This window comes from Novosphingobium lentum NBRC 107847 (assembly GCF_001590965.1).
In the GTDB taxonomy this organism is placed as follows: domain Bacteria; phylum Pseudomonadota; class Alphaproteobacteria; order Sphingomonadales; family Sphingomonadaceae; genus Novosphingobium; species Novosphingobium lentum.
Genome location: NZ_BCTW01000008.1, coordinates 55,711 through 102,500, shown reverse-complemented (window position 1 = coordinate 102,500; position 46,790 = coordinate 55,711). Strand labels below are relative to the sequence as shown.

Sequence of the window (46,790 nt, the reverse complement as noted above, 5' to 3'; positions counted from 1 at the left end):
CCGCGATTACTAGCGATTCCGCCTTCATGCTCTCGAGTTGCAGAGAACAATCCGAACTGAGACGGCTTTTGGAGATTAGCTCACCCTTGCGAGTTTGCTGCCCACTGTCACCGCCATTGTAGCACGTGTGTAGCCCAGCGTGTAAGGGCCATGAGGACTTGACGTCATCCCCACCTTCCTCCGGCTTATCACCGGCGGTTTCCTTAGAGTGCCCAACTAAATGATGGCAACTAAGGACGAGGGTTGCGCTCGTTGCGGGACTTAACCCAACATCTCACGACACGAGCTGACGACAGCCATGCAGCACCTGTCACCGCGTCCCCGAAGGGAACCCCAGATCTCTCTGGATAGCGCGGGATGTCAAACGCTGGTAAGGTTCTGCGCGTTGCTTCGAATTAAACCACATGCTCCACCGCTTGTGCAGGCCCCCGTCAATTCCTTTGAGTTTTAATCTTGCGACCGTACTCCCCAGGCGGATAACTTAATGCGTTAGCTGCGCCACCCAGGCACCAAGTGCCCGGACAGCTAGTTATCATCGTTTACGGCGTGGACTACCAGGGTATCTAATCCTGTTTGCTCCCCACGCTTTCGTACCTCAGCGTCAATACTTGTCCAGTCAGTCGCCTTCGCCACTGGTGTTCTTCCGAATATCTACGAATTTCACCTCTACACTCGGAATTCCACTGACCTCTCCAAGATTCTAGTTACCTAGTTTCAAAGGCAGTTCCGGGGTTGAGCCCCGGGCTTTCACCTCTGACTTGAATAACCGCCTACGTACGCTTTACGCCCAGTAATTCCGAACAACGCTAGCTCCCTCCGTATTACCGCGGCTGCTGGCACGGAGTTAGCCGGAGCTTATTCTCCAGGTACTGTCATTATCATCCCTGGTAAAAGAGCTTTACGACCCTAAGGCCTTCATCACTCACGCGGCATTGCTGGATCAGGCTTTCGCCCATTGTCCAATATTCCCCACTGCTGCCTCCCGTAGGAGTCTGGGCCGTGTCTCAGTCCCAGTGTGGCTGATCATCCTCTCAGACCAGCTAAGGATCGTCGCCTTGGTGAGCCTTTACCTCACCAACTAGCTAATCCTACGCGGGCTCATCCCTCGGCGATAAATCTTTGGACTTTCGTCATCATCCGGTATTAGCAGTCATTTCTAACTGTTATTCCGAACCGAGGGGCAGATTCCCACGCGTTACGCACCCGTGCGCCACTAAGCCCGAAGGCTTCGTTCGACTTGCATGTGTTAGGCATGCCGCCAGCGTTCGTTCTGAGCCAGGATCAAACTCTCAAGTTTGTGTCCCATTCAGACCAGCACGGACCGAAGTCCGCTAACTGACTTAAATGAATTCAGGGGTCAATTACCCTGCACTTGTCAAAACGTATGGTTACGTTAGGACATGTAAAGCCATTATCCGAATGAGCTAAGCCTTTTGGGCAAAACTCCGCCGGTGACTATCGGGTAACGACTATTTTAAACTACCACCCCGAGCCCTGAAGCCCCGGGAGCAGACGCCGTCGCCCACATGTCCCTTCATCTAAACCAACAATGTCAAAGAGCCGACCAACAGAAGAGGCGGACAACCGATGCTCCCGTATTTTCATACCGGGGACATGGTGTCCGTCTATGTTGGCGACCGTAGCGGTTGGAGCCGGTTGAGCCGGCCGCTCCGCTGCGGTGGACTGGCCTATATGGGCGACTTTTGAGTCGGTCAACGGCAATCTGAATTTTAAATGTCATGTTGTCATAACATGTTGATTATACGGTTTAATTTTTGACCTTCCGAAACCCCGCTCTGGTTTGAGTATCGAACGACGCCCCGAATCATGGGCCTTGATCGCCGAACAAGGTCCGAAATGACCCTGTAAGCCTATGTTTACGGCCTCATCGTATGCCGCACACATGATCGACACGACGATCCCCCACGGGAATCATGCCCCAGGCGTCCCACGCGTTGCCGTGATCGTCCCTGCCTATGGCGTGGCACACCTGCTGGGCGAGGCATTGCACTCTCTCCAGCGCCAGACTTTTGCCGACTGGGAATGCCTGGTGATCGACGACGGTGCGCCCGATGACGTGGCAGGCGCCGTGGCGCCCTTTCTCGAGGATGCGCGCATCCGGTTCCTGTCCACGGCCAACAACGGCGTGTCGGGGGCCCGCAACATCGCAATCCGGGCAGCGCGCGCGCCGTTGATTGCGCTGCTCGACGGCGACGACCTGTTCCGTCCCGAATACCTCGCGACAATGGTCGGCCTGCTGGAACAGGACGCCGACATCCGGCTGGCCACGTGCAACGCGCGTATCTTCGGCGCGGTGGCCAAGGAGCGGAACTGCTTCGACGGCAAGCAGGGCACCGGCGATGGCGCGCACGGTTCGCTGGCTGATGTGCTCGATCGCAGTTTCGGCGTCTATATAGGGACCACGTTCCGCCGCGCCGATTTCGAGGCGATCGGCGGGTTCGACGAAACGATGGCGCAGTCGGAAGATTTCGACTTGTGGGTGCGCCTGCTGCTGCGCGGCGGGTATGCGTATTATGTCGACGCGGTGATGGGCGAATATCGCGTGCGCCCCGGCTCTGCCTCTTCCAACGCCGAACGCATGCTGATGGGCAACATCCGCGTCTATGAAAAGGCGCGCGCGGCGCTCGACCCCACACGGCCCGAAACCGATCTGCTCGACCGCCTGCTGCACGAGAGCCGCGAGGCGCTGGCGTTCGAGCATGCCATCGACCGCGTGATCGACGGCGACACCGTACGCGGGATCGCCGATCTGCGCGCGGTCAGCGGCCAAGTGACCGGACCGGTGTGGACGTTCGCATTCGCGACCTGGCAGGTGTTCCCCGCGTTGGCCCGCCCGATGCTGCGCTGGCGGCGGCGCGCGCACAGCCGCGGCGCCCGCCAGGTGGTGATGTTCGCCGCATCGGCCGAGGCGCAGCTATGACCACGATGTCGGTGCGCACCGCCGCCGCCTGGGCGCTGGTTTCGCAATACACCTCGTTCACCATCCAGTTCGCGACCAGCGTGGTGCTGGCGCGGTGGTTCATCAACCCGTCCGAGCTGGGACTGTTCTCGATCTCGTTCGCGGCGGTGTCGCTGGTCGCGTTCCTGCAGGACTTCGGCGTCACCCGCTATATCAACGGCGAGCGTGAGCTGACGCCCGACAAGCTGCACACCGCTTTCACCGTCTCTGTGGCGTTCGCGTGGGGCATCGCCGTGCTGGCGCTGCTGGCGGCGGGCCCGATCGCAGCGTTCTATGGCGATCCGCAACTGCTGCCGATCACCCGCGTGATCGCCGCGTCCTATCTGCTGGTGCCGTTGGCGATCGTGCCGCAGGCGACCTGCCAGCGCCGGATGGACTACAAGTCCAACACCATGATCGAGGTCGGCGCCTCGATCGCGAATGCCTCCACCGCCGTGACGCTGGCGGTGATGGGGCACGGCGCGCTGGCCCTGGCGTGGGGCGCGTTCGCGCAGCAGGCAGCGCGGCTGGCGGTAAGCCAGTGGCGCGCGGGTGGAATGCTGCCGTGGCCGCTGCGTATCCACGGCGCGCGGCCCGTGCTGCGGCTGGGCGGCACCAATTCGGTGCTGTCGACCTGTTATTCGATTACCGCCCGCGCGCCGGAACTGGTGATCGGCCGTCTGATCGACAAGGCGGCGGTCGGCCTGTTCGCGCGCGCATCCGGCCTCGCGCTGCAATTGCGGCTGCTGCTGGCGGGCGCGGTGACCGGCGTGTTCTATCCGGCGTTCCGCCAAGTGCGCGACAGCGGCGCCCCGCTAGGCCCACCCTATATCCGCGTGGTCGCCGCCTATACCGGCGTGGTCTGGCCGGCGATGGCGGGGATCGCGGTGCTGTCGCAGCCGCTGGTGCAACTGCTGTATGGCGACAAGTGGGTCGCCGCCGCGCCGCTGCTGGGCTGGATCGCGCTGTCACAGCTTTGCTATGTGTCGCTGCCGCTCAACGCCGACCTGCCGCTGCTGCTCGACCGGATGACCGGGCTGATCCGGCGCAATGTGATCGAGACGATCGCTTCGGTCCTGCTCATCGCAATCGCCGCGCCGTTCGGACTGCTGTGGGTGGCGGTCTCGCGGTTCGTCCATGGCCTGATCTGGATCGCGATCTACGCGCCGTTCATGCGCGAGATGCTGGGCTTCAGCTGGTCCGACCTGCTGCGCGTGCAGGCCAAGAGCCTGGCCGCGACCGCCGCCGCCGTCGCGCCGCTGCTGGCGAGCTATGTGTTGTGGCACGGCCCGGCGCAGGCAGGGCTGGCGCAAGTGGCGGGCGGGACGCTGGCGGGCATGGTGCTGTGGCTCGTCGCGATCTGGTCGCTGCGCCATCCGCTGTTTGCCGAACTGCTGGGCATGCTGGGCGAACTGCGCGAAACGCTGGCGCGTCCCAAGGTGCGCGCGCTTCCCAGATAGGCGACGTTTCCGCACGACAGACGACATGGCGCTGCCCCCAAAACAGGCGTAGTATCGGCATCGGGAGATGTCGCCATGCCGATACCGCTGTTGCCGCTGGCCTTGCTGTCGGGTGGCTTGCTGCCCCTGATCGGCGCGTATCCGATCGCTGCGTGGCAGGGCGCGAGCCAGCCGGCCGCCGATATCGAGGTGGTCAACGGCACGCACGATCGCAACCAACGGCTGACGGTGCCGGTGAGCATCGGCCAGAAAGGCCCTTACGACTTCATCATCGATACCGGCGCGGAGCGGACCGTGCTGTCGCGCACGCTGGCCACCAACCTGGGTCTTGCCGCGACGAGCCGGGGCGTGTTGATGGGTGTGGCCGGTTCGCTGCCGGTGGACCTGGTCGATGTCGAGGAGATCAACCTGGGGCGCCGCAGCTATTACGGGCTGATCGCGCCGCTGCTCGATGCGCAGTTCATCGGCGCAGACGGGATCATCGGGCTGGACAGCCTGCAGGACCAGCGCGTGCTGATCGATTTCGACCACAACCGCATGGCAATCGGCGATGCCAAGTCGCTGGGCGGCAACGGCGGCTTCGAAATCGTGGTGCGTGCCCGGCGCAAATCGGGCCAGCTTATCATGACCGATGCGCTGGTCGATGGCATCCGCACCGACATCGTGATCGATACCGGCGCCGAAACGACCATCGCCAACCGTGCGCTGCAGGTCGCGCTGTCGAAACGGCGCAAGACCGAACAGACCCAGCTGATGTCGGTCACCGGCCAGTCGATCACCGCCGACATCGGCTATGCCCGGCGGATCGATTTCGGCGGCATCACGCTGGCCAACACCGAACTGGCGTTTGCCGATGCGCCGCCGTTCGAAAGCCTGCAGCTGAGCGCGCGCCCCGCCATCCTGCTTGGCATGACCCAGCTGCGCCTGTTCCACCGCGTGGCGATCGACTTTGCCACGCGCAAGGTGCTGTTCGACCTGCCCGACGGGATCATGCCGATGCCGGGCGCAATCAGCGTCAGCCCGGGGCGCTGATCCCCCGCGCAGGCGAGGGCCTCGGGAGAATTTCGGATCGAGCTTCGACGCCTGAGATCCCCGCCTTCGCGGGGACGCCGGATTGCCCGCCTTTTTAATTGGCGGGGAGCGGGCGCAGTCCCTATCTCCGGCTGCGATGCCACCCGATACAGCCACCGATCCCAACGCGCGCCACGACGGCTGGCGCACGCTCCGCCGCTTCCTGCCCTATCTGTGGCCGCGCGATAATCCGGCACTTCGCTGGCGGATCGTCGTCGCCTTGATGCTGGTGCTGGCAGGCAAGGCGGTCACGCTGGCCCTGCCTTATGCCTACAAGCGCGCGATCGACGCGATGACGATCCCGGCGACGGGGTCGGCCGCGCAGACGACGATCGGCCCCATTGCCGCCAGCCCCGCTGCCAACAACGCGGCGCTGGGCGTCGCGCTGATGTTCGTGCTGGCCTATGCGCTGGGCCGCTTCACCGGCGTGGCGTTCGACAACTTCCGCAACATCGTGTTCGAACGCGTCGGCCAAGACGCCACCCGCGCGCTGGCCGAAGGCGTGTTCGCGCGGCTGCACCGCCTCAGCTTGCGCTTCCACCTCGCCCGCCGCACCGGCGAGGTGACCAAGGTTATCGAGCGCGGAACCAAGAGCATCGACACGATGCTCTATTTCCTGCTGTTCAATATAGCGCCCACGGTGATCGAGCTGACCGCGGTGACGATCATCTTCTACACCCATTTCGGGTGGGGGCTGGTCGGCGCGACGATGGCGGCGGTGATCGCCTATGTCGTGGCCACGCGCATCATCACCGAATGGCGCTCGCACTTGCGTGAGAAGATGAACCGGCTGGATGGGCAGGCGCTGTCGCGCGCGGTCGACTCGCTGCTCAATTACGAGACGGTGAAGTACTTCGGCGCCGAGGAACGCGAGCAGAAACGCTATGCCATGGCCACCGGCGCTTATGCCGAAGCCGCGGTCAAAAGCGAGAACAGCCTCGGCCTGCTCAACATCGTGCAGGCGCTGATCGTCAACCTGCTGATGGGCGGGGCGATGGCCTATACGGTGTGGGGCTGGTCGCAGGGCAAGCTGACCGTGGGCGATCTGGTGTTCGTGAACACCTACCTCACCCAGCTGTTCCGCCCGCTCGACATGCTGGGCATGGTCTATCGCACGATCCGCCAGGGGCTGATCGACATGGCGGCGATGTTCGCGCTGATGGACCAGTCGGTCGAAGTATCGGACAAGCCGGGCGCCCCGGCGCTGATTATCGGCCGCCCGGGCATCGTGTTCGAGGACGTGTGGTTCGGCTATGACGAGGACCGCACCATCCTGCACGGCCTGTCGTTCGAAGTGGCCGCCGGCACCCGCGTGGCGCTGGTCGGGCCGTCGGGCGCAGGCAAATCGACCATCGCGCGGCTGCTGTTCCGGTTCTACGATCCGTGGCGCGGGCGCATCCTGATCGACGGGCAGGACATTGCCGGGGTGACGCAGGCTTCCTTGCGCGCCGCGATCGGCATCGTCCCGCAGGACAGCGTGCTGTTCAACGACACCATCGGCTACAACATCGCCTACGGCCGCAACGGCGCGACGATGCTCGACGTGGAGGCCGCATCGCGCGGTGCCGCGATCAGCGAATTCATCAACCGCCTGCCGCATGGCTTCGATACCGAAGTGGGCGAGCGCGGGTTGAAGCTTTCGGGCGGCGAGAAGCAGCGCGTCGCGATTGCCCGCACGCTGGTGAAGAACCCGCCGATCCTGCTGTTCGACGAAGCGACGAGCGCGCTCGACAGCCGCACCGAACAGGAGATCCTGGGCACGATGCGCAACGTGGCGCAGGACCGCACCACGCTGTCGATCGCGCACCGGTTGTCGACCATCGTCGATTCGGATCGCATCCTCGTGCTCGATCAGGGCGTGCTGGCCGAGGCCGGATCGCATCTCGAACTGCTCAAGCGCGACGGGCTCTATGCCGAGATGTGGGCGCGCCAGGCCGCCGAGAGCAACGAGCCAGAGGAAGTGGCGGAGTAACGTCGTCCCGGACGTGATCGGGGACCGCTGGCGATCCCACGCAAGAAATTCAACGTCGTCCCGGGCTCGACCCGGGACCGGTGGCCCACCGACGAACCGCCGCTTCTCATCCCCAGCGGTCCCGGATCAAGTCCGGGACGACGCGGATTTCAAGACATCCATTCCCCCCAACAAAAAAAGGGCGGCCCCGAAGGACCGCCCCAAATCTTTGCCTCAAAAGGCGCCGTCGCGCTCGCGCAGCGCGACGATCGTCTTAGAAGCTGGCCGTGACCGAACCGACACCGACCGTCTTTGACATGCGGTGGAAGGAATCGATGCACACGGCGCTGCCGCCGCAGCCGAAGCCGTTGTTGATGTCGGTCTTGGAGACGTTGGTTCCGACGATCGACATGTCGAAGGTCAGCGCCTTGTACTTGTAGCTGACGCCGGCCGAGTAATCGAGATAGGGCTTACCCCAGTCGAACCCGCCGCCGGTGTGGCCGAGGTGGGTGTGGATCGAGATCGGCGTGTTGGGGATGCTGCCGCCCAGTTCGCCGTAGACATAGGCGTTGTGGTGCGTCGGCGAGGTGAAGTTGAAATTGAACACGCGCTGGCTGGGGGCATAGTACACGCCGACCTTGGCCGTGGCCGGACCGAACGCCTTGGCGAGCGAGCCGTAGAGTTCGTAGTAGTTGCCGTTCGGCGCGCCGGGATAGATGTAGCCGTAACCGCCGCCGTCGATGGTCACGCCGCTACCCGAAAAGGTGTGGGTGTAGCCGCCGTAGACATCGATTTCGGTGCCACCGATGTTGATCGGGCTGGCGCCGGCCGAGGCGCTGGAACCCCAGGTGGAAATGTAGAAGCCCGACTTGTGCGCGACGGTGATGGCACCCTGCACGACAGGCTTGTTGTCCGACTGGGCGAGACCACGGAAACGATACTGAGAAACGATCGCGGCCGAACCGGTGATCGTGATATCGGATGCCGGGGCATCATCGGCCAGAGCGGCTTCGCTGGCAAAGCTCAAAGCAACAGCAGCGGCTGCGCAAACGATCCTGAAATTCATAAGGGGTACCCTTTACCTTGTTAAGATGGGGTCCCTTCCTGCACCCTCCGCGTCCTGCCTCATGCCGGGCCGGATCGCTTCGAGTGATTTCGCCTACCAGCGCATGGTGCACTGCACAACAATTTTACAGTTCGGGGGCAGATTTGCGCAATTTCTGTTGCGAATTGGCCACGGTCGGCTTGCCAGTCCATATCGTGCGCGCCACGCTGGCCTGCGATGGCCACGACCCCCTCCCCTCCTCCGCTGTTCGGGCATCCGCGCGGGCTGTGGGTGCTGGCCGCCACCGAGCTGTGGGATCGCATATCTTTCAAGGGCATGCAGGCCATGCTCGTGCTCTACATGGCGGGCGATCTGCTCCAGCCGGACCGGATCGGGCGCGTGGCGGGCTTCGGCGCGTACCGCCGCGCGATCGAGGCGCTGACCGGCCCGCTCTCGACCGAGGCGCTGGCGACGCAGACGTTCGGGCTGTACATCGCGCTGGTCACGCTCACCCCGCTGGCCGGCGGCCTGATCGGCGATCGCTGGACCGGGCGGCGCAAGGCGGTGACGGCGGGTGCGCTGCTGATGACCGCCGGGCATTTCGCGCTGGCGTTCGATGCAGCATTCCTCCCCGCCCTGCTGCTGCTGATCCTCGGCGTCGGGCTGTTTCGCGGCAATCTCTCGGCGCAGGTCAAGGCGTTGTATGCCGATGGTGACCGGCGACAGGCCGATGCGTTCCAGATCTACCTGATCGCGGTCAACCTTGGCGGGTTCGTCGCGCCCTTGCTGACCGGCGCGCTGGCCAAGGCGCATGGCTGGCACGCCGGATTCGCGGCGGCCGGGATCGGCATGCTGGTGGGACTGGCGATCTATCTGGCGGGCAGCCGCAACCTGCCGGAAGACCGCCCCCGCGACCGCACGGCCCGGATCAGGACACCGCTCAACCCTGCCGAGCGGCGTCGGCTGGCCGGGCTGTTCGCGTTGTGGCCGCTGCTGGTGTGCTTCTGGATCGCGCAGTCGCAAGTGTGGAACGTCTACAACTTGTGGGCGCGTGACCATGTGGCGATGGTCGTGGGCGACTTCGACGTGCCGGTGCCGTGGCTCGCGTCGCTCGACAGCCTCGCCCCGGTCGTGTTCGCGCCGCTGGTGATCGCGCTGTGGCGGGCGCAGGCGCGGCGCGGGATCGAGCCGGCACCCGTGACCAAGCTGGCCATCGGCTGCCTGCTGTTCGCGGGCGCCGTCGCGCTGCTGATGCTGGGATCGCTGCACGCGGGCACCGCGCGCATGGCCCTCGCCTGGCCGATCGCGTTCCATTTCGCCTCGAACTTGGGCTGGCTGTACTTCGTGCCGGTCGAAACCTCGGTGTTCGCCGCCGCCGCGCCCGACCGGTTGCGCGGCACGATGCTGGGCGTGGCCTCGCTCGCGGTTTCGGCCGGCAGCATCATCAGCGGACGGATGGGCAGCCTTTACGAAGCGGTCGATCCGGCGCGGTTCTGGGCGATCAACGCCGGGATCGTGGCGATGGCCGGGATCGTCCTGCTGCTGGCGCGCAAGCCGGTGGGGCGGTTGCTGGGCGGCTAGAGAATATACTTCGACAGATCGCTGTCGCGCGCGAGGTTGCCCAGCTTGTCGGCGACATAGGCTTCGTCGATCGTCACGGTGGTGTCGGCGCGATCCTCGGCCTCGAAGCTGACTTCCTCGAGCAGCTTTTCCATCACCGTCTGCAACCGCCGCGCGCCGATGTTCTCGACGCTTTCGTTCACTTGCGCGGCGATGCGGGCAATCGCCGCGATCGCGCCGGGGGTGAAATCCAGCGTCACTTTCTCGGTGCCGAGCAGCGCGCGGTACTGTTCGACCAGGTTGGCGCGCGTTTCGCTGAGGATGCGGACAAAATCCGCCTCGGTCAGCGCCTTCAGCTCCACCCGGATCGGCAGGCGGCCCTGCAGTTCGGGCAGCATGTCACTGGGCTTGGCGATGTGGAACGCGCCGCTGGCGATGAACAGCACATGGTCGGTCTTCATCGGCCCGTATTTGGTGGCCACGGTGGTGCCCTCGATCAGCGGCAGCAGATCTCGCTGCACGCCTTCGCGGCTGACCGATCCACCGCGCACGTCTGAAACCGCGATCTTGTCGATCTCATCCAGGAACACGATGCCGTTGGTTTCCGCGTTCTGCAGCGCGACGCGGGCGACATCGTCCTGGTCCATGCGCTTTTCCGATTCCTCGTCGACCAGCTTGTCCCAGGCATCGGCGACGCGCAGCTTGCGGCGCTTCAGGTTCTGCTTGCCGAACGCCTTGCCCATCATCTCGGACAAGTTGATCATGCCCACGCCGCCGCCCATGCCGGGAATCTCCATCGGCGCGGCGGGCGAATCCTCCAGCTCGATCTCGACCTCGACATCATTCATCGCGCCTTCGGTTACCCGCTGGCGAAAACTTTCGCGCGTCGCCTCGGACGCGCTTTCACCGACCAGCGCCTTCAGCAGCCGGTCCATCGCCGCTTTCGATGCGGCTTCGCGCACCGCGTCGCGGCGGCGATCCTTTTCCAGCCGGATCGCTTCTTCGGCGAGGTCGCGCGCGATCTGTTCGACATCGCGGCCGACATAGCCGACTTCGGTGAACTTGGTCGCCTCGACCTTGACGAACGGCGCCTCGGCCAGCTTGGCCAGCCGACGGCTGATCTCGGTCTTGCCGCAGCCCGTCGGCCCGATCATCAGGATGTTCTTGGGCGTGACCTCGTCGCGCAGTTCGGGGCTGAGCCGCTGCCGCCGCCAGCGGTTGCGCAACGCGACGGCAACCGCGCGCTTGGCATCGGCCTGCCCGACTATGTGCTCGTCCAGCGCGGCGACGATCGCCTTGGGGGTAAGATTGTCTTTCATTTCGGTCCTCAAACTCTCTCCCCGACCGGGGAGAGATACGGAGACTTGGCTGCGTAGCGGGCTAGTCGAAGTTGAGAGGGGCGGTGTGCCACATCCCCCTCTCCCAACCCTCTCCCCTGAAGGAGTGAGGGCTTATACCGTCTCGACCGTCACCCGGTCGTTGGTGAACACGCAGACTTCCGCCGCCACCGCCATCGCGCGGCGGGCGATCTTTTCGGGATCGGTTTCGTAGTCCAGCAGCGCCTTGGCGGCGGACAGCGCATAATTGCCGCCCGATCCGATCGCGCACACCGCGCCTTGCGGCCCGCCTTCGGGTTCCAGCACATCGCCATTGCCGGTCAGGATCAGCAGGACGTCGGCATCGGCCACGATCATCAGCGCTTCGAGGTTGCGCAAATATTTGTCAGTGCGCCAGTCCTTGGCGAGTTCGACCGCGGCGCGCATCAGCTGGCCGCGATGCTGTTCCAGCTTGCGCTCCAGCCGTTCGAACAGGGTAAAGGCGTCGGCGGTGGCACCGGCAAACCCGGCGATCACTTTGCCCGCTTCACCCAGCCGGCGCACCTTGCGCGCGTTGGGCTTCATCACGGTGTTGCCCATCGACACCTGACCATCGCCGGCGATGACGGTCCTGCCGTCCTTCTTCACGCCGATGATGGTGGTGCCGTGCCACTGGATCAGCCCGTGGCCAGCTCTGTTATCGTCCATGAACCGCGATATGGGTTGCCCGAACCGGCGTTCAAGCAGCGCGGATGCCGATCAGCTGCCGTTCGGTCCGCGACCCGGCCCGGTCGTGCCGCCCTGGGTGCCGCCAGAGCCAGGCAGCGCGCCAACCGCGCCGATGTTGCCGAACAGGTCTTCGAAGAAGCTGCGATCGCGGCCCAGCGTCGGCGTCTTGTGGCCATCGGGATTGAGCCGCACGACCTTGTCCATGCCGCCACGCGTCACGCTGGACACATTGCCCGACTGGTCGAAATTCACCTTGAGCAGGAATTCGGCATCCGTGCGCGGACGGGTGAACGGCGCCTGCTTGGAATTGAGCGAGACATAATACCACGTCGGCGTGCCGAACTGGCTGGCAAACGTGGGCCGGCCCAGCGAACGTTCCACCGACAGGCGGTTGTCGACGCCCGGCTGAACCGAATCCACCAGCGCCGAATCGACGGTGTAGCCGCGATGATCGCGGATGCTGGCGCAACCGCCGGCGAGCACCACCAGCGCCAAGGCGCATCCGCTGCGCAGCATCTGCCGACTATCCCGCATTCATTCGCTCCGATCGATACCCAAGGGGCAGATTGCCTTACGCCCCACGCACCTTATATCGGCGGACCCTTAGGGCCCAATACCGAAGTCCGCAATGGGCGGGCAGGCGCCGCCAGGGCCGTGCCTATTGCCCGCGCGGATTTAATCGCGGCTGAACGAAGCGTCAGGAACGACGCCCGATTGCGAGGCCCGCACAGGGCGCCGATGATGGAAAGCTGGGTCATTCGATGAAACGGAGCTGCCTGTGTCACTGATAACCCGCCTGTTCGGCCCGCGCGCTGCCGTCACCGACGTGCGGCCGCTGTGGCACCGCACGATCGAGATCGCGCGCGAAAAGCCGTGGTACAAGGCCGCCGGCATCGCCGACACCGTGCCCGGCCGGTTCGACGCGATCACGCTGGTGCTCAGCCTGGTGCTGTTGCGGATGGAGCGCGAGCCGACGCTGATCGAGCCGTCGGTGCGGCTGACCGAGATTTTCGTCGAGGATATGGACGGCCAGCTGCGCGAAAGCGGCGTCGGCGATCTGGCGGTGGGCAAGCACATGGGCAAGCTGATGGGCGTGCTCGGCGGAAGGCTGGGCGCCTATCGCACCGCACTGGCCAGCGACGGCCCGGCACTGGCGGACGCGGTGGCGCGCAATGTCACGCTGGGGCCTGATGGTGACGCGGATCGCATTGCCGCAGAGATGCGCTTGCTGGCAGCGCAGCTGGCCGACCTGCCGACAAGCGACCTGCTGGCCGGGAACATAACGCGATGACCAGCACCCCGCCGCCTGAATATTCGCTGGTGGTCGATGCCCGGCACATTCCCGAACGGCCGGTCCACCTCGAGCCGGACGAGGCGCAGCGCCGGCGGCTGGCGGCACGGTTCGGCCTTTCCGCCATCGTGCGGATGGTCGCCGACCTGCAGCTCGACCGGGATGGCACCGCGCTGCTGGCCACGGGTCGCCTCATCGCCGACGTGGTCCAGCCTTGCGCGATTTCGGGCGAGGATTTCGCGGTTTCGATCGACCAGCCGGTGACGTTGCGGTTCGTGCCAGCCACGACCCGGCATCGTCCAGGCGAGGAGATCGAACTCGATGCGAATGACTGCGACGAAATCGAGTATGATGGCTCCACCGTCGATCTGGGCGAGGAACTGGCGCAGACGTTGGCGATGGCGATCGATCCGTTCGCCGAAGGACCGCAGGCCGATGCCTTTCGCAAGGCGCACGGACTGGGCACCGTTGCCACATCGGGACCGTTTGCCGCACTGGCCGCGTTGAAGCGCGATACCGCCACCGATTCCTGATACGGGATAGTTGAAGCCGCCCGAGCGTTGGCAGCGCAATGGCACAGCGAACGAGGCACTTCGTGGCACGATCCGACGACAGACCCCGCGGCGACCTGACCAGCGGACCGATCACGAAGACGCTGCTCGCGTTTGCGGCACCGACGCTGCTGTCCAACATGCTGCAGTCGCTGAACGGATCGGTCAATTCGATCTGGGTCGGCCGGATGCTGGGCGAAAGCGCGCTGGCGGCGACCGCCAATTCCAACGTGGTGATGTTCCTGGTGTTCGCCTCGGTGTTCGGTTTCGGCATGGCCGCGACGGTCAAGGTCGGACAGCATTTCGGCGCGCGTGACATCGATGCGGCGCGGCGCACGTTCGGCACCGCCATCGGCTTTTGCGGCGTACTGGCGATCATCGTGGCGATAGGTGGCTGGCTGCTGGCGCCCGCACTGCTGCGCGCGCTGGCGACGCCGGGCGATTCGTTCGCGCTGGCGCTGGCGTATCTGCGCGTGATCTTCGTGGCGATGCCCGCCTCGATGCTGTCGGTCATGCTGGCGATGGGCCTGCGCGGATCGGGCGATGCCGCCACGCCGCTGCGCTTCATGATCCTGACCGTGGCGCTCGACATCGTGTTCAACCCGCTGCTGATCCGGGGGATCGGGCCGTTTCCGAAGCTGGGGATTGCCGGCTCCGCGTTATCGACCGCAGTGGCCAGCATCCTCGGGTTGGTCGGCATGGTCGCGTGGGTCTATGCCAAAGATCTGCCGCTGCGCTTGCGCGGAGCGGAACTGGCCTACCTCATCCCCCGCCGCGATGAACTGCGCTACATCGTCACCAAAGGCCTGCCGATGGGCGCGCAGATGCTGGTCATCTCGGCTGCCGGGATCGTGATGGTCGGGCTGGTCAACCGCGAGGGCCTGCTGTCCAGCGCCGCTTACGGAGCCTCGCTGCAGCTGTGGACGTACCTGCAGATGCCGGCGATGGCGATCGGCGCGGCGGTGAGCGCCATGGCCGCGCAGGCGATTGGCGCGCGGCTGCCCCACCGGCTCGGCCGGATCACGCGTGCCGGGGTGATCGCCAACATCGCGATGACCGGCGCGCTGACCGCGCTGCTGATGCTGTTCGACCGCTCGGCGCTGGTGTTGTTCCTGGGGCCGGACAGCCCGGCGGTGCCGCTGGCCCGGCACATCCAGCTGCTGGCGAGTTGGAGCTTCATCCTGTTCGGCGTGACCATCGTATTGTTCGGCACGATGCGCGCGGGCGGCGTCGTGTGGGCGCCGCTGATCGTGCTGGGTATCTCGATGTACCCGGTGCGGCTGGGATTTTACGTGCTGGCCTATCCGGTGCTGGGCAGCGACGCGCTGTGGTATGCGTTCCCGGTAGGGTCGGTCGCGGCGCTGGCACTGGCCATCGTCGCCTATCGCCGCCCGGGCTGGCGCATGGCCGCCCATGCCGTGGCGTCGGAGGAATGCGCCGAAGGCACGCATGTCGACGGCGAACTGTCGGGCCGGATGCAGCCCGCGCTTTGATAGGTGATCGAGGCTTACGCGGCGCCCTGTCTAAGCCTCGCTGAAACAGACCCTAACGCGTCTGGGCGCGCCAGCGCTGGACGGTGCGCAGCACTTCCTGCTCCTCGCCGCCCGACTGGCTCCACAGTTCGGTGAACGAGGGGTCGGCGGACGCCGGGCGCTTGTGCGGTTCCAGATCGTCGAATGCCACGCGGATCGGGATCGACACGCCCTCGCCGCAGATGATGCATTCGCGGTTGCGCAGCGCCGGGATCGAATCGAGGAACCCGCGCGCGCCTTCGGGCATCGCCGCCTTGACGAAGGCCTGGTCGCGATCGTTGTTCAATCGCATCGAGATGATCGTGCCGCACTGCGACAGCACGCCTTCGGCCAGATCGGACGGGCGCTGCGTGATCAGCCCGAGCGACACGCCGTACTTGCGGCCTTCCTTGGCGATGCGCGACAGGATGCGGCCGACCGACGACCCGTCCGAATTCTTCTCGTTGGGCACGTAACGGTGCGCTTCCTCGCACACCAGCAGCAGCGGCCGCGTCTGGTCGTCGCGCGACCAGATCGCATAGTCGAACACCAGCCGGCTCAGCACCGCAACCACGGTCGAGGTGATTTCCGACGGTACGCCCGACACATCGATGATCGTGATCGGCTTGCCGTTGGCAGGCAGGCGGAACACCTTGCTGATGAAATCCACCATCGTGTCACCAACCAGCATGCCCGAGAACATGAACTGGTAGCGCGGATCGGACTTCAGCTCGTCGATCTTCGAACGGATGCGCATGAAGGGCACGGACGTGCTGGCCTTGTCGAGCTTGCCCATCTCGTTGGCCAGGATCGTCGTGAGGTCGGACAAGAGATAGGGGATCGGCGAATCGACCGTGATCTTTCCGATTTGCTCTGCCAGCCGGCTGCGCGATCGTGCCTGCAACAGGCAGCGGGCCAGGATTTCGCAATCCATCTGGCGTTCGTGCCCGGTGGTGGTGACGAACACCTCGCAGTGTTCCTCGAAGTTCATCAGCCAGTACGGCATCTGCAGGTTGCCGGCGTCGAGCAGTTGCCCGGTATGCTTGAACGCCTGCATGTATTCGCCGTGCGGATCGATCATCACGATATGGCCCTCGGGGGCCAGTTCGCAGATGCGGTGCAGGATCAGCGCGGCGGCGGTCGACTTGCCGGTGCCGGTCGAACCCAGCAGCGCGAAGTGCTTGCCCAGCAGCGCATCGACGTAAAGCCCGGCGCGAATGTCGCGCGTGGGAAACACCGTGCCGATCTTGATGCTGGCGCGGCCGTCGCTGGAATAGATCTGGCGCAAGTCCGCGCTGGTGGCCGGATAGACCGTGGCGCCGGGAATCGGATAACGCGTGACGCCGCGACGGAAGCTGTAGATCTTGCCGGTCAGTCGCTCCTCGTCGCCCTCGCCCAGAAAGTCGATCGCGGCGATGATCCCGCCCTCGATGCGCGAATCCTGGCGCTGCGTGCGCACGCTGGCGAGCAGCCAGCTGTTGCCGACACGGATCTTGACCTGGCTGCCCACTTGCCCGGCCAGCGCGACCGACGGATCGCCATCGCGCATGCATTCCTCGAGCCGCTTGAGATCGAGCGCGATCTGGCTGCTGGAGCCGGCGATGTCGAGGATGAAGCCGATCGGCCGCCGATCGTTGTCCATCGGCATCGGCGCGCCAAAGGCAGGCACTTCGGCGTCGCTGGCCGGTTTGGCCCCGCCAAAACCCTGCATGCTCATTTCCGACATCACGCGCGAACCCCCGTTACCGTTTGACGGCATAGAGGTGTTGCGTAGGCGCACAGCGTTAAAAAGCCGCTAACGATCTTTTGCTGGCAACCGGAATGATCAACCCGCAGGCCGTTGGATTTGCAGTTTAAACGAGCGCGAACAGGCGGCCAGCCAGCCAGCCCATAGCCACCGACATGACCACCGCGAACAGTCCGTAGAGCAACGACCGCGTCTGCGCCGCCAGCGCCACGAAACGCTCGAACCCCTGCTTGGTCACATCCACCCGCGTCATCGCCGATGCCACCACCTTGCCGTCGTGGATGGCAAAGGTTTCAGCGGTATAGCGGCCGGTCTGGACGCTGGAGGGCAGTTCGAAACGGGCCTGGTACAGCACTTGCCCGCTGATCGTTACCGCCCCGTCGTTCTGCTGATACATGCCCTGCCGGTGCATGAGGTCGACCAGCCCGGACGAAAACCGGGTCTGCGCCTTGGGATCGATCACCCCGATCGGCGAAAGTTGCAGCCACTTCAGGCCCAGTTCGTAGATCGCGGCGGTCTTGTCATCGACCATCTTGTCGATGGGTCGGGACGATGCGATCGCGAAGAACGATGGTGCCGAGCGGAATTCGGTGCTGTCGGCATTGATCCACATGCCCGCGACTTTCTTCTTTTCGCGCAGCACGATCGATTTGAGCGGTCCTTCGAGCACCACCACGATGTCGTAATCCTGTGCCGCGCGGGCACCCTCCGGCGTCAGGATCGCGCCGAACAGCAGCAAGTCCGCGCCGGTGAACCCCTGCCGCACCTCGATCTGGTGCTGCGAGATTTCGGGCACCAAGATCGGATCGCGCGCGCCGGTCAGCAGCATGAGCGCAAGCCCGCCCAGCAGGCCCTCAAGCATCCAGCGCAGCACGCCGCCCGTGGCAAAGGCGCTCACAGGGGAACCACCGTGTAGATTTCGTCGGGCCGATACCCCAGCCCCAGCGCCATCCGCATCGCCACCAGCAGCACCACCACCGCAAGGATCAGGCGCAACTGTTCGGGCTTCACCTTCTGCGCGAATTTCGCTCCCACTTGCGCGCCCGAGACAGAGCCGATCAGCAGCAGGACCGCCAGCACGATGTCCACCGCCTTGGTGGTCAGCGCGTGCATCATCGTGGTGGCCATCGTCACGAACAGAATCTGGAACAGCGAGGTTCCGACCACCACGTTGACCCCCATGCCGAGGATATACAGCATCGCCGGCACGAGGATGAAGCCGCCGCCGATGCCCATCAGCATGGTCAGCACGCCGGTGAAGATGCCCAGCAGGAGTGGCGCCAGCGGTGAAATGTACAGGCCCGAACGATAGAACCGCCAGCGCAGTGGCAGGCTGGCGACGAGCGGGTGATGGCGCCGCTTGCGCGCGGGCAGCGGCGCGCCCGAACGTTGCGCCTTCAGTGTCGTGATGCTCTCGTGCGCCATCAGCCCGCCGATCCCGCCCAGCAGCAGCACGTAGAGTATATTGATCACGGTATCGATCTGGCCCAGCGACTGCAGCACGCGGAACAGCAGCGCGCCGATGCCCGTGCCGATGATCCCGCCGAACACCAGCACCGCGCCGATGTGGTAATCGATGCCGTTGCGGCGGGCATGGGCAAACGCGCCCGAAACGCTCGCGCCGGTAACCTGGCTCGCGGCGGAGGCGGCCGCGACGGTCGGCGGAACGCCGTAGAAGATCAGCAACGGCGTGGTCAGAAACCCGCCCCCGACCCCGAACATGCCTGACAGCAGCCCGGTCAACGCCCCAAGCCCCACGATGACCAGCCCGTTGACCGACAGGTTCGCTATCGGGAGGTAAACATCCATGCGCAAACGCTAGCGCAGGCGCCGCCGGATGGGAACGGCGATGCGGCGGTTTCGCGGTTAAAAACCTGCGGACAGTGTCAATGCCGGGCCCGAGCCGGGCTCGGCCCGCCCGGCGACGCGAAACCGCCAGTCGACCGCGATCCGCGTGGAAAAGCCCGGCCCTGCGAGGCGCAGCGCAGCCCGTGGTCCCACGTCCAGCCGGGCTGCGTCGCGCTGGCCGCCGGTCCACATGCCGCCGCCTATGCGCAACTGGGCCGACCGGGCGAGGAGCGCCACTTGCCGGTCCGCCGCCAGCTGCGCGTCGAAGAACGGAGTCGCACCCCGTCCGCCGACGTAGCCGCCCTGGGCATAGACCTCGCCTTCGATGCCCAGCGGCAACGGCCGGGGCGGCAACGCGGTGACGAGCGCGACCGCTGGGCGCACCAGCGTGGACGATCCGCTGCGCGTAACCCGCGCCTCCCCCAGCATCACGACCGGAACGCCGGACAGCGGCCGCACCGACAGGCCCAGCGTCGCCTCGCGATCGGTAAAGGCCGCTGCGATCGCGCTCGACACGCGCAGATAGGCCTGTGGTCGCATGGTGCTCCCGGGCGCCAGTGCATAGCGCAAGACGGCGCCGGCCTGGCTGCCGCCATAGCTGGGGCCGATGCTGGGACTGGCCGCCGCCCCAAGCCCGAACGAACCGCCGGCGATCGCCGCATCGCCCGTCTGCGGGCGGATCAGCACCCAGCCATCGCCGGACCATCGCCTGCTCTCCGCCAAATGGCGGTCGGTCGCCGCCTGGGATGTGGCCCAGGCCGCCATTGGCGCATTGCCCGCAGGTATCGGCGCTGCGGCCTGCGGCGCAGCAGCGGTCGATAGCCGGAAGCGCGGCCAGTCCGGTGATCGAAGGCCGGGGCCAGCGACGGCCAGTTCGACCTGAGGGGGTCCGGCCCGTCCCTGCTTTGGATGATCTTTGCACCGTGGCGCGTCGAATGCAGGCAGATCAAGCCGATCGCGGCCTGTCAGCGCGCCCGGCGGGTCCTTCATCATCGGCAAGGGCCGTTGGGGCGTCGCTTCTGCTGCCCGGCGCCCGATGCCGGCCTGTTCGGGCATCCGGTGAACTTCGCCAGCAGCGCGCGATGCGACATCGGCGAAACGCTGGGCCACCATGACGTCAGCAAGCGGCACTTGCCAGATGAGGATGCGCAACGCGACCCATCCGCCCAGTACGGCTGCCAATGCGACCAGTGGTTGCCCCTGCCGTTGCGACAGAGGCGGGGCGATCACGCAGCTGCACTTGCTAGAGAAGGATGCACCCCGTGCGCGGTCTTGTCCCACCGCACGCTGCCGCTGCGGATCGCGGCGAGATAGGCCCAGACCGCGCGCCGACCCGCGATGATCGCGATCGCGTTGCCGATCGGCACGCGCGGCACCGACCGCAGCCCTTCGCGCCAGCCGTACTCGCGCGTGGTGAAGCTGAACCGCATGGCCATCCGCCACAGCAGCGTCGCGAAATTGAACGCCAGCAGCGCGCGCAATCCCGGCGAGAGCAGGCGCGGCTCGTACCAGCCGAGCCACTGGGCCAGCGCGAGCAGCGGCCACAGCACGACCAGCACGTAACCGACCGTCAGAACGATCGCGGTCAACGGTCCGCGCCGGTCGCGCATCCGCATCCACAAGTCGACCGGGCGGCCATGCCAGCCGAGATGGTCCCACCCCTGGAACGCGATGCCGTGCATCCAGCGCGTTTTCTGGCGCACCGACGCGGCCAGGTCGCCGGGGAAGAACTCGCGCGTTCCGACCAATGCGCCCGACGCATCGCGCAACCGCACGAACCGCGACGCTCCGCCGATTTCGCCGATCAGCAGGCCGCATTCGTAATCTTCGGTCAGGCAATCGGCGGCAAACGGCTGATCGCTACCCCGTCGTGCGGCGATCTGCTCGATCGCGGCGCGCGAAAAGGCGCAGCCGACCCCGGCGGCGGGCAAGCCCGCGCCCAGCCAGTCACGCACGACCATCGCCTTGGCGTGCGCCTCGGCAAATTCGTCGGCATAGTGCCCTGCGATCCAGCGCGATCGGGCCTGCGGTTCGGGGCAGACCGGCAACTGCACGAAATCGGCGCCGTCCAGTCCGCGATCCATCACCGCGAGCGCGGCGGGGTGAACCATGTCTTCCGCGTCCTGCAGGATCACGCAGCGGGCGCGGAAGCCCGAGCGGCGTTCATCCTCGCACAGCGCCGCGTACAGCCGGTTGAGGCAGTCGGCCTTGGTCGTGGGCCCGTCGCAATCGTGGATCACGATGCGCAGCCGGCGGTCGCGCGCCACCGCGATCATCGCCTCAAGCGTGGCGGGATCGTTGCGATAACACCCTGCGTAGATGCGCAAGCGGTCCTGCGGCCAGCTGCGCAGGGCATGGTCGAGCATCGCGCCCACCACCGCCGATTCCTGCCATGCCGGAACCAGCACGGCTGCCACGCCGCGCAACGCAGAGGCGGGATCGAGATCGAGCAATTGCGATCCGGCACGGCCCGTCAAGCGCAGCCACAGCCATAGTATATCGATGATCAATTCGTCCAGCGCGCCGATCGCGAACCAAACCGCGGCGAACAACAACAACTCACCCTCGACAACATCGAGCCACTGCAGCGTCAAGACGGACGCCTTCATTTCCAAGTTGAACCTCTGTTCCCGTCATGACCGAACCCGCGCCGGGAAAGGTCAAAAATCCTTGGGTAGTAAAGGCCTGTTGCATCATCTCGGCAATTCGGTGATGGCTCGGATATGGCGAGAACACCGGGTGGCAAAGGCAGGCTGCGATCCCTGCTGCACGATGAAGCCGTGCCCGGCGTCATCCTCATGCTGTGCGCGGCGCTGGCCATGGTGCTGGCCAACTCGCCATGGGCGGCAGCGTACCATCACGCGCTGCACGATCCGCTGCCACGGACACCCGTGGCCAAGCTCGACAGCCTGCACCTGTGGATCAACGACGGCCTGATGGCGGTGTTCTTCTTCGTCGTCGGGCTCGAGATCAAGCGCGAGGTCATCGCCGGCAATCTGTCCGATCCGGCCGGGCGCCGGATGCCGGTGATCGCCGCTGTGGCCGGCATGATCGGTCCTGCCGCGCTCTACATCGCCATCGCCGGCGGGCAACCGGAACTGCTGCGCGGCTGGGCGATCCCCGTGGCGACCGACATCGCCTTTGCCACCGGGGTGCTGGCGCTGGCCGGGCGCCATCTGCCGCCGTCGCTGCGGCTGTTCCTGCTGACGCTGGCGATCGTCGACGATCTGGGCGCGGTTACGGTGATCGCGGTGTTCTATACCGCCGCGTTGCACCTGCCCTGGCTGATCGCAGCGGGCGTGATCCTCGGCGCGATGATCGCGCTGAACTGCTGCGGCGTGCGGCGGCGCTGGCCGTATCTGCTGCTGGCCGCCATGCTATGGCTGGCCGTGCTCCACTCGGGGGTCCACGCCACGGTGGCGGGTGTGCTGGCGGCGCTGACCATCCCGATGAAGCTCGATAACCGGGGCAACAGCCCGCTGCTGCGGCTGGAACATGCGCTGACCGGGCCGAGCGCGTTCGTCATCGTGCCCGTGTTCGGCTTTGCCAATGCCGGCGTTGCGCTGGGCAGCGGCGCAGCGGGTGCCGCAGCGGTGCTGCCGGTGGCGGTTGCGGCGGGCTTGGTCGTGGGCAAGCAGGCGGGCATCATCGCCAGCATCTTCGTGGCGGAACGGTTCGGCATCGCCCCGCGCCCGGCGGGAACTACCTGGCTGCAGCTGTGGGGCATGGCGCTGCTGTGCGGCATCGGCTTCACCATGAGCCTGTTCATCGGCGGACTGGCGTTTCCCGGAGCGCCCCAGCTGGCCGAGGAAGCCAAGATCGGCATCGTGGCCGGATCGCTGATTTCGGCGATCCTGGGCTTTGGCGTGTTGCGGTTCTCGCCCCGCCGCCCAAGCAACTGATTAATCTCGATATCGATGCAACCAAGCGCGATTGATCGATGAATCCGAACAGTCAGTCCCGCAAATTGCGCGAAACAAGTGCCGCTGTCAGGCGTATTTGCCGCACATTCACCTGAGCGAGGGAGCCCAACCATGTCCGGCGACAATTCCAAGACCGCCCTGATCGACAGCCTCAACGGCCTGCTGGCCGATCATTTCGCGCTGTATCTCAAGACCAAGAACTTTCACTGGCACGTGCGCGGGCCGCAGTTCCACGACCTGCACCTGCTGTTCGACGAGCAGGCCACCGAGATTTTCGCGCTGACCGACATCTTGGCCGAACGCGTGCGCAAGAACGGCGGCGATACGCTGACCTCGATCGGCGCAGTGGGCGCCAAAAGCACGATCAAGGACGACGATCGCCGTGGGCTCGACGCGACGAAGATGGTCAAGGCCCTGCACGACGACAACGCGACGCTGGTCGAGGCGACCCGCACGGTCAAGGCGGCAGCGACCGCAGCGGGCGACAACGCCACCGAGGGCATGGCCGACGACTGGACCGACCAGGCCGAACGCCGCGTGTGGTTCCTCTCGCAGATCCTGCTGTAACGCCGGACCTACAACGTTCCGCTCGCCTTGAGGCCGATGCCGCCGGGGCGGGCGGAAAATCCCATGTCGAGCAACGGCGTGCTGACTTCCACCGGCAAGCCCGACAGCACGAGTTCGGCGGTGTAGCGGCCGTCGCCCTCGATGCGCAGGAACAGGCGCTCCATACCCGACGGCCCGGTCATCGGCACGTACAGCGCGCCTTTGTCGCAGCGCGCCTTGCCCGTCATCGCCACGTTGGCCGGCATGAGCGGGCTGATCGAGGCGAGCGTGAGCGTGACCAGGCCATCGGCGGCGCTGCAGCGCCCGCCATCCTGATCCAGCCGGAAATCGGCAAACCCGATGGACGTGAGCGGCAGGCCGCCTGCCGCATCGCCGAGCGGCAAGGTGCCGTTGACCTCGCGCAGCCGTAGCCAGCCAGATCCACCGGAAAGCCGCGCGCTGAACGGATCGCCCGCACTGGCCGGACGGCGGAGCCACAGCTCGCTTCGGCCGATCAGCAGCGGCAGCGGACGCAACCCCGCGTCCAGCGTGCCGATCGGCAATGAGCCAGCGCGCGCATCGACGATCCGTCCCGACCACACGGTGCCCTCTGCAGCGCGCGCGGAGATTTCGGCACCACCTGCCGCCGCCCAGCCCAGCGCAACGCGCAGCGGGAACAGCACCACCAGCGACAAAAGCACCAGCGCCGCGATCGCCAGCCGGGTCCGCCCGGACAGCCGCGCGTCGCGCAGGAATATCCAGCGCTCGATCACGGAACGCTCCATCACTGGCCAGCCCGGCGCAACGTGGCGTTGACCGCAACCGAGCCATCCGCCGCCGGGGTCATCGCCAGGCTGTCGAGCACAATGCCCTGATTTCCGAGCGCATCCAGCCAGGCCAGCGCCGCGTTCGGCCGCGCCACGGGCACGACCACCAGCGTCTGATCGTTGCCACGCGGCTGGTTCGACTGGAGCACGAAGCCCGCCGCTTCCGCGCTGGCGGCAACCTGCTGATCGACCGGGCCGCGCGCCTGCACCGCCTTGCGCGCGGGCGCCTTGAGCGCATCGAGCTGGGCCAGCAGCCGAGCGCTGCCCTCTGCCGTATCGGCATGCCGATCTGCCGCTGCATCATAGGCCCCGCCGACCGGCAGCACGATACCGTAGACGAGCACCACCGCCGCCGTCAGCAAGCCGGCCACGCCAACCAGCCACCGCTCACGCTCCGATAGCGCGCGAAACCACAGGGCCAACCGCGCGATCATGGCGCGCGCAAGGTGATGGCTGCGACCGTGGCGCCGGTCGGGTCGGGCGCGAGTTCGGGCGGTACGGTCACCTGCCAGCCATCGTGCTGCAACGCGATCAGCAGCGCGTTGACATCATCGGCGCGCGGCGCAGCGGCGGTGAACCGCAATGTGCCGTCGCTGGTATAGCCCATGTCGCGCAGGCGGATCGAGGGCACCGGCCGCATCGCCGCCAGCAGCGCGGCAGCGGGCGACGCGAAGCCGGCGCCATCGTCGCCGCGCCGCGCCAGTTGCGCCGAGGCCATCTGCTCGGCCGAAGCCAGGTCGGTCGCGGCAGGAAAGCGCTGCTGCGCCGCCGCCAGCGCCGCTGCCTCGCGCGAGGAGGAGTCGGCGTTCCAGCGGATGATCCACACCAGCATCAGCGTCAGCGCGAGCAACGCGGCGATCGCCGTCATGCGCGCCAGCTGGCCCCAGTCCGCCGTGCGAAAGTATGAAACGCGGCGCGGGGCATACGGTCCCTGCCGCAAGTCCAGCGGCGGCGCGCGGTGCAGCGCCAGCAGCGCGTGCGCCAGTTCGCCTTCGCCGATTTCGCGCGCAGGCATGTCGCCGGCAATCGCCTCGACCAGCGCCGGCTCGCCGGCAAACGCGGCGTCGCGGGTGCGGGCCAGCACGTAGCCGTCGAGTTCGCCGGTCACCACCCCGTCGGCCGACGGGGGCAGCGCCAGCGCAGCGGGAACCAGCGCCGCCGGATCGATCCCGGCGGCGGCGAGCGACGCCAGCCAGGCGTCCATGTCGGCCTTGGCCACCACGCTCGACAGCAGCCGCGTACCGCCCTCTGCCGCAGCCACGGCGACATGGCGCGACTGGGCGGCGGCTCCCTCTCCCGTCAACGTCAGCCGTTCAGCCGCCATCGCCTGCGCCGGGGGCATGGCGGACATCGCCCGGTCGCGCACCGGCGCAAGGGCAGCGGGCACCAGGCAGGTGACGCGCCCGGCATCGCCCGGCAGCAGGTCGCGATCGTCCGCCGGATCGAACCTCCACGGCGCTCCCAGCGCCCCGTTGTCCACGTTCCGGCAGATCCAGACGCCGCCGGGGATCGCGGGCAGCGAAACCAGCAGGCCATTGTCGCGCAAGGGATCGGGAACGGCGGGCACGGTCTGGGATCAGTTCTTCTGCGCGTAGATATCGGCGTCAAGGTCGCTGCCGCCGGGCTTGCCATCCGCGCCGAGCGAGAACACCTCGAACGGACGGTTCGACCGGCCCGGCACCGCATACTGGTACGGGTGGCCCCAGGGATCGTTGGGAATGTCTTTCACATAACCCCCGGCGCGATAGCTTTCTGGCACCGGCAGGTTGGCGGGTGGCGATTTCAGCGCGCCCAACCCCTCGCCTTGTCCGGGATACGTGCCGATATCGAGCCGGTAGGTTTCCATCGCGCTTTCCAGGCTGGCAATGTCGGTACGCGCCTTGACCACGCGCGCCTTGTCGCCTGCCGGGATCACGTTGAGCGCGACCACGGTGGCGAGCAGACCGATGATGAACAGCACCACCATCAGTTCCACCAGCGAGAAACCGTTGGCTGGGCGGGGCACGGGACGTTTGGCATTGCGGGTCATCGGTTACAGTCCAACCAGGTTCTGAAGCTGCAGGATGGGCAGCAGGATCGCAAGGATGATCAGCGCAACCATCGTGCCCATGACGATGATGATCGCGGGCTCGAGCAGCGCCATCGCGGCGGTGGTGAAGCTTTCGAACTCGCGCTCGAGATAGTCGGCGGCGCGTTCGAGCATGGTGCCGAGCTGTCCCGCCGCCTCGCCGCTGGCGGACAGGTACACCAGCAGCGGCGGGAAGCTTTCCGCCTCGCGCAGCGCGGTCGACAGTGATCCGCCCGCGCGGACTTTCTCCGACACCACCTGAAGCGCGGCGCGCTGCACGGTGTTGGACACCGTCCGCGTCGCCAGTCGCAAGCCATCGACCAGCGGCAGGCGCGCCTCGATCATCGTCGCCAGCGTCCGCGCCAGACTGGCGGCGTGGATATCGCGGATCAGCCGGCCGATGAACGGCACCCGCAGCAGCAGGGCGTCGAACCGCAGGCGGAAGGCGGAATGGGACAATGCGCGCACGAACAGCAGGATGCCCAGCGCGAGCAACAGCAGAACCGCCCACCACCACTGCGCGAGAAACTGCGACAGCGCGATCACCACCCGCGTCAGCAAGGGCAGTTGCCGGCTGGCGTTGTCGAACTGTTCGACCACGCGCGGCACGACCGAGACCATCAGCCCGGTGACCACCGCGATGGCGACGAAGCTGAGCACGATCGGATAGGCGAGCGCGGCGATGATCTTGCCGCGCACTTGCGCCTGTCGCTCCAGCAGGTCGGCCAGCCGGTTGGCGATGGTCGGCAGGCTGCCCGAATTCTCCCCGGCGGCGATCATCGCACGGAAGATCGGCGGAAAACTCGGCTCCTCGCGCCGCATCGCCTCGGCCAGCGGCAGGCCTTCGACGATCCCGGCATGGACATTGGCCAGGATCGCCCGCGCGCGCGGCTTTTCGGTCTGGCGCGAAATCGTGCGCAGCGTTTCTTCCAGCGGGCTGACGACCATCAGCGAGGCCAGCTGGCGGGTGAACAGCGCCAGCTGCTTGGACGACAGGCGCGGCGCGAACAGCGCGATCCCGCTGGTCGAGACCGAGGCCCTGCGCGCCGATGTCGCAGCGTCGGGCGCGATCCGCACGACGTGCCATTCGCGCGCGGCGAGCCGTTCCGACGCCTGCCGCTCGCCCGGTGCTTCGATCGCGCCGCGCCGCTCGTTGCCCTTGGGATCGATGGCAAGGTAGGAAAACCGCGCCATCAGCCGACCTGCCCACCGGGGAATTCGTCCGCAGTGCGGTCCTCGCGGCGGGTGATGCGCACCGCTTCCTCGGGCGTGGTTTCGCCCGCCAGCACCAGTTCCCGCGCCGCTTGCGCCAGGCTGGGCGCATCGCGGAAGGCGTGCGCGGCCATGTCCGCCTCGTTGGCGTTGTCATGAATCATCGCGCGGATCTTGTCGTCCACGCGCAGCGCCTCGAACACGCCGATGCGGCCGGCATAGCCGGTTTGCGAGCATACCCCACAGCCGCGCACCGCCTGCACCACGGTGCCCGGCGCGATGCCGAGCATTTCGGCCGCTGCCGCCTCGATCGGACGCGCCTCGCGACAGGACCGGCACAGCCGCCGGACCAGCCGCTGCGCGATCACCGCGCGCAAGGTCGAGGCGAGCAGGAACGGTTCCACCCCCATGTCGCGCATCCGGGTGATCGCACCGGCGGCATCGTTGGTGTGCACGGTGGACAGCACGAGGTGCCCGGTGAGCGACGCCTGCACCGCGATCTCGGCGGTTTCGCGGTCGCGGATTTCGCCGACCATCACCACGTCGGGATCCTGCCGCAGGATCGCGCGAAGCCCGGCGGCGAAGCTTAAGCCGACCTTGGGATTGACCTGCGTCTGCCCGATCCCGTCCACGGCATATTCGACCGGGTCTTCCACCGTGAGGATATTGCGCGCGCCATCGTTGAGCTGGCGCAGCGCGGCATAGAGCGTGGTGGTCTTGCCCGATCCGGTCGGTCCGGTGACCAGCACGATACCGTTGGGTTCCGCCAGGGCGCGTTGCAGAACCGCCTCGGTGCGGCCGTCGAGCCCGAGATGCGCCAGATCCAGCCCGGCGTTCTCCTTGTCGAGCAGGCGCATCACCACGCGCTCGCCCGCGCGGCTGGGTAGCGTGGAGACGCGCACATCGACCAGCTTGCCGCCCAGGCTCAGCCCGATGCGCCCGTCCTGCGGCACGCGCCGCTCGGCAATGTCGAGCCGCGCCATCACCTTGATCCGGCTGACCAGAACGGGCGCGACATGCGGCGGCATCCGCAGCTTTTCCGACAGCACCCCGTCGATCCGCATCCGCACCACCAGCGCCTGTTCGTACGGCTCGATGTGGATGTCGGACACGCCTTGGCGCAGGCTTTCGGCGATCAGCCCGTTGATCAGGCGGATCGCCGGGGCATCGTCGGCACTGTCGAGCAAGTCTTCGGCAGTGGGCAGGCCGAGCGCCAGCGGATCGAGCCCGTCGCCCGCGATACCCATGTCGCCTGCGACGGCGGCGGCGGCGCCATCGACCGAATAGATTTCGCCCAGCAGCCGCTCGAACGCGGGGGCATCGACGCGTTCAATCGCAAGCGGGCGGCCGATGCGGCGGCGCAATTCGAGCAGTTCCAGCGGATCGGCCCCGTCGCGCATCGCCAGGCGCGCCGGTTGGGCCGCATCGCCGCTCTCGGCATCGAGCAGCAGGAACCCCGCATCGCGCGCGAACAGGTAGGGGATCGTCGGGACCGACACGAGAGCAGCGGGCGATGCCACGCTCAGGGCATCCGCCAGCACGACGTCGGGCGTCAGGCTCACCGCGTGCGGCGCCGGCCGGTCGCTTGCCACCGCCAGCGGCAAATCGGCCCCGGCCTGATCGCGGCGCAGCGGCATCGGATCAGGGCTTCGGTGCCGCGCCGGGCGAGGGCGGCGGGGAAGCGGTATCGAGCGGCGCAAGATCGAGCTGCGACGGCGCGGCGTGCGGCGCGATGACTGTATCGGTCGTCGCGGCGGCGGGCGCCTGCGGCAGCGCGGCGCCCATGTAATCGACGATCAGGTCGTCGATGGTCGGCTCCTGCTTGGGATCATAACCGACTTGCGCGTTGCGGATCACACCATAGCGCCGCGCGGTCAGCGCCTCGCGATCGGCAGCGCTGCGCAAAATGGTGGGGCGGATAAACACCATCAGGTTGGTCTTCACCCGGCTTTTCCCGCGCGACTTGAACAGTTCGCCCAGCACCGGAATATCGCCCAGCAGCGGCACTTTCTCGATCGTCCGCCGCTCGTTGTCATCAAGCAACCCGCCCAGCACCACGATCTCGCCGTCGCCCACGGTCACCGTGGTCTTGATCTCGCGCTTGTTGATGATCAGTTCGCTGAAATTGTTCGACACCGGCCCGGCGATCGAGCTGACTTCCTGGCGCAAATCCAGCCGCACTTCGTTGCCCGCGTTGATCTGCGGCGTCACATCCAGCTCGATGCCCACGTTCTGGCGCTGGATGGTGCGGAAGGTGTTCTGGAAGTTGTTCGACAGCGCCTCGCCGGTCGACACCGGGATCTCCTGCCCGAACAGGATCGAGGCCGGCACGTTGTTGTTGGTGGTGATGTGCGGCGTGGACAGGATGTTGGAATTGCTGTCCGACTGCACCGCGTTGATGATCGCGCCCAGCACCGCATTGCCGCCCAGCGAGGTGGCGAACCCGGTGAACGCCCCGCGCGCGCCCTGAATCGCGCTGACCGCGTTCTGGCGCAGCAAATCACCGGTGGCGCTGTTGGTCGATGTGGTGACGGTGGCGCCGTTGATGACGGTGGTGGTCTGGTCCAGCCTGTTGGCCAGCACGCCGCCCGCCACATCGACGATGTTGGGCGATGCGTTGGAGAAATTGGTGGCGAGGAACGGCACGTTCTTGCCGCCGAGCAGGAACTGCACGCCGAGCGACCGCGCGACGTTGTCGGAAATCTCGACGATGATCGCTTCGACCAGCACCTGATCCTGGCGCAAGTCGAGCTGGCGGATCAGTTCGGTCAGGCGCCGCTGTTCATCGGCCGGGGCGGCGATGATCACCGCGTTCGCGCCGGGATAGCGCGTGATCGTGGCGGTGCCGCGCCCGCCCGAAAGCTGGATCGCGCCGCTGCCCAACCCGCCGCTGCCGCCCGCGCTGGCCCCGCCGCCGGTCGTGGCGGTAACGGTCGAGCCGCTCGACGTGGACGTGCCGCCCTGCCCGTTCCCGCCACTGCTGCCGCCGACCCCGCCAAGCGACACCGGTGCGGGCGAGCCCGAGGCGACTTCGCTGCCGCCCTGCCCGCCGACCAGCCGTTCCAGCACGGGCACGAGCACCGCGGCATCGGCATAGTCGAGCCACACGACCTTGATCTCGCCGCCTGTCGCCGCGCGGGCATCGAGTTCGCGCGCGATGGCGGCCAGGCGCGCCAGCGTGGCCGGTTCGCCGCGCAGCAGGATCGCGTTAGAGCTGTCCACCGCGACCACCGTCGCCAGCGTGCGCCCGCCGTCTGCCCCGGCAGGAACCAGTTGCGACAAGGCGGTGGCGATCTCGCGCGCGCCGGCATGGCTGAGCAGCACGGTCTGGGTCGAGGCGGCCGAACCCGCGCCGTCGATCTGCGCCAGCAGCTGCCGTATCCGGCGCAAATTGTCGGCGTAATCGACGATGACCAGCGAATTGCCCGCCTTGTTGGCGGTGATCGCGCCTTCCTTGCTGATCAGCGGGCGCAGCGTATCCACCGCCTGCGTTGCGTCGATCGCATGGAGGCGCACGACTTCGGTCACCATCTGGTTGCGGGCGGCACCCCGGCTGCCGACGCGCGTGGGCTGCGTTGCCGCGCCTTCGGCCGGCTGGATGCGGAACGCGCCGTTGCCGGTGGGGACCGCGACCAGCCCGTTGGCGCGCAAGGTCGAGAGGAACACCTCGAAATATTCCGAGCGGGTCAGCGGACGGTCGCTGACGACGCTGACTTTGCCCTGCACCCGCCCATCGACGATGAAAGTGCGCCCGGTGACTTCGGCGGCATCCTCCACGAACGCGCGGACATCCGCCTCGCGCGCGTTCAGCGTGTATTGCGCGTGCGCCACCTGTGGCACGGCAAGCGCCAGCACCGCAGCGAGCGCGAAGGTCGAGGCAAAAGGGGTTCGTCGCAGGATCATGGGGCCAATGTTATCGCAAGAGGAAGCTGCTGGTCGCCACGGCGAACGGTCACCGAAACGGCGCTGCCGGGGCGCAGCGCGGCTGCCAGCGTAGCGCTGTCGCCCGCGCCGGTCACCGATTTGCCGTTGACGTTGGTAATGATGTCACCCGGCTGGAAACCCGCCGCGCGAAAGGCGGAGCCATCGGCGCCGGGCTGCACTTCCAGCCCGACCACTTTGCCGCCTTCGGCATGCGGCCCGAAGTTGATGCCCTGCCGCGCCGCATCGACGGTCAGGCCGCCAGATGCTCCGGCGGAAGGCGGAGAAAGTCCGCCCGCTCCGGCAACCGGGTTCGCCACCGGATTGGCCGCGACGACCGACTGCGCGCTGGGCACGTTCTTGGACTGGTCGAGATAAAGCAGTTCGCTCGCCCCGTTGCGGGTGAAAGCCACGTGATCGAATGCGACGCCGCTGAGGAGCACCCCGGGCATCACTTCGGACCCGACGCGATAGACTTTCTGCACGCCGTCCGCCCCGGCGATGATCGCGCTGCCGCCACCGCCGGGCGTGCTGCGCGTGCCGAACAATGTGACCGCAAGCGACGTCACTGTGCCCGACGATGCCTGCGCCACCACCGGATGATCGCGGTTGAACGGATCGAACCCCGCGAACAGCGCCGACCGCAGCGCGGGCGCCATCGTGCGCGCCGACGACGGATGCCACGCACCGAGCGGCGCCAACGGGGTCAGCACCGCCCAGACCAGCGCAGCCGCCAGCACGGCGATCGCGGCGGCCAGCGTCCACCACAGCACGTCATGCAGGGTGGGCAACGCCAGGCGGTTGCCGGGTATCATCAAACGCTGCCGCTCGAATCGCACTCGCGCGCGTCCTCCTCGTTGCCCTGCCATAGCGGTTGCACCTGTCTTGCAGAAGACTCTGGTCTTACAAAAGGGCCGTGCGTTTCAAATGGGTTAGGCTGTTCAAACAATTGCCGCACCGCGCCAGTGCGTATGCGATCAATCCTTTTTGGTATGTTCGTCCAGCGCTTCCTTGGCCGCCTGCCCCATCGCCGTGCAGGTGGCCATGTTGTCCTTGATGAAGCTGTTGGTTGCGGCTTTGTCGTCGCCGGTGATCGTCTTGGTGAACACGCCCATCAGGTCGGTGACGTCCTGCTTCACTTTTTCGATATTGCCGTCGCCCTCTAGCGTGGCGACGACCATCAGCGACGATGCGCGATCCGAAAAGGCATCGGCGTCCGCCTTGTGCGCGGCGGCATCGTCGCCCACGCCCATCACTTGCGAGACCAGCAGGTTGAACGCCGCGCAATGCGTGAGGTCGCGATAGGTGAAGCCCGGCGCATCGGCCGCTTGCGCCGGTATCGCGAACGTCGCCTGCGCCAGCAACATCGCGGCGGCGACAAGCATCGATCGTTGAAACTTCATGGCAAATGTACCCCCCGAACTAACGCGTCTGCAGTTGCGGATAGCCTCCGCGCCAATACTGCCGAGTACATTGCCCGGTCGATCCCTGCCCAAGCGTCGATGAAAAGGCCGCCGCTGTCCATCGCTTTCTGGCGCCGCGCGCTGCTGAGACGCTGGCAGGAGGCCGGGTCACAGCGGCAATTCCGGCTGCCCGGCGGGGGGTGTTTCGTCGTCAGGCAGGTCGCCTTCGTCGAGCGCGGACAGCGTCAGCCCCATCAGCCGAACCGGTTGCGGCAAGGGCAGCACGGCATCGAGCAGCTCGCGCGACATCGCGGCGAATTCGTCTTTCGACGTGATCGGCCGCACCGCCGAGCGGGCACGGCTCATTGGCGAGAAATCGATGTATTTGAGCTTGAGCGTCACCGTGCGGCCATGCGCCTCGCTGCGTTCGATCCGGTCCCAGACAATGTCGATGATCCGTTCGAGCGCCTCGCGCAGCGCGGGGCCGGTCGACAGATCGCGATCGAACGTGCGCTCGCCACCCACCGACTTGCGCGGCCGGTCGGCACGGACCCGGCGCAAATCGATCCCGCGCGCCGCGCGATAGAGGTATTCCGCCATGCTGCCGAAGTGCGCTTGCAGGAACGGCAGGTCCTTCAGCGCCAGGTCCGCGCCGGTCTCGATGCCGAGCGCGGCCATGCGTTCCGCCCCGCGCGGGCCGATCCCGTGGAACCGTCGTACCGGCAGTTGCGCCACGAACGCTGCGCCCTCTCCCGGGCGGATGATGCACAGGCCATCGGGCTTGTTCTGGTCGCTGGCCAGCTTGGCGAGGAACTTGTTGTACGATACGCCCGCGCTGGCGGTCAGCCCGGTGTCCGCCCTGATCCGGGCGCGGATCAGTTCGGCGATGCGCGTGGCGGACCCGATGCCGAGGATGTCGTCGGTGACGTCGAGATAAGCCTCGTCGAGCGACAGCGGCTCCACATGCGGCGTGTAGTCGTGGAAGATCGCGCGGATCTGACCCGAGACGTGCTTGTACACATCGAAGCGCGGCTTGCAGAACACCAGCGCCGGGCACAGCCGGATCGCCTTGGCCGATGCCATGGCGGAGCGGACGCCGAACACCCGCGCCTCATAGCTGGCCGCCGCCACCACCCCGCGATCGCTCGAACCGCCCACCGCCACCGGCCGCCCGCGCAGCGACGGATCGTCGCGCTGCTCCACGCTGGCGTAGAACGCATCCATGTCGACATGGATGATCTTGCGGATGCCGGTGCCGGTGCCGGTGCCGCTGTCGTCCTCTCCGCTATCATCGGGTGTCGCATCCATGGACAAGTGCTAGCCTATTTTGCATTGCAGCAGAAATGGCCGTGAATCCCGTTCCGGCCGATTCTAAGGCGATCCATGACCACCATGAACCCTCCCGCGCCCTCGGCGCGCAACGTCGGCACGGCCGAGTTCGTGGCGATGATGGCGATGCTGATGGCGCTGCAGGCGCTGGCGATCGACGCGATGCTGCCAGCGCTGGGCCAGATTGCGCACGATCTGGGCGTGTCCGATCCCAACCGGCGGCAACTGGTGGTGGGCGTGTTCCTGTTCTGCGCAGGCATCGGCGCGCTCGTGCCCGGCTCACTGGCCGACCGTTACGGGCGCCGTCCGGTGCTGTTGTGCAGCCTGGGCCTGTACGTCGTGCTGTCGATCGGCTGCGCGCTGGCCCGCGATTTCACCGCTTTGCTGGAGCTGCGCGCGGCGCAGGCGATCAGCAGCGCGGGGCTGTCGGTGCTGCCGTCGGCGATCATCCGCGACCGGTTCGCGGGTGATCGCATGGCGCGGACGCTGTCGACCATCTCGGTCGTGTTCATGTTCGTGCCGATGATCGCGCCAAGCCTGGGCCAGCTGGTCCTGCTGTTTGCCGGATGGCGCTGGATTTTCGTGATGCTGGCGGGGCTGGCATCGGTCGTGGGCGTGTGGACCTGGCACCGGCTGGATGAAACGCTGCACCCCGAATACCGCCAGCCGATCGAGCCAAAGGCGATCTTCGGCAACATGCTGGCCGCCGCGACCAACCGCGCCGCGTTCGGCTACGTGATCGGCGGTGCGCTCGTGTTCGGGGGGATGTTCGGTTATATCAACAGTTCGCAGCAGCTGGTTGCCGAACATTTCGGCGCGGGCACGATGTTTCCGCTGCTGTTCGGCGCAACGGCCCTGTCGATGGCGCTGGCCAGCTTCCTCAATTCACGCATCGTCGAACGGTTCGGCGCGCGGCGCGTGTCGCACAGCGCGCTGCTGGGGTTCATCGGGTTGAGCGCGCTCCAGCTGTTCCTCGCCACGCGTCCGCACCAGACGCTGTGGCAGTTCATGCCGGTGATGGGCGGCTCGATGTGCCTGATCGGTTTCGTCGGGGCCAACTTCGGCTCGATCTCGCTGCAGCCGTTCGCGCGAATCGCCGGGGCGGCGGCGTCGGTCCAGGCGTTCCTGCGCATGGTGATCGGCGCGGGGCTTGGCATCATCGTCGGCCAGTCGTTCGACGGCACCGCGCGCCCGCTGGCTCTGGCGCTGCTGGGCTGCGGCATCGTCACCCTGCTGCTGGTGCTGTTCAGCGAACACGGCGTATTGTTCCGCAGGCTCTATCCGCCCGGCGCTGCGCGTCCCGCTGCCTGAATCAAGCGCAGCAGCTCAGGCGGCGCGGGAAAGGGACGCCAGCACGCGATGTGCCGGTTGCGGCCGGCCGAAGTGGTAGCCCTGCATCAGCCGGACCCCCAACGCCCGCGCGGTAGCGGCCTGCGCCTCGTTCTCGATCCCTTCGATCGTACAATCGAGCCCAAGCTGCCACGCCAGGTTGAGGATCGTTCCGGCAATGGCGCGCGCGCCGGGATCGGTGGCCATCGCGCGCGACAGGCCCTGGTCGATCTTGAGCATGTCGAGCGGCAGCTTGTGGATGTGGGCAAGGCTGGCCCAGCCCGCCCCGAAATCGTCGAGCGCAATGCGGAAACCGGCGGCGCGGAAGGCGGCCAGCTGTTCGGTCGTCCGCGCGGGATCGATCAGCAGCGCGCTTTCGGTCACTTCCAGCACGATCGACTGGGTCGGCGCGCCCGCGTCGGCGACGATCTGGGCCAGGACATCGACCGTGCCTTCGCGCAACACATCGCGCGGGGCCAGATTGATCGCCAGCGTGCGACCGTGTTCCCAGGCACGGCATTCATCCAGCGCGCGGGCCAGCACGATCCGCGTCAGTTCGCCGGTGCGCCCGGTCGCCTCGGCCAGTTCCATGAAGCGGCCCGGCGCCAGCCAGCGGCGGCCATCGGGCGACCAGCGGGCAAAGGCTTCGAAGCCGACGATCGTGCCTTCGCCGTCGGTATCGATGATCGGCTGGTAGAGCAGGCGCACGCGCCGCTCGAGCTCGCAGTCGTGGAACTGGCGGGTGATCGCGGTCCGTTCTTCCAGCGCGCGTTCGTCGGCCGCGGTAAAGATCGCACTGGCGCCGTCGCCGAGGTCCTTGGCCTTGTACAGCGCAGCGTCGGCCCGTTCGAGGCACTCGCTCACGTTGAGGCCCTTGGTCATGCCAAGCCCGGTCGAGGCGGTCAGGCGCAAGTTGACGCCCTTGTGGTCGATCGGCTCGCGCATCTTGTCTGAAACCTGGGCCAGAATCGCCCGGGCTGCATCCAGGTCGTGCTTGCCGTCCAGCAACAGCGCGAACTCGTCGCCGCCAAGGCGGCCGAACGTGCTGATCGCGGGATCGCCGCTGAGCCGCGTGGCGACCGCTTTCAGCACGGTGTCGCCGGCGGCATGGCCGTACGTGTCGTTGATGTGCTTGAACCCGTCGAGATCGAGCAACACCAGCCATGGCGATCGCGCTGCACTCTGGCTCACCGCGTTTTCGAGCTGCGCCAGGATCGCGCGGCGGTTGAGCGCCCCGGTCAGCGGATCGATCGTGGCCAGCAGGCGGTTGGCCTCCGACATTCGCGCCGCCTTGGCCGTGCGGCGTTCCAGCTTGTGCTTGGCGCGCTCCAGCCGGATGAAATCGCGATGGTGACCATCGGTGATCGCCACCAGCAGGAACGTCATCACGAACTGGACCAGCACCACCTGCACCGCGTTGGAATGGCCGTGGGTGAGGAACGTCCAGCTGGTCGGCACAATCACCGCCGCGCCGATCGCCAGCGATGTGAACGGCGACTGGCCGATACCCAGGATGCTGATGCAGCAAGTGATGGCCACGATGTAGTGGACCAGGCTTTTGTGGGATTCGCCGCCGTAGGGATACAGCGCCATCACCCAACTCACGAGCAGCAGCGCCATCCCGGCACCGACCATGCTCAGCATCTGCAGGTCCCTGACCACCCGCTCCCGCGGCCGATGGCGCACGAACACCGGCAGCCAGTAGAGCAGCCGCTGCATGATCACCATCGTCAGCATCAGCGGGGCGGTCACGGTCAGGAAACGAGGCGCAACGCCCGAAAACCGGCCAGACAGGATGCCGATGTTGAACAGGACCACGCCGTAGACCAAGGGCAGGCGGTGCGACAGCAGGCCCGCGAAAGCATCGGTCAGTGCATCGTCCCACTTGGGTGCCAGGCGACGGACGAGACGATGCCAGGCAGGCCGGTATGGCCGGTTCCTGCCCGGTTTGCGTCCGACAGCCGATGCAGTCTCGATCCCCATGCGCCCCGGGTTAGCCGGTCGCGGTAAACCGGGCGTTAAGCGCAGGTGTCAAAACTTCAAAAATTACACGGGGTTGTCTTTGCGTACCTGACTATTCTGTAAGGGCCGCCACCAGCAGCTTGACCTTCTTCTGACGCCACTGTGGCAAAGGCGCGACCAGCCAGTAGCTGCGACGGCCGGCACAGCCCGTTCCGACCGCGATGACCGACCCGTTCGCCAGGCTGGCTTGCGCCAACAGCGCGGGCACGCGCGCCTTGCCCAGGCCCGCCACCGCCGCGCTGATCGCGGTCCCGGCGTCGCCGACCGAAAAGCCGGCTTCCACGCCCTGCCCGTCGGGACAGGAATCCCCCGGCCAGCCGATCCACGGCGCATCCTCGCCCGCGCCCGGGGCCGCCACGGTAACCAGATCGGTGGTGCCCAGCGGCAGGCCTTCCAGTTCGCCCGGTCCCTCGGCCCAGCGCACCGCCAGATCGAGGTTGGCTTCGGTGAAATCGGCATCGCCGTCGCCGCCGACGAGTGCGAAGCGCATGTGCTCGTTGCCGGCCCGGAACGCGGCAAGGCGCGGCGACAGCCACGCCGCGAAGAAATCTCGCGGGCAGGCGATGGTATAGACATGGCTCGACTGCCCCGCCTGGATCGCCTGCACGCCTTCCTCGAAGCGCAGGAACCCTTCGCGCACCGCGTCGAGCCCGCTGCTGGCTTCGTCGGTGAGTTCCAGCCCTTTGGGCGTGCGGCGGAACAGAACCACGCCCAGCAGGTCTTCCAGCGCGCGGATCTGCTGGCCGACGGCCGCCGGGGTCACGGCCAGTTCGTCGGCCGCGCGGGTGAAGGACAAGTGCCGCGCCGCTGCATCGAGCACGCGCAAGCCATTGAGCGGCAGGTGGGTCCGCTTCATGTGGTCAGGTCCCTCGCGCTCAGTCGGCGGTGGCGGGTGCGGCGAGCGGGAAGAACGGTATCGAAACCTCGAACAGCGAACCGTCGGCGCGTTGCATGGTGTAGTGCCCTTCCATGCTGCCGTGCGGTGTGCCGAGCGGACAACCCGATACGTAATCGTGTGCTTCGCCCGGGCGCAGCAGCGGCTGTTCGCCGACCACGCCGTCGCCATCGACGAAGTTGACCATTCCGCGGCCATCGGTGATCCGCCAGTGCCGCGTGATCAGCTGCACCGGCTGATCCGATCCGTTCTCGATCCGGATGTGATAGACCCAGAACCACTTGCCCGCATCCACCCGCGATTGTTCGGGCAGATAGTTGACCGCAACGCGCACGGTGACGCCGTCCGTGATGGCGGCATGCTGGAAAAGCGCTTTCATGATGATGAAGTTACCGCGAAACGGTGCCCGTTCCAATGGCAGAATCGATCATTTGCCGAACCGGTCGCCGATTTCGGTGCTTGCCGTGGCTGTGCCGTCGTCCCACATCGCCGCCATGCACATCCGCGAACCCGCGATCCTCTGCGCCGTTCGCGCGCATGGCGAACACGGCGCGGTGGTGCGCATGCTGACTGCGGGACACGGCCTGGTCGCCGCCTATGTTGCTGGCGCGCGTGGCCGCCAATTGCGCCCCGTGCTGGTCCCCGGCAACATTCTGGCGGCGGAAATCCATGTGCGCAGCGATCACCAGCTGCCGTCCGCCCGAGTCGAACTGGAACAAAGCCGCGGGCCCTGGCTGGGCGAACCGCTGGCCAATGCCGCGATCGGCTGGTCGAGCGCGCTGACCGCATCGACGCTGCCCGAGGGCCATCCCTACCCCGCGCTCCACTCCGCGCTCGGCGCGCTGCTCGACGCGATCTGCCATGCGCCATCGGCACGCGGCTGGGCAGGCGCGCTGGTCGCCTACGAGGCGCTGCTGCTGCGCGAACTGGGCTATTCGCGCGCGTCCGCCGCCCCACCGCCGGGCGAGGACTGGCCGCTGCTGCTGGCACGGCTCGACCGGCAGGGCATCGCGATCAGCACCCACCTGCTTGCCGATCGCCAGCGCGATGTTATGGCGGCGCGCGCGATCCTGATGGATCGGCTCAGGCGAATTTCCGGGGAATGAGACGGACATGAAGATTGCGGTTCTACCGGGCGACGGCATCGGCCCCGAAGTGACGCGCGAAGCGGTTCGCGTGATCGAGGCGCTGCACCTGCCCGGACTTGAAATGGCGGACGCACCGGTCGGCGGTGCCGCCTACAAGCAGCACGGCCATCCGCTTCCCGCCGCCACGCTCGACCTCGCGCGCGGTTCAGACGCGATCCTGTTCGGCGCAGTCGGCGATCCCGATTGCGATTCGCTGGAACGCGCGCTGCGCCCCGAACAGGCGATCCTGGGCTTGCGCCGCGAACTGACGCTGTTCGCCAACTTGCGCCCGGCCAGGATGTTCGCAGGGCTGGAGGATGCTTCCGGGCTCAAGCCCGAAATCGCGCGCGCGATCGACCTGGTCATCGTGCGCGAACTCAACGGCGACGTCTATTTCGGCGAAAAGGGCATGCGCACCACCGCCGATGGCCGCCGCGAAGGCTATGACGTGATGTCGTACGCTGAAGACGAGGTGCGCCGAATCGCGCACGTCGCCTTCCGCGCGGCGCAGGGCCGGGCCAAGCGCGTGTGTTCGGTCGACAAGGCCAACGTGCTGGAAACCTCGCAGCTGTGGCGCGACGTGGTGATCGAGACCGCGCGCGAATACCCCGACGTGGCGCTGGAGCATATGTACGTGGACAACGCCGCAATGCAGCTGGTGCGCAATCCCGGCCAGTTCGACGTGGTCGTCACCGGCAACCTGTTCGGCGATATCCTGTCGGATCAGGCGAGCATGTGCGTCGGTTCGATCGGGATGCTCGCGTCCGCCTCGCTGGGCGAGCGGCAGACCGCGTTCGGCACGTTCGGGCTGTACGAACCGATCCACGGCAGCGCGCCGGACATCGCCGGCAAGGGGCTGGCCAACCCGATGGCGACGATCCTGTCGGCGGCAATGCTGCTGCGCCATTCGCTCGGGCTGGAGGGACAGGCGGCGCGGATCGAAGCGGCGGTCGGGCGGGCGTTGGCCGACGGAATCCGCGGCGGCGACCTTGGCGGGCAGCATGGCACGGCGGAAATAGGTGACGCGGTGCTCGCAAGACTGTAAGGGCGCGCCCTTCATGATCCAGCTTGCCGTCATCCTCCCCACGCTCAACGAGCGCGCGAACATCGTCCCGGTCGTGGCGCGGCTCGATGCCGCGCTGGCCGGCCTCGCGTGGGAAGCCATCTTCGTCGACGACAACAGCCAGGATGGCACCGCCGACGAAATCCGCCGCGTATCGCAGGACGATCCGCGCATCCGCGTGATCCAGCGGATCGGCCGGCGCGGTCTTGCCTCCGCCGCGATCGAGGGGATGCTGGCCACCGCCGCGCCGCTGGTCGCGGTGATGGACGCCGATCTGCAGCACGATCCGGCGCTGATTCCCGAAATGTACGCCGCCGTTGCGGGCGGCGAATTCGACATCGCGGTCGCCTCGCGTTTTGCCGAAGGCGCCAGCATGGTCGACTGGAACCAGCCGCAGCGGGAAAAGGCCTCGGGCTTTGCCAATGCGCTGGCGCGCAAGGTCACCGGCGTCGAACTGACCGATCCGATGAGCGGGTTCTTCCTGCTGCGCACCGAAACCCTGCGCGCCGATGCGCCGCGCCTGTCGGGCGTGGGCTTCAAGATCCTGCTCGACATCATGGCCACGGTCGACGCGCCGCTCAGGGTCAAGGAATTCCCGCTGGCGTTCGCCGCGCGCACCGAGGGCGAAAGCAAGCTCGACCAGACGATCGCGTTCGAATTCCTGGTCGGACTGTACGACAAGTGGCTGGGCCGGATCATCCCGACCCGGTTCGCGCTGTTCGGCACGATCGGCGCGATCGGCGTGGTGGTGCACATGATCGTGCTGGCCACGGTGCTGCACATTCTGGGCGCCGATTTTGCGTTCAACCGCTATTCGAAGGAAGTCGCCTTCGTCATCGGCCAGACCAGCGCGGCGATGGTCGCGATGACCTTCAACTTCGTGCTCAACAACGAGCTGACCTATTCGGACAAACGCCTGCGCGGCACGCTGCCGTTGCTGAAAGGCTGGGCCAGATTCGCGCTGACCTGCTCGGTCGGGCTGCTCGCCAACGTCGGCGCCGCCGCCGCGCTGGTGCGAATGGGCATGCACGAATATCCCGCCGCGATCGTGGGCATCGTGATCGGTTCGGTGTGGAATTACGCGCTCTCGTCGCGGTTCGTGTGGGGCCGGTACTAGCGGGCGCCGGGCCCTACCTGAACGACATCCAGGCCTACCTGAACCACACCCACGCGGGCGTTCGCTATCGCCAGCTGTCCAGCCACGTGTACGTCTCGAACGAATTGCGGCCGTCGTGCAGGATGGCGGCCGAGATGATCGGGTAGAACCACACGAACATCCCCACGCTCATCGCCAGCGCGATCTTGCCCGGCCAGCGGATCGCCAGGTCCCACCACTCGCCCAGCACCAGCGCCAGAGCGGCCATCGCGAAAGTGCTGGCGAGCATGTAGTGGTAATAGAACTGCACCGGCTTGCCGTTCAGCGCCCAGAACACCAGCGACAGCGCATAGAACAGCGCCACGCCACCGCGCAGTTGCCACAGCGATCCGTTGCGGCGGATGCCGTCCCACAGGCACAGCAGGACGGCCGGCAGCGCCGCGAGCATCGAGAACGGATTGCCCAGCATCAGCACGCCGCGCTGCGCCCCGTCCGACTGCTCATAAAAGAACCAGATCGGGCGCAAGTTGAACACCCACTGCCACCACTGACTCATGTAGTGGTGCGGTTTGACCACGCTGTCCTGCAACTGGAGCATGTAGCGCTGGAATTCGAGCATGCCGCCCAGCGTCATCGGCTGGACCTTGTAGAAGAACATCGGCGCGAAGCTGGCGAAGTACACCAGCAGCGGCACCGACCCGAGCCAGAACGCCGCCTCCAGCAGCGATACCCCCGGCACCGGCCCGGCATCGCGCGCAGTCAGCAGCTGCGCCCTGCGGCCCTTGAGCGCGATCCAGCGTTGCGCTGCGAACAGCAAGCCGGGCGTCACCACCAGGGGAATGCCGTTCCACTTGGCCGACAGCGACAGGCCCAGGAACACCCCGGCGAGCGCCAGGTGCAGGCGGGCGCGCGCAGGCCTGTCCGCACCGATGCGCCACGCCAGCGCCCATTGCCAGAACGCCACCGCCAGCATCGCCGCCATCGCCATGTCGAGCATCGCGATGCGCGAGATCATGAACCACACGAAGTCGGTCGCCAGGAACACCCCGAACAGCAGCGTCGCCTGGCGCGAAAGGCTGGCCCACCACAGCGCCCGCATCGCCGCGAACAGGCCCAGCGTGCCGAGCAGCGCCGACGGCAGCCGCCAGCCCCACGCGTTGTCGCCGACCAGCCCCATGCCGGTTGCGATCATCTCCTTGCCCAGCAGCGGGTGTTCGGGGTTGAGCCGGCTCGACAGCGCCAGCATGTTGCGCGCGGCGGGCAGGTAGTGAATCTCGTCGAACATCGGCTTGGACGGCAGGCCCAGCCGGTGCAGCACGATGATCAGGAACACCGCCGTCAGGCCTGCGCACCAGCGCAGCGGATCGCGGGACGGTTCGATGGTGAAAGGTCGCACGGTCATGGGCAGGCGCGGCCATAGGGTTTTGACAGCTGGCGCGCAACGCCGCGCTGCGCGCGCTCCACCCTCTGGCTTGAGCGCCCCAACTCACGCCCTCCAGCTTGCGCAAGCCTGCGCTGCGCAATAGAGGCGACAACCATGAAACGCACCGCAGGCCAGGACCGTTCGATCACCGCCAAATGGCGCCCCGCAACCCGCGCGATCCGCGGCGGCACGTGGCGTTCGGAAATGGGCGAGACGTCCGAAGCGTTGTTCCTCACCTCGGGCTATTGTTACGACGATGCCGCCACGGTTGCTGCGCGCTTTGCCGGTGAGGCCGAGGGCATGACCTATTCGCGGCTGCAGAACCCGACGGTGCAGATGCTGGAAGAACGCATCGCGCTGCTCGAAGGCGCCGAGGCGTGTCGCGCGCAGGCGACCGGCATGGCGGCAATGACCGCGGCGCTGCTGTGCCAGCTTTCGGCGGGCGATCATGTCGTGGCTGCCAAGGCCGCGTTCGGATCATGCCGCTGGCTGATCGACAGCCTGTGCCCGCGCTTTGGGATCGAGACCACCGTGATCGATGCGCGCGACAATGCCGCGTGGGAAACCGCGATCCGGCCCAACACCAAAGTGTTCTTCTTCGAAACCCCGGCCAACCCGACGATGGACATCGTCGATCTGGCGTTTGTGTGCGGGCTGGCGCGCGCGCACGGGATCACCAGCGTGGTCGACAACGCGTTCTGCACCGCCGCCTTGCAGCGCCCGCTGGAATTCGGCGCCGACGTCGTCGCCTATTCCGCCACCAAGCTGATGGACGGCCAGGGCCGCGTGCTGGCCGGTGCGGTGTGTGGCAGCGAGGAATTCATCAACGACAAGCTGCTGCCGTTCCAGCGCAACACCGGCCCCAACCTTTCGCCATTCAACGCCTGGGTGGTGCTGAAGGGTCTCGAAACGCTGTCACTGCGCGTGGCGCAGCAAAGCGCCAACGCGCGCAAGGTCGGCCAGTTCGTGGAAGGCCGCGTGCCGCGCATCCTGCATCCGGGGCTGGCCAGCCACCCGCAACACAACCTGGCCGCGCAGCAGATGGACGATTGCGGCGCGATCTTCTCGATCGTGCTCGATGGCGGACGCGCGCAGGCGTACAAGCTGCTCGACGCGCTGGAACTGATCGACATCTCGAACAACATCGGCGACTCGCGTTCGCTGATGTGTCACCCGGCATCGACCACGCACCACGGCGTCGGACCCGAAGCGCGCGAGGACATGGGCGTGTCCGAAGGCATGCTGCGACTCAACGTGGGGCTGGAAGATGCCGACGACCTGATCGAGGATCTCGACCGCGCACTGACGGCGGCCGGGCTGTGATGGCCTGTTCGATGACGTAGTCAAAGTAGCGGACCCAAAATAGCGGGCGGGCCCCCTTTCCTGTCAGATACTTCGCGGCCATACTGGCCAGAATGATCAACAGCGCGCCATCGATCGAAGCCGCCGCCCACCTTGCCGCAATCGTCGAGGGATCGGACGATGCGATCTTCAGCAAGACGCTCGACGGCCATATCCTCAGCTGGAACCGAGCTGCTGAGCGCCTGTTCGGCTATCCGGCGGCCGATATGATCGGCCAGTCCGTACGCCTGCTGATTCCCGCAGACCGGCAGGCGGAAGAGGACGAAATCCTCGCAAAAGTGTTCCGCGGCGAACTCGTTACAGCGTTCTTTACCGAGCGTACTCGCCGGGACGGCACATCGGTGCGCGTTTCGATCACGGTCTCCCCGATCCGTGATGCCGGCGGGGCCATCGTCGCGGCCAGCGCCAGCGTTCGCGACGCGGGGCCCTACCTCGATGCGCAGACCCAGGCGCTGGAGGCCAAGAACCGGTTTCAGATGCTGGCCGACAACATGGCGCAACTGGCGTGGATCGCTGCACCGGACGGCGCGATCACATGGTACAACAAGCGCTGGTATGATTACACCGGCACCAATTTCGAAGACATGCAGGGATGGGGATGGCAATCGGTCCATCATCCCGACCATGTCGAACAGGTCGTCTTGCGGCTCAAACGCAGTTTCGAATCGGGCGCGGTCTGGGAAGACACGTTCCCGCTGCGCGGCAAGGACGGCACGTATCGCTGGTTCCTGTCGCGCGCCCAACCGATCCGCGACGATGCCGGAACGGTGACCAGCTGGTTCGGCACCAACACCGACGTGACCGAACTGCTCGACAAGGAGGAACAGGTCCGCATCCTGTTGCTCGAGGTCAATCACCGCTCGAAGAACATGCTCGCGGTGGTGCAGGCGCTGGCTCGCCGGTCGGCGCGCGAACATCCCGATATCGTCGCCCGGTTCGAAAGCCGCCTCTCCAGCCTTGCCGCAAACCAGAACCTGCTGGTGAACCGGGGCTGGTCGAACATCCCGGTGCGCGAGCTGGCCGAGGCGCAGTTGTCCGTGCTCGGCAGCGACGCGGGCAACCAGATCAACCTGTCGGGCCACGCTTTCGATCTCAGCCCGCGCACCGCCGAAATCATCGGCATGGCGCTGCACGAACTGGCGACCAATGCGCTCAAGTTCGGGGCGCTGTCGCAGGGCTGCGGTCGCGTGGTGATCGAATGGCAGGAAACCGCAGACGATGCGTTCGAAATCGTCTGGCGCGAAAGCGGCGGGCCGACCGTGCAGGCGCCAGACCGCAGCGGGTTCGGCACGACCCTGATCCGCGACATTCCGGCCCGATCGCTCGAAGCCGATGTCTCGCTCGACTACGATCCCCAGGGTCTGGTCTGGCGGCTGTCCTGTTCGGCACAGGCGGCGCGCGAACTGGCCTGACGCCCGATTGCGCGGTTCGGTCAGGACTGGCTAACCTGGCACCCTGTCGGCGCAATCTTCGCACAGATCGCCTGTGGCATTCGCATCGGCGCCGGTTTGGGCATCGATCCGGCCATCGGCCTTGTCCTGCGCGATCAGCTGGCTTTCGGCGCGGCCCATCGTCCAGTTCTTGCCCAGCCGGACTTTGGCATTGGGCGCGCACCAGATTTCGCCGGTGTCGTCGATGGCGGTGACCCAGATGAGGTTATGTTCCTGGCCATAATCGATCATGCCGATGGCATAACCGTGGCCCTTGCCCAGAACGTGCAGCGGGATGGTCGGGTTGAGCTGGGTGAACACGGGTCGGTCTGCCTTTGGCGCGATCGGCGGGACACCGTCGCTTGAAACAGGCAACCCATTGAACGCGCTTTGAGTTCCGCCGATCGACTGAACCTGGGTCAAGCTGCGTTCAGTCGCTGGTCTTGGCCCCGCCCGCAGCCTTTGGCGCCGCCGCCGCTTCGAGCGCGGCGATGCGATCCTTGAGCGATTCCACTTCCTCGCGCGCCGCAGCGGCCATGTCCTTCACTGCGTCGAATTCCTCGCGGCTGACGAAATCCATGCCGCCGAACGCCTCGCGCACTTTCTCGCGCGCCGTTTCGCCCGCTTCGCGGCCCATGCCGGCGATGGTCCCGGCTGCGCTGTTTAGCAGCTTGGCGAAATCGGCAAATATCGGGTTTTCGCTCTGCATGTCGGGGCCTTCTGCTGGTGCGCCGCCAACCCCACTTCCGGTCGGGGCGGGCGCGCTGTGGAACCG

The 46,790-nt window shown here is 66.6% G+C and carries 41 protein-coding genes and 1 rRNA gene (1 of these 42 running past the window's edge); 16 read left to right on the top strand and 26 right to left on the bottom strand.

The genetic code is table 11. From position 1 onward, the window contains the following. Nucleotides 1-1,297 (bottom strand): 16S ribosomal RNA (locus tag NL2_RS08770); it reaches 188 nt to the left of the window's first position. Between the two features lie 663 nt (nucleotides 1,298-1,960). On the opposite strand from NL2_RS08770, the gene NL2_RS08765 reads away from it, so the two are divergent. From NL2_RS08765 to NL2_RS08750, 4 genes are all read left to right on the top strand, one after another. After that, a complete protein-coding gene (locus tag NL2_RS08765; protein ID WP_169799493.1) occupies nucleotides 1,961-2,941 on the top strand; it encodes a glycosyltransferase family 2 protein in 981 nt (326 codons plus the stop codon). Then, nucleotides 2,938-4,419: an oligosaccharide flippase family protein gene (locus NL2_RS08760; protein ID WP_068073813.1), complete on the top strand. Its 1,482-nt coding sequence runs from the start codon at nucleotides 2,938-2,940 to the stop codon at nucleotides 4,417-4,419. Before NL2_RS08765 ends, NL2_RS08760 begins: the two co-directional genes overlap by 4 nt. A 75-nt stretch (nucleotides 4,420-4,494) precedes the next feature. Next, nucleotides 4,495-5,451: a retroviral-like aspartic protease family protein gene (locus NL2_RS08755; RefSeq protein WP_068073811.1), complete on the top strand. Its 957-nt coding sequence runs from the start codon at nucleotides 4,495-4,497 to the stop codon at nucleotides 5,449-5,451. A gap of 136 nt (nucleotides 5,452-5,587) precedes the next feature. Then, nucleotides 5,588-7,462, top strand: a complete 1,875-nt coding sequence (locus NL2_RS08750; RefSeq protein WP_068073809.1) for an ABCB family ABC transporter ATP-binding protein/permease — start codon at nucleotides 5,588-5,590, stop codon at nucleotides 7,460-7,462. A gap of 253 nt (nucleotides 7,463-7,715) precedes the next feature. On the opposite strand, the gene NL2_RS08745 is transcribed toward NL2_RS08750, so the two are convergent. Then, complete coding sequence (locus NL2_RS08745; RefSeq protein WP_068073807.1) at nucleotides 7,716-8,507, bottom strand: TorF family putative porin; 792 nt, start codon at nucleotides 8,505-8,507, stop codon at nucleotides 7,716-7,718. A gap of 216 nt (nucleotides 8,508-8,723) precedes the next feature. On the opposite strand from NL2_RS08745, the gene NL2_RS08740 reads away from it, so the two are divergent. After that, complete coding sequence (locus NL2_RS08740; RefSeq protein ID WP_068073806.1) at nucleotides 8,724-10,067, top strand: peptide MFS transporter; 1,344 nt, start codon at nucleotides 8,724-8,726, stop codon at nucleotides 10,065-10,067. On the opposite strand, the gene hslU is transcribed toward NL2_RS08740, so the two are convergent. The 3 genes from hslU to NL2_RS08725 form a co-directional block, all read right to left on the bottom strand. Next, entirely contained in the window at nucleotides 10,064-11,365 is a 1,302-nt protein-coding gene (gene hslU, locus NL2_RS08735) for an ATP-dependent protease ATPase subunit HslU (protein ID WP_068073804.1), read from the bottom strand. The two genes, NL2_RS08740 and hslU, sit on opposite strands and share 4 nt — an antisense overlap. Before the next feature lie 132 nt (nucleotides 11,366-11,497). Beyond that, nucleotides 11,498-12,070 (bottom strand): ATP-dependent protease subunit HslV, encoded by a 573-nt coding sequence (gene hslV / locus NL2_RS08730; protein ID WP_068073802.1) that lies wholly within the window; start codon nucleotides 12,068-12,070, stop codon nucleotides 11,498-11,500. 51 nt (nucleotides 12,071-12,121) lie between these two features. Next, nucleotides 12,122-12,607: an outer membrane protein assembly factor BamE gene (locus tag NL2_RS08725; protein WP_245647625.1), complete on the bottom strand. Its 486-nt coding sequence runs from the start codon at nucleotides 12,605-12,607 to the stop codon at nucleotides 12,122-12,124. A 262-nt stretch (nucleotides 12,608-12,869) separates the two neighbouring features. Here NL2_RS08725 and NL2_RS08720 point away from each other — a divergent pair, with 262 nt between their 5' ends. The 3 genes from NL2_RS08720 to NL2_RS08710 are packed head-to-tail and all read left to right on the top strand — an operon-like array spanning nucleotide 12,870 to nucleotide 15,426. Further along, nucleotides 12,870-13,382 (top strand): ubiquinol-cytochrome C chaperone family protein, encoded by a 513-nt coding sequence (locus NL2_RS08720; RefSeq protein ID WP_068073799.1) that lies wholly within the window; start codon nucleotides 12,870-12,872, stop codon nucleotides 13,380-13,382. Next, nucleotides 13,379-13,915, top strand: a complete 537-nt coding sequence (locus tag NL2_RS08715) for a YceD family protein (protein ID WP_068073797.1) — start codon at nucleotides 13,379-13,381, stop codon at nucleotides 13,913-13,915. The genes NL2_RS08720 and NL2_RS08715 overlap by 4 nt, the downstream gene beginning before the upstream one ends. Before the next feature lie 38 nt (nucleotides 13,916-13,953). Further along, nucleotides 13,954-15,426 (top strand): MATE family efflux transporter, encoded by a 1,473-nt coding sequence (locus NL2_RS08710; protein ID WP_068073795.1) that lies wholly within the window; start codon nucleotides 13,954-13,956, stop codon nucleotides 15,424-15,426. Between the two features lie 52 nt (nucleotides 15,427-15,478). On the opposite strand, the gene NL2_RS08705 is transcribed toward NL2_RS08710, so the two are convergent. From NL2_RS08705 to NL2_RS08685, 5 genes are all read right to left on the bottom strand, one after another. After that, complete coding sequence (locus NL2_RS08705) at nucleotides 15,479-17,092, bottom strand: ATP-binding protein (RefSeq protein WP_245647632.1); 1,614 nt, start codon at nucleotides 17,090-17,092, stop codon at nucleotides 15,479-15,481. Nucleotides 17,093-17,297: 205 nt separating this feature from the next. Beyond that, the gene (locus tag NL2_RS08700) at nucleotides 17,298-18,053 is read right to left on the bottom strand and encodes a TIGR02186 family protein (RefSeq protein WP_068073999.1); all 756 of its coding nucleotides are present in this window, start codon (nucleotides 18,051-18,053) and stop codon (nucleotides 17,298-17,300) included. Between the two features lie 32 nt (nucleotides 18,054-18,085). Next, complete coding sequence (locus NL2_RS08695; RefSeq protein ID WP_068073789.1) at nucleotides 18,086-19,000, bottom strand: sulfite exporter TauE/SafE family protein; 915 nt, start codon at nucleotides 18,998-19,000, stop codon at nucleotides 18,086-18,088. Nucleotides 19,001-19,057: 57 nt separating this feature from the next. Beyond that, entirely contained in the window at nucleotides 19,058-20,269 is a 1,212-nt protein-coding gene (locus NL2_RS08690; protein ID WP_157083102.1) for a hypothetical protein, read from the bottom strand. Continuing rightward, nucleotides 20,266-21,648 (bottom strand): glycosyl transferase family protein, encoded by a 1,383-nt coding sequence (locus NL2_RS08685; RefSeq protein WP_068073785.1) that lies wholly within the window; start codon nucleotides 21,646-21,648, stop codon nucleotides 20,266-20,268. The genes NL2_RS08690 and NL2_RS08685 overlap by 4 nt, the downstream gene beginning before the upstream one ends. A 114-nt stretch (nucleotides 21,649-21,762) precedes the next feature. Here NL2_RS08685 and nhaA point away from each other — a divergent pair, with 114 nt between their 5' ends. Together nhaA and NL2_RS08675 are read left to right on the top strand one after the other, a co-directional pair. Next, a complete protein-coding gene (gene nhaA, locus NL2_RS08680; RefSeq protein WP_068073784.1) occupies nucleotides 21,763-22,941 on the top strand; it encodes a Na+/H+ antiporter NhaA in 1,179 nt (392 codons plus the stop codon). Nucleotides 22,942-23,073: 132 nt separating this feature from the next. Then, nucleotides 23,074-23,529, top strand: a complete 456-nt coding sequence (locus NL2_RS08675; protein WP_068073782.1) for a Dps family protein — start codon at nucleotides 23,074-23,076, stop codon at nucleotides 23,527-23,529. Between the two features lie 8 nt (nucleotides 23,530-23,537). Here NL2_RS08675 and gspN read toward each other — a convergent pair whose 3' ends face one another. The 10 genes from gspN to dinB form a co-directional block, all read right to left on the bottom strand. Continuing rightward, a complete protein-coding gene (gene gspN / locus NL2_RS08670) occupies nucleotides 23,538-24,293 on the bottom strand; it encodes a type II secretion system protein N (RefSeq protein ID WP_068073779.1) in 756 nt (251 codons plus the stop codon). Further along, on the bottom strand, nucleotides 24,293-24,769 hold the full coding sequence (locus NL2_RS08665) for a type II secretion system protein M (protein WP_068073777.1): 477 nt from the start codon (nucleotides 24,767-24,769) through the stop codon (nucleotides 24,293-24,295). Before NL2_RS08665 ends, gspN begins: the two co-directional genes overlap by 1 nt. Next, on the bottom strand, nucleotides 24,766-25,902 hold the full coding sequence (gene gspL / locus NL2_RS08660; protein ID WP_157083101.1) for a type II secretion system protein GspL: 1,137 nt from the start codon (nucleotides 25,900-25,902) through the stop codon (nucleotides 24,766-24,768). Before gspL ends, NL2_RS08665 begins: the two co-directional genes overlap by 4 nt. 9 nt (nucleotides 25,903-25,911) lie before the next feature. Next, nucleotides 25,912-26,364 carry a type II secretion system major pseudopilin GspG gene (gspG, locus tag NL2_RS08655; protein WP_068073773.1) on the bottom strand — a complete coding sequence of 151 codons (453 nt, stop codon included), beginning with the start codon at nucleotides 26,362-26,364 and terminating at the stop codon, nucleotides 25,912-25,914. A 3-nt stretch (nucleotides 26,365-26,367) separates the two neighbouring features. Further along, nucleotides 26,368-27,597: a type II secretion system inner membrane protein GspF gene (gene gspF, locus NL2_RS08650; RefSeq protein ID WP_068073771.1), complete on the bottom strand. Its 1,230-nt coding sequence runs from the start codon at nucleotides 27,595-27,597 to the stop codon at nucleotides 26,368-26,370. Further along, nucleotides 27,597-29,252, bottom strand: a complete 1,656-nt coding sequence (locus NL2_RS08645; RefSeq protein ID WP_084355986.1) for a GspE/PulE family protein — start codon at nucleotides 29,250-29,252, stop codon at nucleotides 27,597-27,599. Before NL2_RS08645 ends, gspF begins: the two co-directional genes overlap by 1 nt. 4 nt (nucleotides 29,253-29,256) lie before the next feature. Beyond that, nucleotides 29,257-31,518, bottom strand: coding sequence for a type II secretion system secretin GspD (gene gspD / locus NL2_RS08640; protein WP_068073769.1), 2,262 nt, complete (start codon nucleotides 31,516-31,518; stop codon nucleotides 29,257-29,259). Then, complete coding sequence (locus NL2_RS08635; protein WP_068073767.1) at nucleotides 31,515-32,351, bottom strand: type II secretion system protein N; 837 nt, start codon at nucleotides 32,349-32,351, stop codon at nucleotides 31,515-31,517. The genes gspD and NL2_RS08635 overlap by 4 nt, the downstream gene beginning before the upstream one ends. A gap of 162 nt (nucleotides 32,352-32,513) precedes the next feature. Further along, the gene (locus NL2_RS08630) at nucleotides 32,514-32,939 is read right to left on the bottom strand and encodes a cyclin family protein (protein WP_068073765.1); all 426 of its coding nucleotides are present in this window, start codon (nucleotides 32,937-32,939) and stop codon (nucleotides 32,514-32,516) included. Between the two features lie 168 nt (nucleotides 32,940-33,107). Continuing rightward, complete coding sequence (gene dinB / locus NL2_RS08625; protein WP_068073764.1) at nucleotides 33,108-34,247, bottom strand: DNA polymerase IV; 1,140 nt, start codon at nucleotides 34,245-34,247, stop codon at nucleotides 33,108-33,110. Between the two features lie 75 nt (nucleotides 34,248-34,322). Here dinB and NL2_RS08620 point away from each other — a divergent pair, with 75 nt between their 5' ends. Next, complete coding sequence (locus NL2_RS08620; RefSeq protein ID WP_068073762.1) at nucleotides 34,323-35,579, top strand: multidrug effflux MFS transporter; 1,257 nt, start codon at nucleotides 34,323-34,325, stop codon at nucleotides 35,577-35,579. A gap of 15 nt (nucleotides 35,580-35,594) precedes the next feature. Here NL2_RS08620 and NL2_RS08615 read toward each other — a convergent pair whose 3' ends face one another. The 3 genes from NL2_RS08615 to apaG form a co-directional block, all read right to left on the bottom strand. Beyond that, a complete protein-coding gene (locus NL2_RS08615) occupies nucleotides 35,595-37,580 on the bottom strand; it encodes a putative bifunctional diguanylate cyclase/phosphodiesterase (protein WP_068073760.1) in 1,986 nt (661 codons plus the stop codon). A gap of 91 nt (nucleotides 37,581-37,671) precedes the next feature. Further along, a complete protein-coding gene (locus NL2_RS08610) occupies nucleotides 37,672-38,475 on the bottom strand; it encodes a LysR family transcriptional regulator (RefSeq protein ID WP_068073758.1) in 804 nt (267 codons plus the stop codon). A 19-nt stretch (nucleotides 38,476-38,494) separates the two neighbouring features. Then, a complete protein-coding gene (apaG, locus tag NL2_RS08605) occupies nucleotides 38,495-38,893 on the bottom strand; it encodes a Co2+/Mg2+ efflux facilitator ApaG/CorD (RefSeq protein WP_068073756.1) in 399 nt (132 codons plus the stop codon). 115 nt (nucleotides 38,894-39,008) lie between these two features. On the opposite strand from apaG, the gene recO reads away from it, so the two are divergent. Genes recO through NL2_RS08590 form a run of 3 tightly spaced genes read left to right on the top strand, consistent with a single transcriptional unit; the run spans nucleotide 39,009 to nucleotide 41,821 of the window. Next, nucleotides 39,009-39,620, top strand: a complete 612-nt coding sequence (recO, locus tag NL2_RS08600) for a DNA repair protein RecO (RefSeq protein ID WP_068073994.1) — start codon at nucleotides 39,009-39,011, stop codon at nucleotides 39,618-39,620. Nucleotides 39,621-39,627: 7 nt separating this feature from the next. Further along, entirely contained in the window at nucleotides 39,628-40,686 is a 1,059-nt protein-coding gene (leuB, locus tag NL2_RS08595) for a 3-isopropylmalate dehydrogenase (protein WP_068073754.1), read from the top strand. Between the two features lie 13 nt (nucleotides 40,687-40,699). Next, nucleotides 40,700-41,821, top strand: a complete 1,122-nt coding sequence (locus tag NL2_RS08590) for a glycosyltransferase (RefSeq protein ID WP_084355984.1) — start codon at nucleotides 40,700-40,702, stop codon at nucleotides 41,819-41,821. Nucleotides 41,822-41,885: 64 nt separating this feature from the next. On the opposite strand, the gene NL2_RS08585 is transcribed toward NL2_RS08590, so the two are convergent. Further along, nucleotides 41,886-43,202 carry a phospholipid carrier-dependent glycosyltransferase gene (locus tag NL2_RS08585; protein WP_068073750.1) on the bottom strand — a complete coding sequence of 439 codons (1,317 nt, stop codon included), beginning with the start codon at nucleotides 43,200-43,202 and terminating at the stop codon, nucleotides 41,886-41,888. A gap of 135 nt (nucleotides 43,203-43,337) precedes the next feature. On the opposite strand from NL2_RS08585, the gene NL2_RS08580 reads away from it, so the two are divergent. Beyond that, a complete protein-coding gene (locus tag NL2_RS08580) occupies nucleotides 43,338-44,546 on the top strand; it encodes a trans-sulfuration enzyme family protein (RefSeq protein WP_068073747.1) in 1,209 nt (402 codons plus the stop codon). 92 nt (nucleotides 44,547-44,638) lie between these two features. After that, nucleotides 44,639-45,997, top strand: a complete 1,359-nt coding sequence (locus NL2_RS08575) for a sensor histidine kinase (RefSeq protein ID WP_169799492.1) — start codon at nucleotides 44,639-44,641, stop codon at nucleotides 45,995-45,997. A gap of 30 nt (nucleotides 45,998-46,027) precedes the next feature. On the opposite strand, the gene NL2_RS08570 is transcribed toward NL2_RS08575, so the two are convergent. Both NL2_RS08570 and NL2_RS08565 read right to left on the bottom strand, forming a co-directional pair. After that, nucleotides 46,028-46,336, bottom strand: coding sequence for a hypothetical protein (locus tag NL2_RS08570; RefSeq protein ID WP_068073745.1), 309 nt, complete (start codon nucleotides 46,334-46,336; stop codon nucleotides 46,028-46,030). Nucleotides 46,337-46,445: 109 nt separating this feature from the next. Then, nucleotides 46,446-46,724: an accessory factor UbiK family protein gene (locus tag NL2_RS08565; protein WP_068073743.1), complete on the bottom strand. Its 279-nt coding sequence runs from the start codon at nucleotides 46,722-46,724 to the stop codon at nucleotides 46,446-46,448. Between the last annotated feature and the right edge of the window lie 66 nt (nucleotides 46,725-46,790).

What these genes read in the sequence shown, in the direction of transcription:
- NL2_RS08620 (WP_068073762.1), top strand. Translation starts at nt 34,323, where the DNA reads ATGACCACCATGAACCCTCCCGCGCCCTCGGCGCGCAACGTCGGCACG.
- NL2_RS08745 (WP_068073807.1), bottom strand. Translation starts at nt 8,507, where the DNA reads ATGAATTTCAGGATCGTTTGCGCAGCCGCTGCTGTTGCTTTGAGCTTT.
- leuB (WP_068073754.1), top strand. Translation starts at nt 39,628, where the DNA reads ATGAAGATTGCGGTTCTACCGGGCGACGGCATCGGCCCCGAAGTGACG.
- NL2_RS08705 (WP_245647632.1), bottom strand. Translation starts at nt 17,092, where the DNA reads ATGCCGATGGACAACGATCGGCGGCCGATCGGCTTCATCCTCGACATC.
- NL2_RS08695 (WP_068073789.1), bottom strand. Translation starts at nt 19,000, where the DNA reads ATGGATGTTTACCTCCCGATAGCGAACCTGTCGGTCAACGGGCTGGTC.
- recO (WP_068073994.1), top strand. Translation starts at nt 39,009, where the DNA reads ATGCACATCCGCGAACCCGCGATCCTCTGCGCCGTTCGCGCGCATGGC.
- NL2_RS08645 (WP_084355986.1), bottom strand. Translation starts at nt 29,252, where the DNA reads ATGCCGCTGCGCCGCGATCAGGCCGGGGCCGATTTGCCGCTGGCGGTG.
- NL2_RS08590 (WP_084355984.1), top strand. Translation starts at nt 40,700, where the DNA reads ATGATCCAGCTTGCCGTCATCCTCCCCACGCTCAACGAGCGCGCGAAC.
- NL2_RS08685 (WP_068073785.1), bottom strand. Translation starts at nt 21,648, where the DNA reads ATGAAGGCGTCCGTCTTGACGCTGCAGTGGCTCGATGTTGTCGAGGGT.
- gspN (WP_068073779.1), bottom strand. Translation starts at nt 24,293, where the DNA reads ATGGAGCGTTCCGTGATCGAGCGCTGGATATTCCTGCGCGACGCGCGG.
- NL2_RS08725 (WP_245647625.1), bottom strand. Translation starts at nt 12,607, where the DNA reads ATGCTGCGCAGCGGATGCGCCTTGGCGCTGGTGGTGCTCGCCGGCGGT.
- NL2_RS08610 (WP_068073758.1), bottom strand. Translation starts at nt 38,475, where the DNA reads ATGAAGCGGACCCACCTGCCGCTCAATGGCTTGCGCGTGCTCGATGCA.
- NL2_RS08755 (WP_068073811.1), top strand. Translation starts at nt 4,495, where the DNA reads ATGCCGATACCGCTGTTGCCGCTGGCCTTGCTGTCGGGTGGCTTGCTG.
- gspD (WP_068073769.1), bottom strand. Translation starts at nt 31,518, where the DNA reads ATGATCCTGCGACGAACCCCTTTTGCCTCGACCTTCGCGCTCGCTGCG.
- NL2_RS08740 (WP_068073806.1), top strand. Translation starts at nt 8,724, where the DNA reads ATGGCCACGACCCCCTCCCCTCCTCCGCTGTTCGGGCATCCGCGCGGG.
- NL2_RS08630 (WP_068073765.1), bottom strand. Translation starts at nt 32,939, where the DNA reads ATGAAGTTTCAACGATCGATGCTTGTCGCCGCCGCGATGTTGCTGGCG.
- dinB (WP_068073764.1), bottom strand. Translation starts at nt 34,247, where the DNA reads ATGGATGCGACACCCGATGATAGCGGAGAGGACGACAGCGGCACCGGC.
- NL2_RS08565 (WP_068073743.1), bottom strand. Translation starts at nt 46,724, where the DNA reads ATGCAGAGCGAAAACCCGATATTTGCCGATTTCGCCAAGCTGCTAAAC.
- NL2_RS08585 (WP_068073750.1), bottom strand. Translation starts at nt 43,202, where the DNA reads ATGACCGTGCGACCTTTCACCATCGAACCGTCCCGCGATCCGCTGCGC.
- nhaA (WP_068073784.1), top strand. Translation starts at nt 21,763, where the DNA reads ATGGCGAGAACACCGGGTGGCAAAGGCAGGCTGCGATCCCTGCTGCAC.
- NL2_RS08675 (WP_068073782.1), top strand. Translation starts at nt 23,074, where the DNA reads ATGTCCGGCGACAATTCCAAGACCGCCCTGATCGACAGCCTCAACGGC.
- apaG (WP_068073756.1), bottom strand. Translation starts at nt 38,893, where the DNA reads ATGAAAGCGCTTTTCCAGCATGCCGCCATCACGGACGGCGTCACCGTG.
- NL2_RS08715 (WP_068073797.1), top strand. Translation starts at nt 13,379, where the DNA reads ATGACCAGCACCCCGCCGCCTGAATATTCGCTGGTGGTCGATGCCCGG.
- NL2_RS08575 (WP_169799492.1), top strand. Translation starts at nt 44,639, where the DNA reads ATGATCAACAGCGCGCCATCGATCGAAGCCGCCGCCCACCTTGCCGCA.
- hslV (WP_068073802.1), bottom strand. Translation starts at nt 12,070, where the DNA reads ATGGACGATAACAGAGCTGGCCACGGGCTGATCCAGTGGCACGGCACC.
- gspG (WP_068073773.1), bottom strand. Translation starts at nt 26,364, where the DNA reads ATGACCCGCAATGCCAAACGTCCCGTGCCCCGCCCAGCCAACGGTTTC.
- NL2_RS08635 (WP_068073767.1), bottom strand. Translation starts at nt 32,351, where the DNA reads ATGATACCCGGCAACCGCCTGGCGTTGCCCACCCTGCATGACGTGCTG.
- hslU (WP_068073804.1), bottom strand. Translation starts at nt 11,365, where the DNA reads ATGAAAGACAATCTTACCCCCAAGGCGATCGTCGCCGCGCTGGACGAG.
- gspF (WP_068073771.1), bottom strand. Translation starts at nt 27,597, where the DNA reads ATGGCGCGGTTTTCCTACCTTGCCATCGATCCCAAGGGCAACGAGCGG.
- NL2_RS08760 (WP_068073813.1), top strand. Translation starts at nt 2,938, where the DNA reads ATGACCACGATGTCGGTGCGCACCGCCGCCGCCTGGGCGCTGGTTTCG.
- NL2_RS08615 (WP_068073760.1), bottom strand. Translation starts at nt 37,580, where the DNA reads ATGGGGATCGAGACTGCATCGGCTGTCGGACGCAAACCGGGCAGGAAC.
- NL2_RS08665 (WP_068073777.1), bottom strand. Translation starts at nt 24,769, where the DNA reads ATGATCGCGCGGTTGGCCCTGTGGTTTCGCGCGCTATCGGAGCGTGAG.
- NL2_RS08750 (WP_068073809.1), top strand. Translation starts at nt 5,588, where the DNA reads ATGCCACCCGATACAGCCACCGATCCCAACGCGCGCCACGACGGCTGG.
- NL2_RS08580 (WP_068073747.1), top strand. Translation starts at nt 43,338, where the DNA reads ATGAAACGCACCGCAGGCCAGGACCGTTCGATCACCGCCAAATGGCGC.
- NL2_RS08710 (WP_068073795.1), top strand. Translation starts at nt 13,954, where the DNA reads ATGGCACAGCGAACGAGGCACTTCGTGGCACGATCCGACGACAGACCC.
- NL2_RS08700 (WP_068073999.1), bottom strand. Translation starts at nt 18,053, where the DNA reads ATGCTTGAGGGCCTGCTGGGCGGGCTTGCGCTCATGCTGCTGACCGGC.